Origin of the sequence: Millisia brevis NBRC 105863 (genome assembly GCF_001552615.1) — a bacterium.
GTDB lineage: Bacteria > Actinomycetota > Actinomycetes > Mycobacteriales > Mycobacteriaceae > Millisia > Millisia brevis.
Map to the genome: position 1 here is coordinate 115,344 of NZ_BCRN01000005.1, position 57,671 is coordinate 173,014.

Here is a 57,671-nt window from a genome sequence, read left to right on the forward strand (position 1 = left end):
GACCTCGACGCCCACCCGAATGTGGTGGTGGGTGCGGCGATCCATTCGGTGCGCGGGGTGCCGATCGCGCAGATGCCCGAGGTGGTCGCCTGGGCGGACAGCCACCGGGCGCCGCTGCACGTGCACTCGTCGGAGCAGACCTCCGAGATCGACCGATGCCTCGCCGTTCACGGCCGCACCCCCACCGCGGTGCTGCGGGACGTGGGCGCGCTCGGCCCGCGGACCACCGCCGTACACGCCACGCACCTGACCAAGGGCGATCTGACCGACCTGAAGACCTCCGGCACCGGGGTCTGCTTCTGTCCGACCACCGAGCGCGATCTCGGCGACGGGATCGGTCCCGCCCCGGCGTTGTTGGCCGGCGGTGGACTGTTCAGCCTGGGGTCGGACAGCCATGCGGTGATCGATTTGTTCGAGGAGGCGCGGGCGGTCGAGCTCGACGAGCGCCTCGGCCGCCGCGAACGCGGGGTCATCGACGCGCAGCGGCTGCTGCGGGCCGCGACCCTCGACGGGCAGAAGGCGCTCGGGTGGGACGACGCCGGGATTCTGCGGGCCGGGATGCGCGCCGACTTCGTCGCGGTCGACATCGCGTCGATCCGCACCGCCGGCGGTGGGGCGACACCGGAGAACATCGTCTTCGCCGCCTCGGCCGCCGACGTCACCGATGTGGTGGTCGATGGCCGTCCGGTGGTCACCGAACGTCGGCATGTCACCGTGCCGGACGCGGCCGCGCAACTCGGTCGCTCGATCGGCGCTCTACTCGGCTGAGGCTCGAGATCTTCGACGCTCGAGACCTGTCGGTGGTCGGGTGCAGGATGACCGCATGATCGATCACTTCGGTATCAACTGCGCCGACCTCGACGCGGCCAAGTCCTTCTACGACGCCGTCCTCGAGCCGCTGGGCTTCGCCCGGCAGATGGACTACGGCGTGGCGGTCGGCTACGGCGTGCCGGGACATCCCGACTTCTGGATCAGCACCTTCGACGGTGTCGGCGCCAACCGGGAGAACCACTTCGCCTTCACCGCGCCCGACGCCGCGCACGTGCGCGCCTTCTACGACGCCGCGATCGCGCAGGGCGCCGAGTCGCTGCACGAGCCCCGGTTGTGGCCGGAGTACCACGAGCACTACTACGGCGCCTTCGTGCGCGACCCGGACGGCAACAACGTCGAGGCGGTCTGTCACACCGCCAACGCCGGGGACTGACACCCCCGCGCCCGGCGGTCCGCGCCGGGCGCGGTCGGTCGCGCACGCGGGCGTCGGCGTTGCGGCGATCACACCTGCCCGGCGGGCGCAGCCGTGGGGGAACACCGCGTCGAGCGGCGGGGTTATCGTCGGGTGTGGCGATTCTTCACGGTGAATACAAGGTTCCGGGCGGCAAGCTTGTCGTCGTCGATCTCGAGACCGAGGGCGACCGGATCGCCACCGCTCGGCTGTCGGGCGACTTCTTCCTCGAACCCGACAGCGCGCTCGAGGACATCAATGCCGCACTGACCGGCCTGTCGACCGACGCCGGTGTCGAGCACATCGTCGGAGCGTTGAACGTCGCGGTCCGGGACGTCGACCTGGTCGGCTTCACCACCGAGGCGATCGCCATCGCGGTTCGCCGTGCCCTCGGCTACGCCACCGGGTGGGGCGATCACACCTTCGACCTGATCGCGCCGACCGTCCTTCCCCCGGTGATGCATGTCGCCCTCGACGAGGTGATCGCCCGCGAGGTCGCCGCCGGGACCCGCCCGCCGACGATGCGCTTCTGGGACTGGGATTCGCCGCTGGTGGTCATCGGTTCGTTCCAGAGCTACCGCAACGAGATCGACCCCGACGGCGCCGCCCGGCACGGCATCGACGTGGTGCGCCGCATCTCCGGCGGCGGAGCGATGTTCATGGAACCGGGCAACTGCATCACCTACTCGTTGACCGTCCCCTCGTCCCTGGTCGAGGGGTTGAGCTTCGAACGCTCCTACGCCTTCCTCGACGAGTGGGTGCTCGCGGCGCTGGGCGAGGTCGGCGTCAACGCTCGGTATGTGCCGCTCAACGACATCGCCTCCGACGCCGGAAAGATCGGCGGCGCCGCCCAGAAGCGTTATCCCGGAGTGGTTCTGCATCACGTAACGATGGCCTACGACATCGACGCGAACAAGATGGTCGAGGTGCTGCGGATCGGCCGGGAAAAGCTCAGCGGCAAGGGCATCGCCAGCGCGAACAAGCGGGTCGATCCGATGCGGTCGCAGACCGGCCTGACCCGGGAGGCGATCTTCGACTCGTTTGCCAATACCTTCCGATCCCGTTATGCCACCAACGATTCGGCGTACACCGAGACCGAGTTGCAGCAGGCGAAGGAATTGGTGGCCGACAAGTTCGGCACCGCGGAGTGGACGCACCGAGTGCCGTGAAACCGACCGGGCCCCGAGTCCGTGGGCTGTACGGACTCGGGGCGCATCCGGGGCGAGACTCGGGCCGTTCGATCAGGCCGGTACCGCACGCTGCGGTACGCCCACGTATTCGCTCAGCGGACGGATCAGCGCGTTGGACTCTCCCTGTTCGATGATGTGCGCCGTCCACCCGGTGATCCGACTCATCACGAAAATCGGTGTGAACACTGCGATATCGAAGCCGAGCAGGTAGTAGGCGGGACCGGTGGGGAAGTCGAGGTTCGGCTTGATCCCGGTGGCGTCGAACATGGTCTTCTCGAGGATGTCGTAGATCTCCACCCAGTTGCCGCCGTTCTTCGCGGCGGCGATCTCCAGGAATGCCTTCTTCATCGTCGGCACCCGCGAGTCGCCGTTCTTGTAGACACGGTGCCCGAATCCCATGATCTTCTCTTTGTGGGCCAACTTCTCGCGCATCCACCGCTCCGCGTTCGCGGGCAGGCCGATCTCGAGCATGTCGTGCATGACCGCCTCGTTGGCACCGCCGTGCAAGGGTCCTTTCAGAGCACCGATCGCCGCGGTGACGGCGCTGTAGATATCCGACAGCGTCGAGGTGACCACGCGAGCGGCAAACGTCGAGGCGTTGAAACTGTGCTCGGCGTACAGGATCAGGGAGACCTCGAACGCCTTGACGAGGTCGCGCTCGGGCGCCTTCCCGAAGCACATGGTCAGGAAGTTCTCCGCGTAGCCGAGGTGGCTGTGCGGCGGGATCGGATCGAGCCCACGCCGGCGGCGGTGGTCGGCGGCGACGATCGTCGGCAACACGGCGAGCATGCGCAAGGCCTTGGCCCGGTTGGCCGTCGGCGAGTTGTCGTCCTCGAGGGGGTCCTCGGCACCGAGGTAGCTGATCGCGGTGCGCACCACATCCATCGGGTGGCAGTTGTCGGGCAGCTTCGCCACCAACGACAGCAGCGAACGATCGGCCAGCCTGGAGGCCCGCTCCTGCTGTTGGAAGCGCTCCAACTGTCGCGGATCGGGCAGATCGCCATTCCACAGCAGGTAGGCGACCTCCTCGAAACTGCAGTGCGCGGCGAGATCCTGGACCGGGTACCCCCGATAGGTCAGGGAGTTGGTCTCGGGCACCACCTTCGAGATCGCGGTGGTGTCGACCACCACTCCCGCCAGGCCCTTGTACACATTTGTGGTCGCATGGTCGGCCATCATTGGTCCTTGGTCAGAGTGAAGCTGAAGATGTCGGAATCGAACGCCGAATAGCGTTCGTACTGGAGCAATTCGTAGAGGCGACTGCGGGTCTGCATGCGGTCGAGCAGGCCGGATTGTGTTCCGGTGTCGTCGATCTCGCGTAGACCCGCCTCGACGGCGCCCATCGCCAGGCGCAGGGTGGTCACCGGATAGATCACCGCGTTGTAGCCGATCGATTCGAGGGTTCCCGCATCGATCAACTCGGACTTGCCGAACTCGGTCATATTCGCCAGCAGCGGGGTCGGCACCGCGGCACGGAACTTCTCGAAGTCGGCCGGGGTGGCGAGGGCCTCGGTGAAGATCAGATCGGCGCCGGCATCGGCGTAGGCCTTGGCGCGTTCGATCGCCGCGTCGATTCCCTCGATGCCCGCCGCGTCGGTGCGCGCGCAGATCACGAAGGCGTCGTCCCGGCGGGCGGCGACCGCCGCCCGCAGGCGGCGGACCATCTCGTCGGTCGGTACGACCGCCTTGCCGTCGAGGTGGCCGCAGCGCTTCGGGTTGACCTGGTCCTCGAGGTGACATCCGGCGATGCCGGCGTCCTCGAGGGCGGTGATCGTGCGGGCGGCGCTCATCGGTTCGCCGAAGCCGGTATCCGCGTCGATCAGCACCGGCAGGTCGGTGACCCCGGCGATCTGGCGACCGCGGTCGACCACCTCGGTCAGGGTGGTCAGTCCGATATCGGGCAGACACAGGTCCGCCGACAGCACGGCTCCGGAGACGTAGACCCCCTCGAACCCGATCTGCTGGATCAACGCCGCCACCAGCGGGCTGAACGCGCCGGGCAGACGCTGGATCCGACCGGAGGTCAGCCCGCTGCGCAGTGCGCGGCGCCGGTCGGCGGCCGTAACCGACGTGGCGGCGGGGAGGGCCGAACCGCCCGCGGGCAGCGGGCTCATCGGAAGAGCCCCGGCCGCAGCTGCGGGGTCCGGGCCAGAACCTCGTCGGAGACGGTGAAGGTCAGCTGATCGAGCTCATCGGCGGTCAGCTGCGCCGTGCGCTGGGCGACGTCGAGGAAGCGGTCCTGCTCGGCGGGCTCGATGACGCCTTCGGCCAGGGTGCGGAACTTGTCGATGTACTGCTCGCGGGCGAACGGTCGCGCGCCCAACGGATGCGCATCGGCGACCGCCAGCTCGTCGACGATCACCTCGCCGCTCTTCAGCGTCACCTCGGCGCGGGCGCCGAAGGCCTTCTCGTTCGGATCGGTCGAGTGGTAGCGGCGCGTCCACTCCGGATCCTCGGCGGTGGAGATCTTCTTCCAGAGCTCGATCGTGTCCGGTCGCTGCGCCCGCTCGGGTGCGTAGGACCGCTCGTGATGCCAGGTCCCGTCCTGCAGGGCGACCGCGAAGATGTACATCACCGAGTGGTCGAGGGTCTCGCGGGAGGCGTGCGGGTCGAACTTCTGGGGATCGTTGGAGCCGGTGCCGATCACGTAGTGGGTGTGGTGGCTGGTGTGCAGCACGATCGTGGCGATCTGGTCGAGGTCGCCGATCCGTTCACGCATACGCCGGGCGAGGTCGATCGGCGCCTGACTCTGGTATTCGGCAGAGTGCTCCTTGGTGTACGAGTCGAGGATCGCGCGCTTGGCCTCGCCGGGGCCGGGCAGCGGTACCTGGTACTCGGCCTTCGGCCCGCCGAGCAGCCAGGCGATCACGCCGTCCTCGCCCTCCCAGATCGGCGACGGCGCACCTTCCCCGCGCATCGCCCGGTCGACGGCCTCGACCGCCATCTTTCCGGCGAACGCCGGGGCATAGGCCTTCCAGCTGGAGATCTCGCCCTTGCGGGACTGGCGGGTGGCGGTCGTGGTGTGCAGCGCCTGACCGATCGCCTGATAGATCGTCTCGGTGTCGAGGCCGAGCAGGGTGCCGATGCCGGCGGCGGCCGACGGCCCGAGGTGCGCGACGTGGTCGATCTTGTGTTCGTGCAGGCAGATCGCGCGGACCAGGTCGATCTGAATCTCGTATCCGGTGGCCAGACCGCGGATCAGGTCCCGGCCGGAACGTCCGGTGTGCTGGGCGGCGGCGAGGATCGGGGGGATGTTGTCACCGGGGTGCGAATACTCCGCCGCCAGGAACGTGTCGTGGAAGTCGAGTTCGCGCACCGCAACCCCATTGGCCCAGGCCGCCCATTCGGGGGAGAACCGACCGGTGGTCCCGAAGACGGTGGCTCCGGGCGCGTACGGGTGCGCCTGCGCCTGGGCGCGGGCATTGGCCACCGGACGCCGGGTGACCGAGGCGGCCGCGACGGCGGCGTTGTCGATGATCCGGTTGATCACCATCTCCTCGGTCTCCGTCGGCACGTCGACCGGATCGGCAGCCACCTCCGCGATCCGCCAGGCCAGATGTTCCTCGCGGGGAAAGACCTCCGCGGAACGATGTGTGCGAACGGTGTGAATCTTCACGACCAGCGCCTCCCGGCTTTCGGTGAATATCGGTAGTGATACGCAGATTACGCAGGCACATTCGTGCAGGAAATCCCCCGCATATGTCGATTTTTGTGGAATCGGATCGCCGATTCTGCAAATCTTGCGAAATCGGCGCTGCTAGATTGGCTCGCGTGCAGAAGATGTATGCGGGCGGTCGGCTGCGCGCGCTGCGGGAGGACCGCGCCCTGTCCCAGTCCGGACTGGCCAAGCAGCTGGGTCTGTCGGTCAGCTATGTCAATCAGCTCGAGAACGACCAGCGTCCGCTGACGGTCCCGGTCCTCCTCAAGCTCAACGCACGCTTCGACCTGGACGTCGGCTTCTTCGCCCCGGAATCCGATGCCCGACTGCTGGCCGATCTGCAGGAGGTCTTCGCCGACGATCCGGACGGCTCCGCGATCACCGACGCCGAACTCGACGACCTGCTCTCCCGCGCGCCGACGGCGGCTCGGGTGCTGGTCGGATTGCATCGCCGTCTGCACGGCACCACCGAACAGCTGGAACGGTTTTCGGCGGGGATGGCGGCGTCGCCCGCCGAGCGGGCCGCCATCGCGGGCACCGACGCGGTCGCGACGAGCGGTGCCGCGACGCCGTACGAGGACGTGCGCGATTTCTTCTACGACCATCGCAACCACATCCCGGAACTCGACGCCGCGGCCGAGGCTCTGCACACCGACGGTGATCTGAATATCGGTGGGCTCGATCTACAGTTGGCGCGCCTGCTGCGGGAACGTCACGACGTCGCGGTGCGGTTCCACGTCGACGATCCGAACCGTCCGGGCGCCAAACGCCAGTACGATCCGCAGGACCGGGTGCTCACCCTGGCTCGGCGCCTGTCCGCGGGCCAGCGCGCCTTCCAATTGGCCACACAATTGGCGTTTCTCACGCAACAGGACGTGATCGACCGACTGCTCGACGACGCCCATTCCCTGCCCGACCAGTCCCGCGGCCTGCTGCGTATCGGGCTGGCCAATTACTTCGCCGGCGCGGTCATCCTGCCGTATACGCAGTTTCTGACCGCGGCCGAACGATCGCGATACGACATCGACCTGCTGTCGGCGCAATTCGAGGTCGGATTCGAAACGGTCTGCCACCGCCTGTCCACCCTGCAGCGGCGGGGGCACCGCGGCGTGCCGTTCTTCCTGGTGCGCACCGATCGCGCCGGAAATATCTCGAAACGCCAGTCGGCCACCGCATTCCATTTCTCCCGGGTCGGCGGCAGTTGCCCATTGTGGGTGGTCCACGACGCCTTCACCACCCCCGGGCGCATCCGCACCCAGGTCGCCGTCATGCCGGACGGCCGCCGCTACCTGTGGCTGGCCCGCACCACCGACGAGAGCGCCCGCGGCTATCTGGCACCGCGACGCGACTTCGCGATCGGGCTCGGCTGCGATATCGGCTACGCCGATCGTTTGGTGTATTCGCACGGGCTGCCCATCGACGAGGCGGCCGCCGCGGTACCGATCGGAGCCGGCTGCAAGGTCTGCCCTCGGGACAGTTGCACCCAACGCGCCTTTCCCCAGTTGGGGATGGCGATCGGGGTCGACGAGAACCATGCGGCCGGGGTGCCCTACGCCGCGACCGCGACCGGCTGACCCCGCCCGGCCGCGGCCGGGCGACGTGGCGCGACCCGGCGCGGCGTGCGCCGGTCACGTGCAGGACGCGGTCAGTGCAGGATGCGGTCAGTGCAGGATGCGGTCCAGCCCGGCGAGCAGACGGTCGACGTCCTCGTCGTTGTTGTACGGGGACATGCCCACCCGCAGGCCGCCCGCGTCGCCGAGCCCCAACGCCCGGGACGGCTCGAGCGCGTAGAAGCTGCTCGCCGGGGCATTGATGTTCTCCGCCGCCAGCCGAGCGGATACCTCCGCCGCGTCGCGCCCGGCGAAGGTGAGCAGCAGCGTCGGGGTCCGCCGCCGCGCCCGCGAATGCACGGTGACCTCCGGCCAGGCGGCGACGGCCGCCTCGATCCGCCCGCGCAGCCGCTCCTCGTGGCCGGCGAGCACGGACATCGAGCGAACCAGGCGCTCCCTGCGGGTGCCGTCGCCCGGCACCAACCCCGCGAGCACCTCGATCGCCGCGGTGGTCCCCGCCATCAGCTCGTACGGCAGGGTGCCGAGCTCGAAACGTTCCGGAACGACCTCGGTCGACGGGCGCAGCTTGTCCGGATGCAGCTGCTCGAGCAGGTCGGCGCGACCGGTGAGCGCCCCGCAATGCGGACCGAGGAATTTGTAGGGCGAGCAGGCGTAGAGGTCGGCGCCGAGCGCCGGTACGTCGACCGACCGGTGCGCGCTGTAATGCACCCCGTCCACATAGAGCAGTGCCCCGGCCGCGTGCACCCGCTCGGCGATCGCGGGGACGTCGGGCATCGTGCCGATCAGATTCGACGCCGCCGTCACCGCGACCAGGCGGGTGCGGGGACCGAGCGCCGCGTCGAGATCGTCGAGGTTCAGCTCGCCGGTCTCCGGGTCGAGAGAGATCCACCGCACGACCAGCCCGTGGCGCTGCGCGGCGATCAGCCAGGGCGCGACATTGGCGTCGTGGTCGAGGCGGCTGAGCACGATCTCGTCGCCGGCCGACCATCCCGCCGCCAGGGTCCGGGAGAACAGGAAGGTGAGCTCGGTGGTGCTGCGCCCGAAGACCACCGTCGCCGGGTCGACGTGCAGGAAGTCGCCGAGCGCCGCCCGGTAGGCAACGACGATGTCGTCGGCATTGCGTTCGGCGAGGTTGGCGCGCCCCCGGTTGGCCAGCGGGGCGGTCAGCGCCGCGTACATCGCCGCCGCCACCACGTCCGGCGTCTGCGTACCGCCCGGTCCGTCGAAGTGGGCGATTCCGGAGCTCAACGAGCCGAAGCCCGCCCGCAACGCTGTCGTATCGATCGTCTGCTCGATGCCGGTCACCGGTGCATCATCTCTCGTTTTCGGCGTCGGCCGGGCATTCACCGCATCCGATCCGCCGCTACCACGACATCGCCGTGACCCCGACGGCGGCGCGCCGACAATCACTCGACCACCCGGTGATCGTCGGTGACCGCTGCCCACCTACGGTGAGACGATTGCGCTCAACCCAACCGGGGACGAGCACGCCGGACAACAGACGCAACTCCGACCGACCGGCCGGTGCAGAAAGGGCTGATGCGGTGGCGGGGCCGGCGGACGCAAACGGGCTTGGTTATGATGCAGAAAAACGGGCACAATCCCGCATACCTGCTGTTTCGCCAATTCCGGAGGCCGATTCGTCTTCGTACGACCAGCCAATAACCTCGTCTACATCGAAGATGGTAGAAAAGTAGCCCAGAAATGCCACCGAAAACGTTCTCCACCAGCGCACCCGGTGCCGGTTCCGCCGATGGTTCGGTCGGCGGCGTGAAGGGCCGAGAAAAGGGTCCGGACAACGGCCGGCCGATTCGGAACGAATTCCCGGGAATGTCCGGCGTTCCGGCCGGCACGCACGCCGCTTCCGGCGACCGTCGGGCCCGCCGGATCGACGCGGCCGCGCTCGGTTCCCTGCACATCGGCGCCCTCCCGGAGGGTGCGTCGGGGTTCGTGGGGCGGGCCGATGAACTCGCGATCGTCACCGGCTGGTTGTCCTCCGGACAGCCCGGCATCCACGCCGTGATCGGGACCGCGGGCAGCGGAACGTCGGCACTTCTGGAGCAGGCCCTCGGCGATCAGGCGGCCGGCGAGGACCCGACCGGCCGGGATACGACGGCTCCCATTCGTACGGATTCCCTCCATACACCCCCCGTGCACATCGACGCGGTGGTGCGTGCGACCGGCCTGACCGCCGATCGCTGTGCCGAGTTGATCGCCCGGCAGTTCCACGACGTGGAGGCCTTCGTCCGCGTCACCGGCTACGGGGCAGCGCTCGAGCTGGTGGAGGCGCTGCGCCGCTCGCAGACCCCGGGCGACCGTCCGGCGACGATCGTCATCGACGGGCTCGACGAGGCCGACGGCCAGACACCGAGCCTCATCGAGGATCTACTGCTCGGCTTGGCGCCCTATGCGACGGTGGTCGTCTCGACCCAGCCGCTGACCTCCGGCAGCCGCACCCTGTCCGACCTACTGCTTCCGGTCGAGGTCCTCGACCTCGACGCCGAGGAGCGCCGGGAATCGACCGCCGCGGCCATTCGCGACTATCTCGGCAAGCGGCTGCCCGATCAGGACATCGACGCGATCCTCGCCGCCCACGAAGCCGCCGCCGCCCCGACATTCCTGTGGGCTCGGCTGGTCGCCGACCTGCGCGAAACGACGCCCGACGCCGACGTTCCGGACTCGATCGAGGCGGCCCTGATCGCCGACCTGGCCGCCGCCTCCGGCGATGGGGTCGACCTGCCCGACGGCATCGACGCCCCCACGCTGGCCCGCAGCCTGCTGTGCGCGCTGACCGGGGCCTTCGGCGGCGGATTCCCGCGCCCGGAGTGGATCGCGGTCGGCTCCGCGTTCGTCGGAACCGACCTGGACGACAGCCACATCCGCTGGGTCCTCGACCGGCTGGGCCGTTGGATTCGCGCCGGTACCAGCGATCCGAGCCACCCCGACAGCGCCGAGACCACCGTCTACGCGCCGGTCCATCACAGCGTGCACCGGTTGCTCGCTTCGGATCCCGAGGCCGACGCCGAGAGCCCCTTCGATCCGGTGGCGGTGGTCGTCTGGGAGGCGCTCGCCGACCGCTACGAGTCGCTCCTGCAGACCGGCACGCCGGCCCGCGAGGCGTACTACCTGTGGGCCTACTGTCAGCGGCACGCCCGCGAGGCCGGTGTCGTCGGCCTGGAACGGCTGCGGGCGCTGGCCGAGATCGATGCCGACCTCGGCGACGACCTCGCCTCCGTGCAGACCCGGGTCGCGGCCGGCCTGGGCCGGTTCGGCTACCGGGACGAAGCGTTGACCCTCGTCGAGGACGCCGTCCTGCAGCACCGCGCGCTGGCCGCCGAGGACGCGACCCGGCTTCCGGAGCTGGCCGAGGCGCTCAACGCGCTCGGCAATCACTTCTGGTCGGCCGGTCATCCCGCCGAGGCGCCGGACGCGATCGGCGAGGCGGTGCGGCTCTACCGCAACGTCACCGCCCGCAACCGCGCCTACCTGCGCAGCTTCGCCCGCGCCCTCAACAACCTCGGCGTGCGCTACAGCGGCCTCGGGCGCCCCCTGTTCGCGGTGGCGCCCACCGAGGAAGCGGTGCGGCTGCGCCGCAACCTCGCCACCCGCAACCCGGCCTACCTGGGCGATCTCGCCGGCGCGCTCAACAACCTCGGCATCACCTACGACGACGTCGGCCGCACCGCCGACGCGATCGCGCCCAGCGAGGAGGCCGTCGAGCTCTACCGCAGCCTGGCCGCCCGCGACGCCGCGTATCGGTCCGATCTGGCGATGGCGCTCAACAACCTCGGCACCTGTTACGGCAATCTCGGTCGGCACGCCGACGCCCTCGCGCCGGCGGGTGAGGCGGTCGAGCTGTACCGCGAGCTGGTGGCCGACGACCCGACCCGCATCCCGGATCTGGCGATGGCGCTGAGCAACCTGGGCAACCACCACAGCAAGCTCGGCCGCCCGGAGGATGCCCTCGGCCTGGTCGAGGAGTCGGTGGAATTGCGCCGCGAACTGGCGGCCGACTTCCCGGCGCAGCTGCCGAACCTCGCCAGCGCGCTGAACAACCTCGGCAACCGGTACAGCGAGCTGGGCCGCCGCGACGATGCGGCAACCCCGGCCCGCGAGGCCGCCGATATCTACCGCACGCTGACCGAGCAGGATCCGGCGCATCGCCCCGGTCTGGCCACCGCCCTGAACAATCTGGGCAATCACCACAGCAAGGCCGGCCGGCATGCCGAGGCGCTCCCGCCGACCGAGGAAGCGGTGCAGTTGCGCCGCGAGCTGGCCGCGCAGAATGCCGCGCACCTGCCCGAACTGGCGCGCGCGCTCAACAACCTCGGCGTGCGATTCGGCGCGGTGGGCGACTTCGGCGACGCGTTGGCGGCCACCGAGGAGTCGGTCGACTGCTACCGGACGGTCATCGCCGGCAATCGCGCCCACATCCCGGGCCTGGCCATGGCGCTCAACAACCTGGGCACCCGGCGGGCGGAGAACGGCGACAACCCCAATGCGCTGCGGGCCGTCGCCGAGGCGAGCGACCTGTACCGGGAGCTGGCCGACCGCAACCGCGCCTTCGCCCCCAATCTGGCGATGGTGCTGCGCAATCTCGGCCGCCGGCATGCGGACGTCGGCAACGACGGCGCCGCTATCGCGCCGACCGAGGACGCGGTGGACCTCTACCGTGAGCTGGCCGACGAGAACCCGGCATACCAGGCGGATCTCGCGGTGGCGCTGACCGATCTCGGGCAGCGGTACGCCCGCTCGACCCGCATGTCGAATGCGCCGGCGGTGGTCGAGGAGGCCGTGGCGATCTACCGCGACCTCGCCGAGCACGACCCGGCCTATCAACCGGATCTGGCGGCCGCGCTCAACGATCTGTCCGCGCACTACGCCGAAGCCCTGCACCGCTCGAACGCGGTCGCCCCGGCCGAGGAGGCGGTGGCGATCTACCGCGACCTCGGTGCCGCCTTCCCGATCCATCGGGCGGACCTGGCGATGGCGCTGAACAACCTCGGCGTCGCCTACGACGACGTGGGGCGGCGCGACGATGCGCGCACCGCGACGCAGGAGGCGATCGAGCTGTACCGCGACCTGGCGCAGGACGATCCGTACTACCGGCAGGACCTCGACGGAGCGCAGCGCAACCTGGACCGGTTCGGCAGCTGAACCGGGCGCGGTCGCCGGGTCAGTGGGTGAACTCGCCGTGTCCGGCTCGGGGCAGCGGTGTGCTGATCGAGTCGAGGTAGCGCACCTGCGCGCGGATATCGCCGAGCAGCGCCCCGGCCAGGTCGCGGCTGAAGCCGTTGCGCACGACGATGCGTTGGACGGTCAGATCGGCCAGGTCGTCCGGCATCGGGTAGGCGGGCACGAGCCAGCCGCGCAGCCGCAGCCGCTCGGACAGGTGGTGCAAATCCCAGGTGCCGGGGTGGTCGGCCCGGAGGCGCCACGCGAAGACCGGGATATCGGTCGGGTGGTTCCACAGTTCGAAGGGCCCGATATCGGCGATGCCGTCGGCCAGGAAGCCGGCGACGTCCAGTGACGCCTGCTGGACCTTGCGGAAGCCCTCCCGTCCCAGCCGCAGGAACAGGTAGTACTGCAGCAGCACCTGGGCGCCGGGCCGCGAGAAGTTCAGCGCGAAGGTCGGCATATCGCCGCCGAGGTAGCTGACCCGAAAGATCAGGCTCTCGGGCAGATCGGCGCGGTCGCGCCAGACCACCCAGCCGATGCCGGGGTAGACCAGGCCGTACTTGTGCCCGGAGGTGTTGATCGACGCCACCCGCGGCAGCCGGAAATCCCAGACGATCTCGGACTGGCAGAACGGGGCGATCATCCCGCCCGACGCCGCGTCGACGTGGATCGGCACATCCGGCCCGCCGGCGGCGGCGATCGCGTCGAGCGCCGCGGCGATCTCGCGGACCGGCTCGTAGACCCCGGTATAGGTCACGCCGAGGATCGCGACCACGCCGATCGTGTTCTCGTCGACCCACCGGTCGAGGTCGTGGCCGTCGAGCATCCGGTGGTCCTCGCTGATCGGCACGTACCGCGGCTCGACCTCGAAGTAGTTGCAGAACTTCTCCCAGCAGACCTGCACCGCCGACGACATCACCAGATTGGGCCGCTCGGTGGACGCGCCCTCGGCCCGGCGCCGTTCCTGCCAGCGGCGTTTGAGGGCCAGCCCGCCGAGCATCGCGGCCTCGGAGGAGCCGACGGTGGAGGTGCCGATGCTCGACGTCGGGTCGGGCGCCTGCCACAGGTCGGCGAGCATGGTCCAACAACGGGTTTCGATCGCCGCGGTCTGCGGGTACTCGTCCTTGTCGATCATGTTCTTCGGCGCGGCCTGCAGATAGATGCGCTGCGACTGGTCATCCATCCACGTGGTCACGAAGGTCGCCAGGTTCTGCCGAGCGTTGCCGTCGAGCATCGCCTCGTCGTGGACGATCTGGTAGGCCGCGTCGGCCGGGGTCTCCAGATCGGGGATCCGCAGTTGGGGCACGGTGGCGGTGGTCTCCGGGCCCGCGAACAGCGGGTTGACCGCGACGTCCTCGATGAAATTGACGCCGCGGCCGCGGAAGTCGAGCGGCGAGGGGTTGTCGGTATCGCTCATGAGGTCCGATCCTGGTCTGTGCCGGTGACGGCGGCAAGGATCGCCACCGGCCACCGACATGAACGGTTGGGCGTATCGGACAGTCCGTGCCCGGGCCGACCGGTTACCGATCGTCGAGCAGTGCGTCCAGGCAGAGCCGGAGGGCGACGGCGACCTCGTCGATGCTCAGCGGTGTGGGCCGGCCGTCGGTCACCGCGTCAGGATCGGTCTCGGCGCCCACCCGGGCCCGCCCGCGGCTGCGAATGGCCGGGATGTGGACAAATCCGCCGGGGATCCCGAGGGTGGCGACCTGCCGGGCGATCCGATTGCAGACGAAGGTGCCCGCATCGTGCGACACGTGGGCGGGGACGCCGGCGGCCCGGATCGCGGCCACCGCGCCGGCCGGCCGGTAGGGCAGATCGATCCATTCGGGCCCGGCGTCGATCGGAGCGGCGGTCGGCCGATCGCCGACGTTGTCGGGGATTCGGGCGTGCATGACGTTGCGGGCCCGCGATTCCGGGGTGACCGCGGTGCGCCCGCCCGCTTCGCCGACGGCCAGGACGGCGTCGGGGCGGTGCCGTTCGACCAGGTCGCGCAGGGTGATCGGGGCGGCGGCGAAGCTGACCGGCAGCACCGCGGTGGTCATCCGCGCCCCGCTCCAGCCGACGGCCAACCGGTCGACCGCGGCCAGGGCGGCGTTCTCGCTGTCCCCGCCGAACGGTTCGAATCCGGTCACCAACAGGCGCATCCACCCATCCTGCCCGTGTCGGCGGCAGGGCGCCCCGGTGGCGTGTGCAACCGTTCCCCTCTTCGGCAAGCCGCGACGATAATCTCCTCGGCCCCGCACTCCTGCAGATGTACGCACACCGCCCGCCGATACGGTGGCGTGGTGGTCGACCTCGATCCCAACGACCTGCCGATCACCGATACGGGAGCGCCCGCGATCGGCGGGCTGGTGTCGACGGCGCGCTTCGGCCGCCTGCCCGATGGGCGGGAGGTGGTGGTCAAGCGGGCCGGCGACCGGGTCGGGGCCCTCGAGGAGCTCGCGCACGAAGCAGCGGTTCTGCACCTGCTCGCCGGGCGTTGTCGGGCGCCGGCCGTCGTAGCCGAGGGACCGGACGTCCTGGTCCTCGAGCGGTTGACCGGTCGGGTCGAACTGTCGGCATGGTCGCCGCGGCTACGGGACCGGTACGTGCGGATGCTGGGCGAGATCCACGACCTCGACGGAGCGGTCGCCGAGGTACTCGAGCCGTGGTCGACATGGGTGGAACCGGATGCGGAGCCACCGGACTGGTCGGCCGATCCCGGACTGTGGGCCGAGGCGATCGAGCTGGCCGGAAGCGAGCCGCCGCCGGCGCGGGCGGTGTTCTGCCATCGCGATATCCACCCGGGAAATGTGCTGGTCGACGGGGCGGACCCGCGGATCACCGGGGTGATCGACTGGGGTGCGGCGGTGGCGGCGCCGGCCGCGGTCGACCTCGCACATCTCGCGCACAATCTCGCCTGTCTACACGGCGTCGATACCGCTCGCGACATGGTGGCGGCCTATCGGGTCGCGGCGCAGCGACGGGGCGTGGCGGTCGACGACCTCGACGATCCGTACTGGTGGGCGCACGAGATCCTGTCCTGGTTGCCCGATCCCGCGCACATCCTGCCGCCCTGGTCGCCGGCGCGGCCGGACCTGACCGCGCCGCTGGTGCGCCGCCGCTCGCAGGATCTGCTGCGGTGGGCGCTCGCCCGCTGATCCGCGCCGCGTACGCGCGGGTACGCCTCGGGACGGTCCGGAGAAGCCCCGGGGAAAGCTCGGACCGGGGGCGCGTTCGGCTCAATCGGTGGACAGGTCGCGGTCCAGTCGATCGAGCAGATCGACGGCCGGACCGGCGTATCCGCTGATCCAGCGGTCGTAGATCCGTTTGATCGGCACTGCGGCCAGGTGGTTCCAGCGTTCCCGCCCGCGCCGTTCGACCAGCACGAGACCGGCGCCCTCGAGCACCCGCAGATGCTGCATCACCGTGCACCGATCGAGGGTCGCGACCTCGGCGCACAGCGCCCCGGTGGTCCTGGGGCCGTCCTTGAGCCGATCGAGCAACTGCCGTCGAGTCGCCGAGGCCAATGCCTTGAACACCGCGTCGTCGTCCGCGGAAGCGGCCGGGTCCGCCGCGGGGCTTCTCGAGGCGGATGACATGTTGTATTTTTACAACATGTCTGAGTCCGATACCACCACGACACCGTCGGGTGTCGACACCGGCGTGCGTTTCCGGGTCTCCGGCCGCATCGGTCGCCCCGTCGGGGAGGTCTTCGAGGCCGTCGCGAACCCCGGCGAGCTCTCGCGGTACTTCACCACCGGCGGCGCGCAGGGGCGACTGACCGCCGGCGCCACCGTGACCTGGGATTTCTCCGACTTCCCGGGAGCCTTCCCCGTGCAGGTCGTCGAGGCGATCGAGGGCGAGCGCATCGTGTTGCGCTGGGATCCGAGCCCGGGGACCACCCCCGACGACCGGCCGACCACCGTCACGATGACCTTCGCGCCCCTCGACGACGACACCCGAACCCTGGTGACGATCACCGAGGAGGGCTGGCTGGACACCGAGGCCGGCCGCACCGCCTCCTACGGCAACTGCGAGGGCTGGACCGGGATGCTCTGCGCCCTGAAGGTGTGGACCGAGCACGGGATCAACCTGCGCGAGGGCTTCTACATCTGATCCCCCGCCGAGGTCCGAGCCGACCGGGGAGACCGCGCGGACCGATCGTGGTTACCCTGCTGGGGTGAAGCCGTTCCTGCTGTTGGCCACCCGCGCCGAGGATGTCGCCGCCGACGGCGAGTACCGGGCGTTCCTGCATCACTCCGGCCTCGAGCCCGAGCAGCTGATCCGCCATCGGCTCGAACGCGATCCGCTGGGCACGATCGATCTCGCCGACTACTCCGGGATCATCCTGGGCGGCAGCCCCTTCAACGCGAGCGAGCCCGAGGAGTCCAAGAGCGACGCGCAGCGCCGCGTCGACACCGAGCTGAGCGATCTGCTGGACATGGTCGTCGCGGAGGACTTCCCCTTCCTGGGCGCCTGCTACGGGGTGGGCACGCTCGGTCTGCACGAGGGCGCCGTCGTCGACGACACCTACTCCGAACCGGTTGGCGCGGTCGATATCTCGCTGACCGACGCCGGCCGGGAGGATCCGCTGCTCGCCGGCCTGCCCGATACCTTCGAAGCCTTCGTGGGCCACAAGGAGGCGGTCAGCACCCTGCCGGAGCATGCCGAGTTGCTGGCGAGTTCGCCGACCTGCCCGGTCCAGATGTTCCGGGTCGGCACCAATGTCTACGCCACCCAATTCCATCCGGAACTCGACACCGAGGTGCTCTGTGACCGGGTCGACGTTTACCGCAACGCCGGCTACTTCCCGCCCGAGGACGCCGAACAGGTCAAGCAGGCGGCCCGGGCGGCCGATGTGCGGCACCCCTTCGCGGTGCTGCGCACCTTCGTCGAGCGCTACGCGCGCCAGTCGCTCCCGGCCCGTTCGCAGGCCGGCGGCGGCCGCGCCCCCGCGGCGTCGTCGAGCACCGACGAGTCCTGGGCCGCCTTCCGCTGATCGCTACCGGGAGCCCCGCGTAGCGACGGTCGAGGACGTCCTAGGGTGGATGGATGACCGATCTGCTCGCGCGGGTTCACGAGGTGTTGCCGTCGGTACGCCGTGATCTCGAGGCCCTGGTGCGCATCCCGTCCGTCAGCGCCGACCCGGCCCGCGCCGATCAGGTGCAGCGCAGCGCCGAGGCGGTGCGCGATCTGCTGGCCGCCGAGGGCTGCGAGACGCAGATCATCACCGCGGGCGGCGGTCCCGCGGTCATCGCGCACAAGCGCAGCGCCCGCGCGGACGCGCCGACGGTGCTGCTCTACGCGCACCACGACGTGCAGCCGGAGAACGACCCGGCCGAGTGGGATACCCCACCGTTCGAGCCGACCGAGCGCGGCGACCGGCTCTACGGCCGCGGCGCCGCCGACGACAAGGCCGGGGTTGCCGCCCATCTGGGCGCGCTGCGCATCCTCGGCGACGACCTGCCCGTGCACGTGACCGTCTTCGTCGAGGGCGAGGAGGAGGTCGGCTCGGAATCGTTGCCGGCGTTCCTGCGCGACTACGCCGAGCAGCTGAGCGCCGATGTCATCGTGATCGCCGATTCCGGGAACTGGGATATCGGCACCCCGGCGTTGACGACGAGCCTGCGCGGCCTGGTGCGCGCCGACGTCGAGGTCCGCACGCTGACCCACGCGGTGCACTCCGGGATGTGGGGCGGACTGGTCCCCGATGCGTTGATCGCGCTGAGCCGGCTGATCGCCTCGCTACACGACGACGCGGGCGACGTGGCGATCGCCGGACTGTTCGCCGGCCCGGCCGCCGATGTCGACTACCCGGAGGAACGGCTGCGCGCCGAGTCCGGGGCCAATCCGGGGATCGAGTGGATCGGCACCGGTTCGGCGGTCGCGCGGCTGTGGACCAAGCCGGCGCTGTCGATCACCGGCCTCGACGCCCCGAAGGTCGACGGCGCCTCGAATACCCTCGTCCCGGCGGCGCGGGCCAAGATCTCGCTGCGTATCGCGCCGGGCGACACCACCGACAACGCCCTCGCCCGGCTGCGGGAGCACTGCGAGAAGCATGTCCCGTGGGGCGCAAAGCTGACCTTCACCCCGGTCGATGTCGGCGAGGCGACCTCGATCGACGCGACCGGACCGGTCTACGACGCCGCCCGCGCCGCGTTCACCGAGGCCTGGGGTGGCGTCGAACCGATCGACATGGGCGTCGGCGGGTCGATCCCCTTCATCGCAGAATTCGTCGACACGTTCCCGAACGCGAAGGTGCTGGTCACCGGGGTCGAGGACCCCGATACCCGCGCGCACGGCGCCAACGAGGGGCTGCACCTCGGCGAGTTCGAGCGGGTCCTGCACGCCGAGGCTCTGCTGCTGCGCAATCTGGGGCAGCTGCCGAGCTGACCGGACCGGCGGCCGCGGATGAGCTCCACGGCCGCCGGCCGGCCGAACGTCAGTCGTCGGTGATCTTCAGGAACCGGCGCAGCGGCTCGACGCCCTCCATGACCGGCGGCGGTCCGGAGACGAAGGTCTCCGGGGTCACCACCACGCGCTGGACCTCCGCCGATTGCCCGCGACGCTGGTCGATCTCGGTGCCATTGTCGCGGTAGCCGACCTTGCGCGAGACCGCCAGGGACGGCCCGTTGTCCGCGAAGGCCTCCGACTCGAGCCGCAGTGCGCCCAGACCCTCGAACCCGAAGCTGCACACCATCCGCCGCATCCGGGTGCCGATGCCACGGCCGTGGAATCGAAGCCCCAGCCAGGAGCCGGTGGTCGCGGTCCGGGTGATCGGGAAGTTCGTCGCGGAGATGTCCTGCAGGCCCGCAGCCTCGCCGTTCACCCGCACCAGGAACGTCAGCTGCCACTTCTCGGGCACCACCCGGGCCGGACCGGTCCCGATGTGGCGAAACGTCTGCGCGGGCAACTCCTCGGCCGGCACATCGGTCCACGACGTCGCGAACGGCATGTACTCCGGGTCGTGCACGCCGCCGAGGGCGACGTCGACCAGTTCGGGAGCGTCCGTTTGGCGAACGATGCGCATCTCGATGTCCTCGCAGCGCAGCACTACGCCGAAGGGCGGCCAGATCTCCTCGATACGCATGCCATCAGGATCGACGCCGACCTGTGTCCGGTTCAACCGAATTTTGCAGTGTTGCGTTCTCGCCCGAACGTGTGGCTATGAGACCCTTGACACAGCCTTCAATCGGGCATAAAACAATATATACACAACTAAAACAACGGTGTTCCTCCCGGTGAACCCTCCTCCGCACCTCGGTGCGGGCGCTCGTTCGCAGACCTCGCGGGATCACCATCCGGTGGGTCGCCGTATCGCGCCGACGATCCATCGAGAGTGCACGCCTCGGAACGATCTGCCGTGGTCGGACCCAACCGAACCACCCCCGATTCGACCGGTGGCGTCGCACACTGGAATCCCAGCGCCACACCCCCTCGAATCGGGAGTTTGAGCAATGTCCGTGATCACCGCCGATCTGGTTCGCCTGGATGCCGACCTCGGGTCGGACAAGAACGCCGTCATCCGATCCCTCGCGGACGTGGTGTCCGCGGCCGGGCGTACCACCGACCCGGAGCAACTGACCACCGATGCCTTTGCGCGCGAGGCCACCTCGCCGACCGGCCTCAAGGGTGGCATCGCGATTCCGCACTGCCGCACCACCGCCGTCGCCGACCCGACCGTCGCGTTCGCCCGCCTGGCACCCTCGGTCGACTTCGGCGCCAAGGACGGCCCCGCCGACCTGGTCTTCCTGATCGCCGCTCCCGACGGCGGCGGCGAACAGCACCTGCAGTTGCTGACCAAGCTCGCTCGCGCCCTGGTCCGGGCGGACTTCCTCGCCTCGCTGCGCGCGGCCGGATCGCCCGCCGAGGCCGCGGACCTGATCACCGGGATCCTCGGGGACGCACCGGCTTCCGGCCCCGCCACCCCATCGACCCCGGCAGCTGCGGCACCCGCAGCCGCAGCTGCCGACGCACCGGCCACCGCCGCCGCGCCCGCTGCGCCGGCCGAGGCACCGGCGGCGAACGAACGCACCCGGCACCTGGTCGCCGTGACCGCCTGTCCGACCGGTATCGCCCATACCTATATGGCCGCCGAGGCCCTCGAGGAGGCGGCGGCCCGCGCCGGCGTCGACATTCAGGTCGAGACCCAAGGCTCCGCGGGCTCCACCCCGCTGCCCGCGGCGACGATCGCCGCTGCGGACGCGGTGATCTTCGCGGTGGACGTCGGCGTTCGCGGCCGGGAACGCTTCGCGGGCAAACCGCTGCTGGCCTCCGGGGTCAAGCGGCCGATCGACGACGGCGACACGATGATCGCCGAGGCTCTGAAGCTGGCCGACAGCCCCAATCCACCACGGGTGGAGGGCGATGCGAGCGCGGCCACCTCCGATACCGGCGCCGGCGAATCGCGGGCCGGAAAGGTCCGCCGCGTGCTGATGACGGGCGTGTCGTACATGATCCCGTTCGTCGCCGCCGGCGGTCTCTTGATCGCCCTGGGCTTCCTGCTCGGCGGATACGACATCACCGGCTCGGCGTCGGACATCGTCCTGGACAATTCGATATTCACGCTGCCGGATCCGAGTTCCCTCGGGCTGGAGCACGTGCTGTTCAACAGCCCGATCTTCGCCTACTTCGGCGCTCTGTTGTTCGTACTCGGCTCGACCGCCTTCTCCTTCCTGGTGCCCGCACTGGCCGGCTATATCGCCTTCGCGATCGCCGACCGCCCCGGTATCGCACCGGGATTCGTGATGGGCGCGATCGCCGGCGTCGTCAACTCCGGCTTCCTGGGCGGCATCGTCGGCGGTGTCCTCGCCGGCCTGGCCGCGGCCTGGATCGCCGGGTGGAAGGTCCCGGTCTGGGCGCGCGGGCTGATGCCGGTGCTGGTGATTCCGTTGGGCGCCACCCTGATCAGCGGCTTCGTGATGATCGTCGTCCTCGGCAAGCCGCTCGCCTGGCTGATGCAGGCCCTCAGCGACGGACTGTCGTCGATGAGCGCCGGATCGAGCATCATCCTCGGCGTGATCCTCGGCCTGATGATGGCCTTCGACATGGGCGGCCCGCTGAACAAGACCGCCTACGCCTTCGCGACCGCCGGGCTCGGCGCCGCCGCCACCGCTACCAACGCCCCCGAACTGAAGGTGATGGCCGCCGTCATGCTCGCCGGCATGGTTCCGCCGCTGGCACTGGCCCTGGCGACCGTGCTGCGGCCGAAGCTGTTCACCGCCCCCGAGCGCGAGAACGGCAAGGCGGCGTGGCTGATGGGTGCCTCGTTCATCACCGAGGGTGCGATCCCGTTCGCCGCGGCCGATCCGCTGCGCGTCATCCCGCCGATCATGGTGGGCAGCGCGGTGACCGGTGGTCTGGCGATGGCTCTCGATGTCACCCTGCGCGCCCCGCACGGCGGCATCTTCGTCCTCTTCGCGGTCGGCAACATCCTCGGCTTCCTGATCAGCCTGGTCGCCGGCACCCTGGTCGCCGCCGCCCTGGTCCTGCTCGCCAAGTCCACCGTTCGCACCAAGGACGCGCCCGTAGCGGCCGCATCGACCCCGGAGACGGTCGCGGCCTGAGCGATCAGCCGAACCGCCCCACAGCACCGCCGTCCGCTGACACCATCGTCACCGGGAACGACACACACCAGGAGGCTCCATGCCCAGCAAGACCGTCATCGTCGGGTCGTCGGTCGGCCTGCACGCCCGTCCCGCCGCGATCATCGCCGAGGAGGCCGAGAAGCTCGACTCCGAGGTCACGATCAACGGTGTCAACGCCAGCTCCTCGCTGATGATCATGACGCTCGGCGCCGGCCCGGGCACCAGCGTCGAGGTCGCCGGTGACGACGCGGCCGCCGTCGACACGATCGCGGCTCTGGTCGAGAAGGATCTCGACGCCGAATAGCACCACCTCCGTCGATCGCCGGGGCCGCGCACCAGTCGCCGCCCCGGCGATCGGCGTTTCCGGTTGGCCGGTGGTGCGCAACGCTCGACACGCCCACGTCATCGTGGCGGCTGCATCGCTCCCACTGCCCGTCACGAATTCCCCACCTGAACAGGGATAATCGCCGCAATCATCACGAAAGCCCTTGTGGGGAGCCATCTGAGGTTCGGCCGGTTGTTCGAACCGTTCGCGTACGATGGACCGGGCAAGGCAGTCGACGACGACAGGAGCTGAGCTATGGGCTTGACGGACAAGGCAAAGAACGCAGCCGAGGACGCGGTGGGCAAGGCGAAGGAAGCCTACGGCGACGCAACCGGCGACGAGCAGAAGCAGGCCGAAGGCAAGGGCGAGCAGGCCGAGGCCGGCGTGAAGAAGGTCGGCGAGAACATCAAGGACGCCGCCCAGAACCTGAAGGACACCGTCACCGGAAACTGATCCGACCGGACGGATCCAACCATCACGAGCCATCGGGGCGGGCGCCATCGGGTGCCCGCCCCGATGTGCGTCGCCCGCGCGGGTACCCGCTACCTTGAGTCCGACATACGCCAGGGCGCCGGATCACCGGTGACGACGACGGGAGTGGCGGCCATGCCGGACGAGATCGAAACCCTCATCGAGGAGAGCATCGAGATCGATGCGCCGCCGGAGAAGGTGTGGGCGCTGGTGAGCGATCCGTCCCGGATGTCGGCCTGGAGCCCCGCCGTGCTCAAGACGTTCGTTCGCGGCCGGCCCCTCGGCGTCGGCACCGTCATGATCAACATCAACCGGGTCGGCCCGCGGGTATGGCCGACCACCTCGACGATCGTCCGCTTCTCCGAGCCCGCCGAGTGGGCCCAGCGGATGCGGGAGAACCGCACCGTGTGGTCGTTCACCCTCGAACCGAGCGCGACCGGCACCACGCTGACCCAGCGCCGCGAAACCCCGAACGGTGTCCTGCCCGCGGCGACGACGCTGATGAAGATCTTCTTCGGCGGTCTGGGCAGCTTCCAGGGGCAGTTGCGCACCGGGATGCAGCAGACGCTGCGAGCGATCAAGGCCGCCGCCGAGTCCTGACCGACCGGGCCCGCGGCGGGACGGACACACGGGCGACCAGCCGGGGGTCAGCAGGATCGGCGGCTCCAGCCGGATCGCGGCGGCTCCGGCCGGATCGGCGAAGGTTCAGCCGATCGGCGCCGGGTGACGCGAGCGGCCGCGGCGCAGGACCGACGGATCGTGCACGTCCGGGGCGCCGTCGAGCACCCCGCCGGCCGGATCGTCGGTCCCGTCACGGCGCACCGGGTCTACCTCGGGACGGTAGATCGTGCGCAGCACCAGGCCGCACAGCACCAGCACGGCGATATCGCGGATGGCGACGGTCGTGGTGAACCACTGAATCGGCAGACCCTTGTTCTCCGGGCCGAGGTAGTACATCATCCGCGGCACCCAGACCAGGGCGTCGATCGCCATCCAGGCCAACAGGATTCGGGTGTGCGGGAGCGCCAGCACCGCGAGCGGGACCAGCCACAGCGAGTACTGCGGACTCCACACCTTGTTGACCAGCAGGAATCCCGCCAGCAGCAGGAACATCAGCGACGCCACCCGCGGCCGTCGCGGCGCGGTCGCGGCGACCACCGCCACCGCGGCACAGACCAGGACGAAGGCGATCAGCGACACCGCGTTGAGCAGGGGGACGTCCATCCCCGACCACGGCGTCAGCGAGCGCACCACGTTGTAGATCGAGTCCGGGTCCATCCCGCGTTCCCGGTTGAGCCGGAAGAACTCCCGCCAGCCGGCCGGAAAGGCCACCGCGATCGGCAGATTCACCAGCGCCCAGGTCAACAACGCGGCCGTGAACGCCTGCACCCAGGCACGCATATTGCCGGTGCGCCAGGCCAGGATCAGCAGCGGTCCCAGCAGGAAGACCGGATACATCTTCAGTGCCGCACCGACACCGAGCGCCACGCCGGCCAGCGCCGGCTTCCGCCGCGCCCACAGCAGGATGCCGATCGCCATCGCCGCGGTGGCGAGGGTGTCGAAGTTGGTGAACGCATGCACGATCACCAGCGGTGAGCAGGCCACGATGGCGATATCCCAGATGCGTCGCCGACCGGCGACCAATGCCGTCGCCCAGATGGTGACCAACCAGGCGAACGCGGCCCCGAGCGCGACGACGTTGAAGTAGACGACCACCTCGAGCGCCTTGGGCGTCCACGGGATCGACATCCACGCCTTGGTGATCACCATCGAGACGTACTGGTACAGCCCGGAGAGCACCGGGTACTCCATGTACCGCACCTGCGGCTCGCCGTCCGGACCGTCCTCGACCCAGGAGGTCTTGTAGGGGAACAGGCCCTGGTCGAGCCGCTCGGCCGAGTAGAGCGGAACGATGTCGGTGTAGCACATCGCGACGTACTGGCGGCTGCCGTCGGACCAGTTGAGCCCGAGGTTGCCGTTGTCGTCGCGGGTCTGCTGGATGCAGGCGGCCTTGGTGAACCACCCCAACGCCAGGAAGATCACGCCGAACAGCAGCAGCACCCGCATCGGCGTCCAGAACCGTTGCCGGCCGATCTGGGCGTGTGCGCCGACCGGACCGCCGATCGTGGACGACAAGTCGGCCACGATCGGATCGGTATGGCTGGGCAGGTCCCGGTCGGTCACCCCGACCGCGGGGTCGATCCCGCTTCCGGGCGGCAGGTCGGCGGGCTCGGCGCCGACCTCACCGGTGTCGGTCGAATCGGGCACCTATCCGGCTACCCGCCGGTCCGCGGTGGTGTCGCGCCGGCCCCGGCTCCCACCGCGTTGCCATTGCCGTTTCCGTTGCCGTTCTCGCGGCCGGAGCGGTTCTCGGTGGCCGCGTTGCCGTTACCGGTTCCGGTCGCCGCCTGTGGTGTCGTCCCGCCCGATTGGTTCTGGGCGGGCGCCGCGGCCCCCGGGATCGGGATGGTCACGCCCGGCAGGATCTCCACCTCGGTGGGAACCTGCACCGGCGGTTCGACCGGCAGCGACGGCAGCTGGATCGGCGGCAACTGCAGCGTGGGCGGCGCCTCGGAGGTCGGTCGCGACTGCGAGGTTTCGCTGCGGCTGCCGTTGTTGCTCGACGACGGCTCCGACAGCGGTCGGCCGGCCTGTCCGCCGATCGAGCCCGGGGTCGGGAAGCTCTCGACCTCGGTGCCGGACAGGATGCCGTCCATCGTGTCCTTCCAGATGTCCGACGGCAGACCCGATCCGTAAATCGATGCGCCCGCGTAGTTGAACAGCGGCGAACTCTGCTCGGTACCCACCCAGACCGCCGTCGACAGCGACGGGGTGAAGCCGACCATCCAGGCGTCCTTGTTGTTTCCGGTATCGCCGAGCTGCGCGGTGCCGGTCTTCGCCGCCGACGGACGACCACCGGCAAGCGCGTGCCCGCGCGAGTAAGCGGCGATCGGTTCCATCGCGGAGGTCACGTTGTCCGCGACGTCCTCGTCGATTACCTGCCGGCCCGGGTCGCCGGCGCCGCGATCGAGCAGGACCCGACCGTCCGCGGTCACGACCCGCTGCACGAAGTACGGCTGGTGGTACATGCCGGAGGCCGCGAACGTCGCATACGCGGACGCCATGTCGATCACCCGCGACTGGTACTGGCCGAGCACGATGCCGTTGTTCGGGCCGGCGCCGTCGGGTTCGGTCAGCGTGGGTCCGATACCGGGCAGCTCGCGCGCGATACCCGCCTCGTGTGCGATATCCGCGATGTCCTGCGGACCGTTGTCGAGCGACAGCTCCAGTCGATAGAAGCTGGTGTTCAACGACCGCTTCAACGCCTCGGAGATCGAGCAGGTGCCGCAGGACGCGCCTTCGACGTTGTTGATCTCGATGCCGTGGACGGTCAGCGGTGAACTGTCGTATTGCTGGGACAGCGGGATGCCCTGATTGAGCGCCGCGGCGAGGGCGAAAACCTTGAACGACGAGCCGGTCTGCAGTCCCGACTGGGCGTAGTCGAAGCCGTGCCCGTCCGAGCCGCCGTAGTAGGCGACCACCGCACCGGTGCGCGGGTCGATCGAGACCGCGGCGGTGCGCAGATTCTCCGGCTCACCCTGCATATTCGTATTGACCGCTTCGATCATCTGCGCCTGGGCATCCGGACGGATCGAGGTCGTGATCTGCAGACCTTCGGTATTGATCACGTTCTCGTCGATGCCCTCGGCGGCCAGCTCGGCGAGCACCTGGGTCTTGATCAGCCCATTGGGCCCGGCGTCGAGCGGACTGCCCACCGATACCTGGGCGGCGGGCACCACGGTCGGGAAGATCTGCGCATCGCGGTCGGTCTGCGAGAGCGCACCCATGTCGACCATGCCGTCGAGCACGTAGTTCCAGCGGGTCTGGGCACCCTCGGGATTGCTCTCCGGGTCGAGCTGCGAGGGCAGCTGAATCGTCGCCGCCAGGACCGCACCCTCGGACAGGCTCAGTTCGTTGACCGGCTTGCCGAAGTAGGCCTGCGAGGCGGCGGCGATGCCGTAGGCGCCGCGACCGAAATAGATGGTGTTGAGGTAGGCGGCGAGGATCTCGTCCTTGCTCCACTCGCGGGCCATCTTGGCCGAGAGCACCAACTCGTGCAGCTTGCGTTGAATCGTCGGGGCGGACCCGACCAGCGCGTTCTTGACGTACTGCTGGGTGATCGTCGAGCCACCACCGGCGTTGTCGCGGCCGAGGAGCTGGTCGCGAGCCGCACGGGTGAAGCCGACGATCGAGAAGCCGGGGTTGTTGTAGAAGTTGCGGTCCTCCGCGGACAGCACCGCGGTGCGCACGTACTCCGGCACCTGGTCGATCGGCACGTCGGTGCGGTTGCCCTCCGGCGGCACGACGCGACTGAGTTCGGTGGTGCCGTCGGCGGCCAGGATCGTCGCGATCTGGTTCGTCTGGATCTCACCGGGCTGCGGGACGCTCACCACCAGGTAGGCGATCACGAACGCGGCGGCCGGCAGGACCATCGCCAACAGCACGACGGCGACCAACAAGCGGCGCACGGTCCGTCCTCTCGGTAGGCGCCGACGACCACCGCCACCGGATCCACCTCCCGACCCGGACGATCGATCGTCCGGGGGCTCGGGCGGCGGGCTACCGGCGGCGCCGGCCCGATCCGTCCGGGTGGGCGCGGGCGCGGCGGACGCGGCGGCGGCCGAGTAGGCGCGCGGGCCATCCGCCGACGGGGACAAGGGGCGATCGGGACCGTGAGCGACGCGCTGGGTCGGCGACGCGGCGGCTGCTCCGGCGGCAGCGGCACCGACGGCGGCGGCTCCCGCTGCGGCGGCGATCGGGGCGCGACGGGTCGGCTCCGCGGCCGAACCGTTCGACCGGCCGGCGTCGGCCGCACCGGGTCGCGATGCGGGCTGATTCCACTGGCCGGGCTGGTCGGCGGGACGACGAGCGCCGGCGGGCGGGCCGGAACGCGCCGGGCCGGATGGCGGGCGGCGCTGGTCCGCGCCCGCGGCGCGGGCGGCCGAACCGTCCACACCGCGGGTCGCCCCGGGGTCGGCGGCGTAGCGCGGTTCCCCGTCGCGGCGGTTGTAGGAGTCGCCGGCGTACGGGTCGGAGTTGTAGGGGTCGCGACCGCGTGGGCCGGGGACGCCGTTGCCGCGCGGCGGGCCGTCGTACGGGCGCGGACCGCCGGGCGGCCGCGAGGGCGCGCCTGCCCGAGGTGCGCCGTTGTCCCGGGGAGCGGTGGGGCGTGGTGCTCCGGCGTCGGCGCCGTTACCGCGACGCTGCTCGTCCGGGGCGCGGCGGGCGTCGCGCGGCGGGCCGTCGTACGGACGCGCGCCACCCTGCGGCGGGGCATCCGGGCGCCGCTCCGGCGCTCCGTGTCGACCGGAGCCGTTCGGGCCGGCGGTCTCGGCATCGCTCGGAGACCCGCCGTACCCGTCCTGGCGACGGCGGGGGTCGGTCTCGCGGACCGGCGGCGGTGCATCGCGCCGGCCGTATCGATCCGGATAGGGCGCCCGCTGGGCGGGCCACGTTCCGGAGGAGGGACCGCGCTGTTGCGGTGCCACACGATCGGGCGGTGGAACCGGCCGCCGGGGCGGCAGGTTGCGCTCGTTCGGTGATGCCGGTCGCTGTGGTGGCAGCGACTGACGGTCGATGTTGTCGTAGGGATCGTTCACTCGGGTCGGCTCCGTTGGTCGGCCACGGACGGCTCACTCACTGGCGGTACGCCTGCGGGAGTGTCCGGATCCTCGCCGCTTCGGCGGCGTCGGCACTCCCATGACGTACGACTGGACCAAATGGTTCCAGCTGCAGCTGCGGCAAACCTCCACATCATGCACGGTGAATTCCTCACACGCGCTTGCCATGCGCACGAGCTCATCGCTTCCGCGCGCAGATCCCGACACCTGGCCGAGACGCTCGCCGAATACCCACGAAACCACTGTCAACTGCTCTTTTCGGCAAATCGGACAGCGGATTTCGGTGGGTCGGCCATGAAACTTCGCGGCGCGCAGCAAGTAGGGGTCGGCATCGCATACCTCGCCGACTCCGACCCGCCCCGCGTAGACGTCGGCAAGGAGCGACTTGCGCCGAAGCGCGAAGTCGACCAGCTGCCTCTGTAACCGCACGGTGACCAGAGTACGTCCGCGCTCGGCGGGCGGCGTCGCTGCGGGGGCACCCGAGCACCCCGCCTCCTCTACCGCGACGGTCACCCGATCGCGGCTACTTCGGCAAAGCCGCTGCTCTGCTCGGCGAGTCTCGGCGACGGCGAAGCGGGCCGTCCACGACCACAAACATCTTCCACATCCGGCGGTGGGGCCGCTCCCGACCGCCGCGGACCACATCCGGGCCCCGCCGGCCGGTCACGCCGACTCGGGCATCGCGACCGCGTTCACCCGCTCCTCGACGAGCAGGCGGTTGCCGGTTCCGTCGCTGTTACCTCGGATACACCTCCCCTATATATCGCGCCGATACATTCTTCGGCTATAGTCTGGTGTTACATCGTTGGACCGACGTTCTTCGGTGGCTGCACCATCGGATCGAGAAACGGGGAAGCATGCTCGAGTTGGCAATCCTCGGCCTGCTTCTCGAGTCGCCCATGCACGGCTACGAGCTGCGCAAGCGACTCACCGGACTACTCGGTCCGTTTCGGGCCTTCTCCTACGGCTCGCTGTACCCGACACTTCGACGGATGCTGGCCGACGGCCTGATCGTCGAGGGACCGGGCGCGGTGGGCACCGGAAAGCGGCGCGCACGGCGGGTATACGAATTGACGCCCACCGGAAACGAGCGCTTCAAGGAGTTGGTCTCGGATACGGGACCGCAGAATTACACCGACGACGGATTCGGCGTGCACCTGGCGTTCTTCGGCCGTACTCCCGCGACAGCGAGGATGCGGATTCTGGAGGGTCGTCGGCGACAGGTCGAAGAACGACGGGAAAGCCTGCGCGAGACTGTCACCAGAGCCGGCGGCACGCTCGACAGATATACCCGTGGCCTGCACCAACTCGGTCTGGAATCGAGTGAGCGGGAAGTCCGTTGGTTGAACGAGTTGATCGCCGCCGAGAATCTCGAGCGGAAAACACACGAAGGAGAACCCGACCATGGGTGACAGTAGCGGAGCCGTGCGCGTAGCGATCGTTGGCGTGGGTAACTGCGCCTCGTCCCTGGTACAGGGCGTGGAGTATTACCGCGATGCGGATGACAGCCAGACCGTTCCCGGTCTGATGCACGTCCGTTTCGGCCAGTACCACGTCCGCGACATCGAGTTTGTCGCCGCGTTCGACGTGGACGCCAAGAAGGTCGGCTTCGACCTGTCGGAGGCGATCTTCTCCTCGGAGAACAACACGATCAAGATCTCGGACGTCCCGCCGAGCGACGTGACCGTGCAGCGCGGCCCGACCCTCGACGGCCTCGGCAAGTACTACCGGGAGACCATCGAGGAGTCCGACGCCACCGCCGTCGACGTCGTGCAGGCGCTCAAGGACGCGCAGGCCGACGTGCTGGTGTCCTACCTGCCGGTGGGTTCCGAGGAAGCCGACAAGTTCTACGCGCAGTGCGCGATCGACGCGGGCGTCGCCTTCGTCAACGCCCTTCCGGTGTTCATCGCTTCGGACCCGGTGTGGGCCAAGAAGTTCGAGGATGCGGGCGTCCCGATCGTCGGTGACGACATCAAGTCCCAGGTCGGCGCGACCATCACCCACCGCGTGATGGCGAAGCTCTTCGAGGACCGCGGCGTGCAGCTCGACCGCACCATGCAGCTCAACGTCGGCGGCAACATGGACTTCAAGAACATGCTCGAGCGCGAGCGCCTCGAGTCGAAGAAGATCTCCAAGACCCAGGCCGTGACCTCGAACGTCAAGCGCGAGTTCGGTGCCAAGGATGTGCACATCGGCCCGTCCGACCATGTCGGCTGGCTCGACGACCGCAAGTGGGCGTACGTCCGCCTCGAGGGTCGCGCCTTCGGCGATGTGCCGCTGAACCTGGAATACAAGCTCGAGGTGTGGGACTCGCCGAACTCGGCGGGCATCATCATCGACGCGGTGCGAGCCGCGAAGATCGCCCTCGACCGCGGCATCGGCGGCCCGATCCTGCCGGCGTCGTCCTACCTGATGAAGTCCCCGCCCCAGCAGCTGGCCGACGATGTCGCCCGCGTCGAGCTGGAGAAGTTCATCATCGGCTGATCATCCCCCGATCGTGAAGGCCCCGAACCCGGTATCCGGGTTCGGGGCCTTCCGGCGTATCCGGAGAGAATTCGGTATCCGGCATGTAAACGCCGCCCGATCGTCGCCTCCGACCGGGCATTCCCGGGTCACACTGGTCGTCGAACACCGGTGATTCGAGAAAAGGCGCGACTATGACCACGGCGGTTACCGAGCAGTCCCGTCCGGCGCAGGCCCCGCAGCCGGGCCCACCCCTGATCGGCTTGTCCACCTACCGGGAGAACGCGGCGTGGGGGGTCTGGCGTCAGCCGGCCGATCTACTGCCCGCCAACTACGCCAACGCCGTCGCCGCGGCGGGCGGCGTCCCGGTCCTCCTTCCCCCCGCCGCCGGCGGCGACATCACTGCCGCCAGTGCGGTTGTCTCCCGCCTGGACGGCCTGATCATCAGCGGCGGCGCCGATGTCGAGCCGACCCGCTACGGCGCCGACGCCGACCCGCACACCACCGCCTGCCGACCGGAGCGCGACGCCTGGGAGCTGGCATTGCTCGACGCTGCCGACGCGATCGACCTGCCGGTCCTCGGGATCTGCCGCGGGATGCAGCTGATGGCCATTCGCGCCGGAGGCAGTCTGGTCCAACATGTTCCGGACGTCGTCGGGCATACCGAGCACAGCCCGGCGCCGGACCGCTTCGGCCTGTCGGAGATTCGCATCGAGGTGCACAGCCGGCTGCGCCGGATGATCGGCCCGACCACCCGCGGCGCCTGCCACCATCACCAGGCCGTCCGCGAGCATCCCGGCTACCGGGCCGTCGCCTTCGCCGCCGACGGGATGACCGAGGCGATGGAAGCCGACGGTGAACGGTTCAACCTGGCCGTCCAGTGGCATCCCGAAACCGCCAGTGACACGGGCCTTTTCGCCGGTCTGGTCCGCGCGGCGCGGGCCGGCCGCGTGGTCTGACAGTCGGCCGACCGCCGGGCTACCCGGACTGCCGGGACCACGCCGCCGCCATCCCCGGGGTTGGTGCACCGGTCATCGCCGCCGCGCATCGCTCCGCGATCAACACCACTGCCGCATTGGTATTGGCCGAGGGAATGCTCGGCATCACCGATGCGTCGGCAACCCGCACTCCGGTCGGCCCGGATCGAAGGGTGAACGACCCGGGATCGACGACAGCGGCGTCGTCGGTTCCCATGCGCGCGGTTCCCACCTGATGGTGATAGCTCGACGCGGTCCGGCGGACGTACTCCCGGATATCCCCATCGGTCGCGATCGAGGGCCCCGGATAGATCTCGACCGACCCCCACTCCCGTCGCAAGGATCGCTGGGCGACGATGCCGCGGACCTCCTTGACCGAGGCCACCAGACTCTCCAGATCGCGACTGTCCGAGAGAATTCCGGGGTCGAAGGCGACCTGTCGATGCGGGTCCCGATCGTTCAGGCGTACTCTTCCGCGGCTTTCCGGCCGAACGAGACCGGCGTGAATGGTGAAGCAGCTCGGTGGGGTCGGCATCGTCTCATCGACCATGGGAGCGGACCAGTAGATCGGTTGTGTATCCGGCGCCGGGCAGTTCGCGCGGTGGGTGGAGAAGTGATGCACCTGGGCGATCGGCTGATAGGCCTCCCGCTCGGGCAGCGCCCGCCCCTCGGTGTGCCCGACGATCGGGACCAGCAGGTGATCGTGCAGGTTCTCCCCGACACCGGACGCATCCACTGCCACGTCGATGCCACACTCGGCCAGGTGATCCGCCGGTCCTACCCCGCTGAGCAGCAGGATCCTCGGGGTGTCCAATGCGCCGGCACACAGGACGACCTCGCCCGCCTCGATGCGTTCCACCTCGCCGTGCTTCTCGACGTCGAGTCCGACGACCCGGTCGTCGACGATCAGCAACCGATGCACCCGGGTGTCGCACTGAATCCGCAGGTTCGGATGGTCGGCGACGGGTTGGACGTAGGCCCGGTAGGTGGACAGCCGCTTCCCGTTCCGCAGATTGAGCTGCATCCACGAAACCCCGTTGGGATCACCGTCGTTATAGTTGTCCTGCAGCGGAATTCCGTACTCGCGGGCCGCTTCGATCATGCCGGAATGGATGGCGCTGCGGGTGTAGTCGGTGGTGACGTCGAGCAGACCGTCGGGGTCGAGGTCACCGGAACGCCGTTCGATGTGCTCGAACCACGGCTCGACACCGGCCCAGTCCCACCCGGGTGCGCCCTCGGACGACCACCGGTCGTAGTCCGCCCGGGCGCCGCGCGCCCAGATGCATCCGTTGAGTGAATGGGACCCACCCAGGACGCGTCCACGGGGCCAGAACAGTCGACGATCCGCGGCATGGATCTGCGGCGTCGTGGTGTAGGCCCAGTCATTCTCGGTGTTCCAGAGCTCGACCACCCGCCCGAGGTCATCGATCTGCGGCTTGTCCTGCCCACCACCGGCTTCCAGTAGCAGCACGGTCCGACCGACGTCGACCAGACGGCGGGCGATCACCGAGCCGGCGCTGCCCGCTCCGACGATCACGACGTCGTACGTTCGAGCAGTCATCAGTGCACCTCCTCGAGCGCGACACCGGACAGTAAATCCCGGTAGCCGTCGCGTTCCGCACGGGAGCAGGCGGCCAGGTAGTTCGGAACTCCACCGAAGTAGGTATTGACCGCGAACGACTTGCCGTCGACGTTCCCGCCGTAGAACCAGGCCCTGGCTTGTTGTGCATATCGTTTCATCACGGTGGACTCGACCGCTGCGGTCGACTCCCGCATCCAGGCGCGGTCGGCGGCCGCCGTCGATTCCAACGCGACCATCCCGTGCTCATCGGCCCACGCGAACGCCCTCGCGAGCCATTCCGCCTGTGCCTGAATGGTTACCACCAGGTTGCCGGCGGGGTATGCGGCCCGAGCATCATGAAGAAGTTCGGGAAGCCGCCGACGGTCATGCCGAGGAAAGTCCGCAGTCCATCCCGCGCCCACACCTGCGACAGACTCTCCCCACCACGTCCCACGATGTCGATCGCATCGAGGCTGCCGGTCAGGGCATCGAAACCGGTCGCGCAGATGATGACGTCGAGATCGAATCGACCGGATTCGAGGACGATTGCCGCACCGTCGATCGCCCGAATGGGGTTGGACCTGACGTCGACCAACCGCACATTGGGAAGGTTGAAGGTCTCGTAGAAGCGGTGTCCCGTCGAGACTCGCTTGGCGCCGATCGGATAGTCCTGTGCGCTCAGCAATTCGGCAACCGCCGGATCGATGACGGTGGCACGAATCTTCGCCTTGACGAAGTCGGAGGTGGCCCACGCCGCGTCATCGTTGGTGGACAGATCGGCAAACGTTTCGGAGATGAAGTGGAAGCCACCCTCGGACCAATGCTGTTCGAGGACGTCGTTCCGCTCCTCTGCGGTGAGGTCCTCGAATCGACCTCGGGGCGGTCCCATCGCGACCCCGAACGGATGTTGCTGACACATACGGTGGTAGTCGAAGAGGCGGTTGCGGATTTCGGCGCTATCCTGCTCGGTCAGCTTCTCGCTATTGGCGGAAACGACGTAATTCGGCGTTCGCTGAAAGACCACCAGTTCTTCCACGTCGGCAGCGATACGCGGAATCAACTGAACCGCCGACGACCCCACCCCGATAACGCCGACGCGCTTGCCCCGCAGATCTACTCCGCCTTCCGGCCAGGCCGCCGTGTGCAGGACCGCCCCCTTGAAGGAGTCGATTCCTGCGATCGCGGGCAGATAGGCCTTCGACAGCAGACCCATCGCGCTGACCACTCGCCGCGCACGGTACCGATTACCGGATCGGGTTCGCACGTCCCAGACGGACTCCTCTTCGTTCCAACGCATCCCGGATACCTCCGAGCCGAGCCGGATGTTCGGATGCAGGTGGGTTCGTGTTGCGAAGTGCTGCAGGTACGCCCGCACCTCCGGGCCCGTCGGGTACCGCTCCGACCAGTCCCAGGAATCGATGACGTCCCGGGACAAGGTGAGACAGTAGTAAGTAGTGCGACTCGCAGTCGGTGCGGACGCCGGGGTAACGGTTGTTCGCCCAAGTTCCGCCCACATCGTTGCCTGCGTCGAGCAGTATCGCCGCATCACCCGCCTGCAGCGCCAGGTACAGCGCCGACAGACCGCTGAAGCCCGCACCAATGATCAGGGTGTCGTAACACATGTCCCGATCAGCGTTTGATTCGGTCGTATGAACATTCTCGGTCACAATCTCAACCCCCAATGAGCAGCGCATGAATGCATGAATTGCCGACCACCATCACGTGCCGGGGTGCTCCGGGAGGAGGCCGGCCGATCGGTCGGGTCGGAAGACCCGACCGACGTCGACCGGACAACCTGCAACGTCGGCCCCGGCGGCTACCGCACGGTCAGCCACGCCCCCAGAAGGCGTCCTCGGCCGGGCCGTCCTCGGAGAAGAGATGTACCTCGACGATCCTGCCGTCCTCGATGGTCAGCAGGTCGACGCCGGCCATGTCCATCGCGTTGTCGTCCAACTTGCCGGTGAACCGAACCGGCACGGCGACGAGGGCGCCGTTCGCCATGGCGGGGCCGGTCTTGATCAGGGCGAAGGTTCCCTGACTGACCTCCATCATTCCGCCGATGAGCGCACCGACAGCCTCGGGACCGGAATGGTCGCCGGAGAAGCGATTCGTACCGGGCTGATGCCACACGACGTTCGGGCTGAAAAGCGCCATCGCGGTGGGTACTTCACCAACCGAAAGCGCATGGAAGTAGGAGTCCGCAACCTCGATCGGATTCTGCGTTGTCATCTCGAATTCCCTCTCGTCGAATTTCCGAACGGCCCAATACTTTCATCTGGTAACCTGTTACCTCAACGTAAGTATTGGGCGATCGGAGGACTGTGATGCCCGGAACACCACGCGGTACGCGGGAGCGCCCAGCGCCGCAGCGGTCCACCACCCAGTGGAACGTCATGATGGCCACCTGCCCGTCGCGCACCTCGCTGGCGCGTATCGCCAACAAGTGGACCGCGATGATCGTGATCGCGCTGAGCGACAGCGCTCTTCGCTTCGGTGAACTCCAGCAGCAGGTTCAGGGAATCAGCGGCAAGGTACTCACCGACACCCTGCGCACCCTGGAGCGGGACGGCATCGTCGACCGCCGGGTTTTCGCCGAGGTACCGCCGCGGGTCGAATACGAACTGACCCCGCTCGGCAGCACGCTCATCGAGCCGTTGTCCGCCCTGCGTCATTGGGCGGAATCACATTTCGACGAGGTTCAAGCGGCCCGCGTCGCCTACGACCACCGCCCGTGAACCGGGACCTGGACCGGACTCACGCCGAGAGCCAGGGCCCGATGCGACTGTTCGGATCGGCTTCGATGTCGGCGACGGTGCCGGTGGCGATGACGCGCCCACCCTCGTCGCCGGCGCCGGGTCCGACGTCGATGACATGGTCGGCGTTGACGATCATGTCGGTGTCGTGTTCGATGACCAGGATCGTCGCTCCCGCGTCGAGCAGTCGGTCGAAAACTCCCAGCAGCGTGTGGATGTCGCGTGGATGCAGGCCGATCGACGGCTCGTCGAAGACATAGAGCTGATGCTTCTGACCGCGGCGGCTCTGCGCGGCGAGTTGGAGGCGCTGCGCCTCGCCGCCGGAGAGTGCGGGGGTCGGTTCACCGAGCCGTAGATAGCCGAGGCCGACGTCGCGCAGCGACTCCAGGATGCGGCTGATCGCCGGCTCCGCGGCGAAGACCTCCGCCGCCCGGGTCACCGACAGTTCCAGCACGTCGGCGATCGACATCCCACCCAGCGTGACCTCGAGCGTCTCGGGGTTGTAGCGCCGACCGTCGCAGTCCGGGCAGGGCATCGGGATGTCCGGCAGGTATTGCACGTCGAGGCTCAGTTCGCCGAGCCCCTGGCAGGTGGGGCAGCGGCCGGCGGAGGTGTTGTAGGAGAAGCGGCCGGCGTTCCACTTCCGCCGCCGCGCCTCCGGGGTGGCGGCGAAGAGCTTGCGGATCGGGTCGAAGACCCCCGAGTAGGTGGCCGGGGTCGATCGGGAGTTGCGCCCGATCGGCGTCGCGTCGACGACGGTGACCTTGCGCAGGTCGGCGTCGTCGAGATCGTCGACGTGTTCGGGTAAGGCCCTGCCCTCCAGCCGATTGCGCAGCGCGGGAACCAGGCTGTCGAGGATCAGCGCGGTTTTGCCGGCGCCGGAGGTGCCGGTCACCGCGGTCAACTGCCCGAGCGGGATCGTCGCGGTGACGTCGCGAAGGTTGAGGAATTCCGAGATGTGCACGCGCAGTGGTCGACCGGACTCGCGCCGATCGGTCGGGCGGATGCGCAGCGGGCGATCGGCGGCCAGGAACGGGGCGATCAGCGAATCGGCGGCACCGATGACCTCCGGGACCGTTCCGGCCGTCACCACCCGTCCTCCGTCGCTGCCGGCTCCCGGTCCCATCTCGATCAGGTGGTCGACGGCGGCGAGGACCTGTACGTCGTGGTCGACCACCAGCACCGTATTGCCGTTGTCGACCAGGCTGCGCATGCTGTCGATCAGGCCGTGCACATTGGCAGGGTGCAGCCCGATCGTCGGCTCGTCGAGGACTAACAGCATACCGGTCGCGCGGGCCAGCACGGTCTGGGACAGCTGGATGCGCTGCCGCTCGCCGGTCGAGAGGGTGTCGCCGGATCGGTCGAGACTCAGATAGGCCAGCCCCAGGACGACCAATGGGTCGATCGCCCTGCGTAATTCGGCGGTCAGGCGCTGTGCGAAGTCCAGGGTGTCCGCGGGTACCGAGGCGTCGATATCCGGGATCAGCGCCTCGAGGTCGCGCAGGGTCAGCGCGCTGACCTCGGCGATGGTTCGGTCGGTGACGGTGGTGGTCAACGCCTCCGGCCGCAGCCGGGTGCCGTGGCAGGCCGGGCAGCGTCGCCGGATGAAGTAGCGGTCGGCGCGGGCGGAGGCTCCCGCCTCGTCGCCCTCGTGCGCGATCTGGTCGATCGACTCGTAGGCGTTGACGTAGACGGCGTTGAGGGTGACCGCGCGGCCGTCGTTGGTCGGAATGACGATGCGCCGCTTGACCTGCTCGCCGTGCAGGACGATCTCGCGTTCCCCCTCGGTCAGCTCCCGCCAGGGCACGTCGACGCGCACCCCGAGTTCGGCGACGACCAGCGGCATATTGCTGCGCATCAGCCCCCGCCAGGGCAGTACGGCGCCGTCGGCGATCGACAGGTCCTCGTCGGCGATGATCGACGTCGGGTCGATCTCGCGGGTCTCGCCGATGCCCTTGCACTCCGGGCAGGCGCCGAGGGTGTTGAAGGAGAAGCCCTCCGCGCTCGGCGGTGTGAAGACCACACCGCAGACCGGGCAGGTCCGTTCCTCCGCGAGGCCCTGGACGTAGGACGGTGGGAGGCGATGACCATTGGGGCAGACATGCCGGCCGATGCGGGAGAACAACAGCCGCAGCACGGCCAGGGCCTCGCTCATCGTGCCGACCGTGCTGCGCGGGCCCGGCAGGGCCGGCCGCTGTCGCAGGGCCAGCGCCGAGGGCAGGTAGGAGATGCGGTCGACGTCGGGTTTGGCCGGCTGGCCGATGCGCCGACGGGTGAAGGTGGACAGCGCGTCGAGGTAGCGGCGCGAGCCCTCCGCGTACAGCACGCCCATCGCCAGCGACGACTTGCCGGAACCCGACAGGCCGGTGATGCCGACCAGCAGGCCGAGTGGGATGTCGATGTCGACGTCACGCAGGGTGTTCACCCGCGCGCCGCGCACCTCGATCGCTCGGGGACCCGCCGGCCGCGGCCGGGGCGCACCCACGGAGACCTCCACGCTGTGCAGACTAGTCCGGCGGACCGACCGGGCCCGTCGCCGGCGACATCCCCCGAGGTGGATACTGGGACCTCGGAGCGGAACCGACCACGAGCGAAGGGGCACTGGGAGAGCATGACGCCGAAGGACCACGACCGGATTCTCGATCGCCGCGAGATCGCCAAGGCTCTGCTGGGGGCGCTCGAACGGCGCCACGAAATCCTCGACATCATCGTCGACAGCGACACCCGCGCCGACGCCGTCACCGCGATCGCCGCCGCTCTGGAGACCTCGGAGTCCAACGCCGAGACCGTGCTCAATCTGCCCCTGAGCCGCCTGACCAAGACCGAGCGCGACCGCATCAGCGACGAGATCAGCAATCTGGATGCCGCTCTGGACTGGACGCCGAGCGAGCGCCCGAAGAGCGTCGATCCGTCCGTGCAGCTGCGCCCGATCGACACCAGCTCCGGCGACGCCGACTTGTTCCGGCAGCGGTGCGCCGAGCGGATCGGCGAGGACGGTGCCCCGTGGTCGGCCGAGCGGATCGCCTCGGAGCGGTCGGCGGGCGCCCGCCGCGTCGAGGATGAATCGGCCGTATGGCTGGTGGCCGTCGACACCTCCGGCGGTGAGCCGGACCGCGTCGGTTTCGTCTTCGGTGAGTGGACCGGCCAGGAGGTCGACGTCGCGATCTGGGTCGCTCCCGAGCGCCGCAAGCAGGGCTACGGAACCGCCCTGCTCAAGCAGTCCCGCAGCGAATTGGCCGCGTACTTCCCCGGTACGACCCTGGTGGTCCGGGCACCGGCCTGATCCGCATCCGTCGCCCGAAAGGGGTGAGCCGCGCACGGCGGCTCACCCCTTCGGCGCTTCGGCTCCCTTGTTCGGGTTTGTGCGCACCGCGGGAGACCGTCCGCGGACGGCCATCCCGTCGGAAACCCCTCGCCATCCCTTGGCGCCGTTGCCGAATGGCGTGAGCCACATCATGGCGACCATTTCTCGCCAAACACGAAGCTTCACACCATTTACCGAGACTGTAACCAGTGTGTGAAGATCCGGCACCAAATTTGACCTATCCACTGCGGATCCACGGAACCCTGCGCTTCAATATGTGAGATTTCGTAGCCGCGGTTCCGGCAGCGCCGGCCTCGGAGAAAAGCGAGGAGGTAGCGTGGCCGACACCGAACAGGCCCAACTAAAGGCCGGAGCGATCGGTTTCTTCGACGCTCTGGTGATCGGCTTGGCCGCAACGTCGCCCGCCTACACACTGGCGGCGATCATCGGCCCGGTGGTCGCGCTGGTCGGGATATTCGCGCCCGGCATCCTGCTGGCGAGCTTCGTTCCCATGTTGTTGATCGCGTCGGCGTTCTATTACCTCAACACGGTCGACCAGGACTGCGGCACGACCTTTTCCTGGGTGACCCGGGCGTTGGGCCCGTGGGCGGGCTGGTTCGGCGGTTGGGCCATCACGATGACCGGTGTGCTGGTCATCGGATCGCTGGCCGAGGTCGGCGTCCGGTACTCGCTGTTGACCGTCGGACTGGACGACGCCGCCGACAACATCTGGCTCGTCCGCATTCTCGCGGTCCTGCTGATCCTGTTGACCACCGCGATCTGTGTGATCGGCACGGAGGTGTCGGCCAAGCTGCAGAACGTCCTGATCGTCCTGCAGGTCGTATCGCTGCTGATCTTCGCCGGGGTCGCGCTCTACCGGGTGTACGCGGGCACCTCGACCCTCGACGCGATCGACCCGTCGCTGAGTTGGCTCAACCCGTTCGGTGCCGGCGGCGCCGCGCTGACCGGCGGCCTGCTGCTCGGTGTCTTCGCGTTCTGGGGCTGGGAGTCGGCGGTCAATCTGACCGAGGAGACCACCGATTCGTCGCAGGCGCCCGGCAAGGCCGCGATGCTCTCCACCGTCGTCCTGGTGATCACCTACGTGGCGGTCGCCTTCGCCGTCGTCGCCTACGCCGGCACCAACTTCCTCGCCGAGAACAGCGAGGAGGAGGACGTCATCTTCCAGTTCCTGGCCACCGAGTCGATGGGCGGCTGGGACTGGATCGTGCTCTTCTCGGTCGCCACCTCGGCGATCGCGTCGACGCAGACCACGATCATCCCGGCGTCGCGGACCGGCCTGAGTATGGCTCGGCGCAAGGCGCTTCCGGCGATGTTCGGCCACATCCACCCGCGCTTCCGCACCCCGGACGTGTCGACCTGGTGGGTCGCCGGGATCGCGATCGTCTGGTACCTGGTGCTGTCGATCATCAGCGAGAACGCACTGTTCGACTCGCTGACCGCCCTGGCCCTGCTGATCGCGTTCTACTACGCGCTCACCGGTATCGCCTGCGCCGTCTACTTCCGCAAGCGGCTGCTGAGTAGCGCCAAGAACTTCCTGCTGATCGGGGTGGGTCCGGTCATCGGCGCGGTCCTGCTGATCTGGCTGCTGATCGTGTCGATCCGGGATATGGCCAACCCGGAGAACTCCTATACCGGCCAGTCCTGGCTCGGCCTCGGGCCGCCGCTGGTGATCGGCATCGGCATCATCGTCACCGGTGTCGTGGTGATGGTCTTCTGGTACTTCCGCGATCGCACGTTCTGGGAAGAACGCCCCAGCACCGTCGATGAGGATCTGGCCCGCACGGCAGGAGAACCGCAGGCATGAGTGTCGTTCTCGGATACGACGAATCGCCGGGGGCCCAGCACGCGCTGACCGTCGCCCTCGACGTCGCCCGCCATTACGCGACCAATGTGGTGCTCGTCTACGGGACGGCCCCACCGAACAGCGAACTGGGCGAGGAATTCCGCTCCCACCGCGAGGCGCTCGAACAGATGGGCCGCACCGCGGTCGGCAAGGCGGTCGAGGCGGCGGACGCGGCCGGCATCGAGACCGTGGTCGAGCTGGTGTCGGCCAACCCGGTCGACGCCCTGCTCGAGGCCGCCGACCGCCACGAGGCAACGGTGATCGTGGTGGGCACCTGGGGCGAGAGCCCCTTGCGCGGGGCGATTCTCGGGTCGACGCCGCACAAGCTCCTGCATCTGTCGAAGCGGCCGGTGCTGTGCGTACCGGCGCCCGACTAGCCGACGGAGTTCCGGCACGCACCGACCGGGGGGACGGGAAGAAGAACATGGTCGAACTCGACGATGTCGCCAAACAGATCATCGCGGAACTCCAGAAGGACGGGCGCACCCCGTTCGCGGCGATCGCCAAGAAGCTCGGCCTCTCGGAAGGGGCCATCCGACAGCGCTACTCCAAGCTGAAGGAATTGGGCCTCATCCAGGTCGTCGCGGTCACCGATCCCATGCAATTGGGATTCGAGCGGCAGGCGATGATCGGCATCGGGGTGACCGGCCGGATCGAGCCGGTCGCCGATGCCGTTCAGGTCTTGCCCGAGGTCACCTACGTGGTGATCACCGCCGGACCCTACGACCTGCTGGTGGAGGTGGTCTGCGAATCGGACGAGCATATGCTCGACCTGATCTCCAACAAGATCCGCCGCATCGAGGGCGTCTCGCAGACCGACGCCCTGATGTACCTGCAGTTGCGGAAACAGACGTACTCGTGGGGTGTGCGCTGAGCAGCTCCCGCGCCGAACGACACAGGAGTCCTCGTGCAACTGTCGATTCGCAACCAGCTTGCCGGTGAAGTCATTTCGGTCACCCCCGGCCTGGTCAGCACCACGGTGAAGATCAAGCTGCACGGCAGCGAGCAGATCGTCACCTCGTCGATCACCAAGGAGGCCGCCGACGAGCTCGGTCTGGCGCCCGGCCTCGAGGTGGTCGCGCTGGTCAAGGCGTCCGAGGTCAGCATCGGCGTTCCCGACTGACCCGAGCGGCGGTCCCCGGGTACGGTTACCCCATGACGGAGACCTCGACCGCCGACCGGTCCGACGAATTGATCCTGGTGACCGGCGCGTCGGGCCGGGTGGGCACCGTCCTGCGACCGCGGCTGCGGGAGGCCGGGCTTCGGCTGCGCCTGCTGGATCTGAAGGCCCCCGACGACCGGCTGGACGACGAGGACTGGGTCGAGGCCGATATCCGTGATCGCGGTGCGGTGGCGGCGGCGATGACCGACGTGACCGCCGTCCTGCATCTGGCGGGCCTATCGGTCGAGAACCACTGGGACGAGATCCTGTCGATCAATATCGCCGGGACACAGGTGGTCCTGCAGGCCGCCGTCGACGCCGGCATCCGACGGGTGGTCCTCGCCTCGAGCAATCACGCGGTCGGCTTCTGGACGCGCGCCGACGCCGGCGGCATCGAGTTGGCGCCGGGCATCGCGCCGCGCCCGGACACCTTCTACGGCTGGAGCAAGGCGGCCGGCGAATCGTTGGGGCGGCTCTACCACGACCGGTTCGGCATCGACGTCGTCGCACTGCGGATCGGTTCGTGCGCCCCGACCCCGCCCGGCCCGCGCGGGCTGTCGACCTGGCTGTCGCCGGATGACACCGGACGTCTCGCCGTCGCCGCGCTGACCAGCCATCGCCCCGACGGTTTCCGCATCGTCTGGGGCATCTCGGCGAACCAGCGGCGTTGGTGGTCGCTCGCGGAGGGCGCGGACATCGGGTACGTCCCCCGGGACGACGCCGAGGAGTTCGCCGACGAGCTGCTCGACGGGGTCACCTGGGATACCGACGAGCCGAACCTCTTTCGGGTGGGCGGCCATTTCACCGAGATGCCGCTCGGCGAGCCGGTCGAGTAGCCGACCGCCCCGTCAGCAGGGATCGCCGGGCGACTGGGCGGCGATCTCGGTCAGCACCTTCAGCAGCGCCGCCACCCCGGGGTCGCGCTCGGCTCCCGACCGCACCAGGGCGGAGAGCACCCGCGCCGGGGAACTCCCCAGGACCGGGCAGCAGACGACGCCGGCGGGCAACAGCGCATGCGCCATCCGCGGGATCAGCGCCACCCCGACCCCGGCGGCGATCAACGCGCCGACCGCATCCCATTCGCGCGCCTGATGCTGGACGTCCGGGGTGAAACCGGCTGCCGCGCAGGCACCCATCGCGACGCTCGAGCAGGCGGGATGCCCACCCACCCACACGAGTTCGGCGAGGTCGGCCAGATGCACCCCGTCCGGGTCGGCGATCGGATGTCCCTCCGGCAGGACGACATCCAAGGCATCGGAGACGAGATCGACACGGTGGTACCGCATATCGCCCCGCGCGGGTGAACTGGTGCTGTCCGCCTGAACGATCAGGTCGACGTCGCCGCAGTCCAGGGCGACGATCCCCTCGTGGGGTTCCTGCTCGAAGACCCGCAGCCGCAGACCCGGCCGCTCGGCCCGCAGCCGCTTCAACGCCGGGCCGACCAGGCCGCTGATCCCGGTGGACAGCGAACTGATCCGGATCTCGCCGATCGTGCCCTCCGACCAGGCGACCAGATCGGCGCGCGCCCGCTCGAGCTGCTGGTCGACCGCCGCCGCGTGGCGCAACACCACCCGGGCCTGCCCGGTCAGCGCCACCCCGCGCCCACGCTTCTCCAACAGCGGTACGCCCAGCTCGCGGGCGAGTCCCGCGATCTGCTGCGACACCGCCGACGGCGTCAGGTGCAGGGCCCTGGCGGCCTCCGAGACGGTGCCGCGACGATCGACCTCGCGCAGCACCCGCAGCTTGCGCAGATCAATCATGAAGTCCCGGCTAATCGTTTCCATTCAAGAATTCTAGATGGACTGAACGATTCCGTCGCGCCCATACTCCGATGCATGACTACTCGCGGCATCTACCTGATCCTCGCTCTCGGCGTGATCTGGGGAATCCCCTATGCGTTGATCAAGATCGCGGTCGTCGAGATGTCCCCGCAGATGCTGGTCCTCGTGCGCACCGGACTGGCCGCGGCCATCCTGCTCCCGATCGCCGCCCGCCGCGGGGTGCTGCGACCGCTGCTGACCCACTGGCGGCCGCTGCTGGCCTACACGCTCGCCGAGATCATGCTGCCCTGGTACTTCATCAACTCGGCCGAGCAGCGCCTGCCGAGTTCGACCGCCGGGCTGCTGTTGGCCTCGGTCCCGCTGGCCGGGGTGGCGATCGCCTTCCTGATGGGGCGGGCCGAGCCGATGCAGCGGCAGAACTGGCTGGGGCTGGCGATCGGCTTCGCCGGGGTCGGCGCCCTGGTGGGGGTCGACATCGCCGGGTCGGATCTGATCGGGGTGGCCGAGATGTCGGTGGCCGTCGTCGGCTACGCGATCGGCCCGGCGCTATTGGCGCGGTATCTGTCCGCGCAGTCCGGCCTCGCGGTGGCGGCGGCATCGTTGGCGATCGCGGCGATCGTGTACCTGCCGATCGTGCTGCTGACCGACGGCATCCCGACCACCCTGCCCTCGACCGGGGTGATCGCCGCGGTGGTCGTGCTGGCGGTGGTGTGCAGCGCCCTGGCGTTCCTGCTGCTGTTCGCGCTGGTCGGCGAGGTCGGCCCGGTCCGCGCGACCGTGATCACCTACCTGAATCCGGCGGTCGCGGTCACCGTCGGCGCGCTGTGGCTCGGTGAACGGATCACGGTGTGGACCCTGGTGGGCTTCGTGCTGGTGTTGTCCGGTTCGTTCCTGGTCACCTACCGGCGCCGCCTCGGCGGGGACACCGTCGACGTGGTGGTGACCGGCACCCCCGCGGTCGGATCGCCGGCGGAACGATAGCCCGACCGGCGCGTACCCGAGACGGACGAACGGGCCGGGGCTCCCTCGAGGGAACCCCGGCCCGTCGGCGGTGAATCGACGATCAGTGCCCGGCGCTGCGGACGAGATCGGCGTCGTCGGCCGGCCGGTCCTGCGCCTCGATCGCGCGGCCCTCGACGTCGAGGTCCGGCAGGATCCGATCGAGACCGCTCGGCATCCACCAGGCGCTGCGGCCGAGCAGCGACAGCACGGCCGGGATGATCACCATGCGCACCAGGAACGCGTCGACCAGGACGCCGACGGTCAGGGCGAGCGCGATCGAGGCGATCATCGACTCGCCGCTGGTCACGAAGCCGCCGAAGACCGACGCCATGATCGTCGCGGCGGCGACCACCACCGGCGCCGACCGGCGGAAGCCGTGCCGCACGGCCTCCTTGGGGTCCTCGCCGTGGGCGTACGCCTCGTGGATTCGGGAGACCAGGAAGACCTGGTAGTCCATCGCCAGGCCGAACAGGATGCCCACCACGATGATCGGCAGCAGGCTCATCAGCGGCGCCGGCTGGTCGACACCGAAGATGCCGCCGAGCCAGCCCCACTGGAAGACCGCCACGGTGACACCGAGGGCGGCGCCGTAGGACGCCAGGAAGCCGACGGTCGCGATCACCGGCACCAGGATCGAGCGGAAGACGACCAGCAGCAGCAACAGCGCCAGGCCGACGACCAGGGCGAGGTAGCGCGGCAGCGCGCCGGAGAGGGTCTCGTCGACGTCGATGCCCACCGCGGTCGGGCCGGTGATCTTCACCTCGACACCCGAGCCGAAGTCGGTCGCCCGCAGCCGGTGCACCAGATCGGCGGTCGCCTCGTCGGTCGGCCCGCTACCGGGGATGACGGTGAACAGCGCCGCCGAGCCGTCGGACGACGGGATCGGCGGGGTCACCGCGACGACGTCGGATTCCTGCTGGACGGTCGCGGCAACCGCGGCCGCGGACGTCGCGGGGTCCTGGCCCTGCACCAACATCAGCAGCGGGCCATTGGCACCGGCACCGAAGTTGTCGGTCACCAGGTCGTAGGTCTGTCGGCGTTCGCTGGTGGTCGGCAGATCGCCGTCGTTCGGCAGGCTGGTGGTCATCGAGGCCATCGGCACCGCGAGCACACCGATCACCACGAGGCCGGCGACGGCCGACAGGAAGGGACGATCGGTGATCACGCTCGACCAGCCGCGCAGGAAGCCGCGACCGTTCGGCACGGCCTCCTCGATGATCGTGCCGCTCCCGCGGGTCTCGATCGCCGTCACCCGCTCGCTCGCCCGCAGCGCCCGCATGCCGACGTACGACAGGATCGCGGGAACCAGGGTGATGGCGACCAGGACGGCGATCACGACGGTCGCGGCGGCCGCCAGGCCCATCTCGGCGAGGAAGGGGATGCCGACCACCGAGAGGCCGGCGAGCGCGATCACCACGGTGGTACCGGCGATGGTGACCGCCGAACCCGCCGTTCCGGTGGCCCGACCGATCGCCTCGTGAACCTCACGGCCGCGGCGCAGTTCGGATCGGAAACGGGCGAAGATGAACAGCGCGTAGTCGATTCCGACGGCCAGGCCGAGCATGACGGCGAGGATCGGAGTGGTCGACTGCAGGTCGATGAAACCGGTCAACGCGGTGACGCCGGCGGCGCCGATACCGACACCGATCAGCGCGGTCGCGAGATTTGCGCCGGCCGCGGCGAGCGAGCCGTAGGTCAGCATCAATACGATGAAGGCGACGGCGACACCGACGATCTCACCGGGCCCGAGGATTTCCGGGGTCGTCTCGTAGGCGTTCCCGCCGATGCGCACGTCGAGGCCCGCCGCGCGGGCGGCGTCGACCGCCTCCTGCACGTCGTGCAGCGATTCCTCGGAGACGTTGCCGGTCGCGACGTCGAAGGTGACCGTCGACAGGGCCACCCGCAGGTCCGGCGACACGGACGGCTGGGCGGGGTTGAGCGGGTCGGTCACCGAGTGCACCTCGGGTACCGCGGACAGCGCCTGGACCGCCTGCGCGATCGGCGCCGCGACGGCCGGGTCCTGCACGGTGGTGCCGTCCGGCGCGACGATCACAACCTGGGCGGTGGCCCCGTCGGCACGCAGATCGGGAAAGGCGGAGTTGACGGTGTCGAGGGCCTCGGTGGATTCGGTACCGGGGATGGAGAACGATGTCGCCGTCGGCCCGGACAGGGTTGCGGCCCCGGCGCCGGCGGCGATCAGTGCCAGCAACCAGATCACGACGACGAGCCCGCGGCGATGTGCTGCCGCAAGTCCGAGTCGTTGGAGTAGGCGTGCCATGTCGATTCCTTCGTGAGGGAGGTCGAGTGAAGGCGACGGGCCGCCATGCCCGTTACCCGCGGAGAATTGTTGTGTTGTGGGGTTGCGGCCGCAGGGCCGAGATCAGTCGTCGAGAATGCGCGCGACGGCCTCGAACAACAACGGTGTCAGGTCCGCTCGCGGTAGTCCGTGATCCTCGGAGCAGCCAAGGACGACACCGGAGCAGACCATCTCCAGTGCGAGGATCGTTCGAAACTCTTGCTCGCGTGTGGGATTGGGGCCGGCAAAGAGCCCGATGATCGCCATCCCGCGCTTCTTGAGTTCGCTTTCGTTCGTGGGCTGACCACCGGCGTTCATCGCGTCGGCGCGCTGCATGTCGTCGACGAGGAATTGCACGAGCCCCGGATTGTCCAGAGCTCCCTCGATGATCGCTGCCACGGCGGCGCCGTGGCTGTCGGCGACGGTGTCGGCGGCGACGCCCCCGAACTCGTCGAGTTTACGAATCGCCAACGCTCGGACGGCCTCGAGCAAGGCCTGCTTGCTGGGGAACCGATGCAGCAGGCCGGTCTTCGAGTATCCGGCGGCGTCGGCGACCTGCTTGAGGGAGGTGCGGTCGAATCCATGAACGGCGAAGAGCCCGGCCGCGATATCGAGAATCCGTTCGTCGATATCGGCGGACCGGCCCCGGACGCCACCCGAACCGCCGCTCACCACACCTGCCCCGATTGCGTGTTGAAGGACCGATTCGGTCCCGGACCGATCTGGTCCATGTCACGACTATCACCGCACCCACAGCCCGCTGTCAACCGAATCCCGGGAGGAGGTGACTCGGATCGCAAACAGCGGCGGCGAGCGGCATCCGACGGAAACGGTGTGACCTGCGGGAACCGGCCGAGTCCCGTAGATTGACGCTGTGCCGATCATCGTGGGGTATACCGATACGCCCGGCGGGCACGACGCTCTCGTGCTCGGTGCACGCTTCGCTCGGGCGGGCGATCGCAGGGTGAACGTCGTCACCGCGTATCCGGAGGACGGCGGCGGCCTGGCCGCTGCGGCATCGGATCCGCGCTGGATTCAGGACGCCGAGAAGACCGCCCGTCGCCGGTTCGCCAATGCCCGCAAGCGGCTCGCGCGCGACGCCGAAGAGGATGCCGACTCCGAGAACAAGGTCAAGTACTCGATCGTCGGCCCCGGCAAGCCGGCGGAGATCCTGCTGGACGAGGCCAAGCAGGTCGGCGCCGATCTGATCGTCGTCGGCTCGGTCGGGCACGGCCTGCTGGGGCGTTTGGCCGTCGGCCGGACGGTGCACTCGCTGCTGGCGTCGGCGACCGTTCCGGTGGTGATCGCGCCGCGCGGCTATCGGCATACCGTCCGTCGACAGTTCCGCGTACTGGCCGTCGCGGTCGACAACACCGACAAGAGCCTGCGCGCGGTCGACTTCGCCGCCGACCTCGCCGGTCGGATCGACGCCCAGATCGAATGCGTGACCGTCGTCGCCACCGACGGCGCCCGACCGGAGGGGGCCCGCCAGGTCGCCCGGGCGCGCTCGCGCGTCCCCACCGACCTCGACGCCTACGGACACGTGCTGGTCGATCACGATATTCCCGGCACCCTGGCCGACCTGCCGCTCAAGGTCGACGCCCTGATCGTGGTGGCCCGCGGCTACTCGATCATGCGCCGACTGCTGCTGGGCAACGTGATCGGACGGCTGGTGCGGGGCAGTTCCTACCCGGTGGTCGTGCTGCCGAACCACGAGCACGTCGTCCAGAGCGGTCGTTCCGGCCACGAGGCCACCACCGACGACGCGGAGGACTCCGCCGGACACTGACCCGGCTGCGGGTCATTCGGCTAGGACGTCGGTGTCGGGTGCGCCCGATAGAAGTCGAGATGGGCGCGCGCGGCGGCCTCCCAGGTATGTGCGCGGGCGAGTTCGCGGCCGGCTGCGCGGCGGACGCCGTCGGGCTGCCGAATGGCGGCGTCGAGGCCGGCGGCGAGGGCGGGCACGTCCGGCGCGAGGTCGATCGTGGACCCGAAGACCTCCCGCAGGATCGGCAGATCGCGGCCGACGACGGGCCGTCCGGCCGCGAGCGCCTCCATCGCCGCCAGCCCGAAGCCCTCCTTGGTGGACGGGAAGGCGAAGGCGGCGCAACCGGCGACCATCGCCGGAAGCTCGTCCTCGGGAACGGCGCCGACGACGATCGGTTCGACTCCCAGCTCGACGGCGCGCTTCTCGAACCGGGAGCGATAGTCGCGGTAGTCGAAGAGCGTCTCGCCCCCCGCAAAAACCAGCGACAGATCCGGCCGATCGCGGTGCAGCAACGCAAATGCCTCGAGCAGATCGATACTGCCCTTGCGCGGCTCGATCCCGCCGACCGCGAGGATGTAGCGGCCATAGCGCTCGACCATGCGGCTGCGGGTGGCGACCGCTCCGGCCGCGTCGGAGGCGGCATCGGCGAAGCGCCGGTAGTCGACCCCGTTCGGGATCACCGTCGGGTGAAAGCCCCAGCCGGCGGTCACCTCCGCGGCGACGGCCCGCGAGACGCAGATCCGCGCATAGGGTTCGACGACGGCCTTCTCGTGGCAGGCGACCAGGACCGGTGTGGTGAAGGCATCCAGGTGGTGGATGGTGCGGATGCAGGTCTGCACGGCATTGGCGCTGATGCAGTCCTGGGCGTGCACGATGTCGAAGGCGTTGGGGTCGAAGGCATCCCGCAGGGTATCGATCGAGCGCACGATGCGGTCGGTGATGGTTTCGTCGGGGACGTCGGTGAACGGTACGAGCCGCACCTCGACCGCCGGATCGACCGGCCGGAAGAAGGCCTCGTCGCCGCCGCGACTGAGCGACCAGACGGTGACCACCGCCCCCGCGTCGGCGAGCGCTTCGGCCAGATTCAACGTATGGACCACGCCGCCACGCGGTTTCGTCGAGTAGGTCAGCAGCGCGATGCGCATCGGATCACGATCCGACCGAGTTGTGCGAGCGGTAGATCTCCGGGCGCAGCTCCTCGAGATGGTTGAGCACCCGGCGGGCGCGTTGGGTATCGGCCTCGATATCGACGGTGGCGGTGGCCAATCCGCCCTTCGATCGGGTGGTGGCCAGCACGTCTCCGCCGGGTCCGACGATCTTGGCCTGCCCGAGGAAGCGCAGCGAGCCGGTGACGCCGGTCAGGTTGGACGAGACGACGTAGACCTGGTTCTCGGCGGCGCGGGCGCAGTCGTACAGGTCGAACAGTCGCGACTGCCGATCGGCGGGCAGACGGGCGGCGCGGTCGGTGACGCTGGCCGGCCACGCGGACAGCGCGACGATCACCCGAGCCCCGTCGAGGGCGAGGGTGCGCGCGGACTCGGGGAAAGTCTTGTCGTAGTCGATCAGCATGCCGATGCGCCCGACCGGGGTGTCGAAGGCGCGGAAGGAATCTCCCGCCGCGTAGGCGAGCGATTCCCCCGCCGGCTGATGCACCTTGCGGTGGATGCCGAGCAGTCCGTCGCCGGACAGGCAGGCCGCACTGTTGTAGCGGCGGCCCTGAGCGGCCTCGGCGAATCCGATGCAGACGGTCATCGGGCCGGCCGCCTCGGCGATCGCCGCCAGTTCGGGGCCGTCCGGGTCGAGGGCGCGCGGCAGGTCCTCCGGATCGGGTGAGCGCAGGTCGCCGATATAGCCACCGATGGCCGCGTCGGGAAAGACCAGCAGGTCGACGCCGTCGCGGCGGGCCGCTTCGATGATCCCGACCGCCTTGGATACCCCGCGCCGGATGTCCCGCCCGAAGTTGGCGGCCAGCGCCCCGAGGGTGACCGATGACATGGTCAGACTCTACTCGAGCGGCCGGATACCGGTCGGCGCCGATTCACGCCGGCACCAGTTTCACGCCGCCCCCAGTCCGGTCACCGTCGAGGCGACCGCCACCGTGCTGACGCCGTCCGGCCACACCAGTCGCACGCCCGGTTGGGCGGACAGTCGCCCGCAGGCGGCGGTGCTGGTCGGGCCCGCCGGGATGCGGGCCGTCGGGTCCGTGGTCGCGTCGTCGGCGGTCAGCATGGCGAAGCCGGGGAAGCAGGTCAGCCAGGACCCCGGCGCGGCGTCGCGGGGGCGGGGGATCGCCGCGACGTCCAGTTCGGCACCGGTACCGGAGGCCTCCGCGAGCATGCCGAGGGTGCCGGCGATACCGGCCATGCTGACGTCCTTGGCCGCGCGTGGGCGCATTCGGGCGGTCAGTCCGGCCATCGCCACCAACTCCTCGCTGCTGCGCCGGCTGGTGGAGTCCCATTGCCGGCCCCGGTAGCCGGGCCGCCAGCCGCCGCCGAGGTCGGCGGTCAGCGACACCACATCGCCGACGCGCCCCGCACCGGCCGGCATCGCCGGACCGGCCGCGCCCAGGGCGGTGACCGACAGCGCGGCCGGCACCCCGACCTGGGTGTGGCCGCCGAGCACGGGGGTGCGCCACGCCGCGGCGGCCGCGGCGAGACCGCGCACGATGCGGGTCAGATGGGAGCGGGTCGGTGCGCCGACGGCGTCGAGCAGCCCCAGCGGGCGGGCACCCATCGCGCTGAGGTCGTTGATGTTGACCAGCACCGCGCACCAGCCGGCCCATTCGGGGTCGCGTTCGACCATCGACGGGACGATCGCATCGCAGGCGGCGATCACGTCGCTGTGCGGGACCGGCACGCCGTCGTCGCCGCGGAAGCCGGCCGGTCCGAGGCCCCCGGCCTGCGCGCCGAGCGGGGCGAGCACGTCGGCGAGCATCGCCTTGGTCGCCTCGACGGTGCGCTGGACGGCGTCGATCGACCACCGCATCAGCAGGTGTGGGCTGCCGCCGATCGCCGGTGCGGCCCCGGCGTCGCGCCAGCCGAGCCGCCGGAACAGCGCGGCATGCCGCTGCTGCACGGTCGCCTCGAAGCGCAGTACCCCCTCGGATTCGACGCGGGCGCAGGCGGCGCGGATCAGGGCGGCGCCGACCCCGCGGGCGTGCGCGGTATCGGCGACGACCAACCGGCTGCCGGTCCACCAGCCGATGTCCGGCGCGCATACCGGGGCGATCCGGACGCCGCCGAGGATCGTGCCGTCGCCGGCCGCGGCGACCAACACGATCGCCCGCGGGTCGTCGTCGATGTCGTCGCGGTCGGTGCCGGTGAAGAGCCCCTGGCGGACCACGAACTCCTCGTGCCGCAGCCGGCGATAGGCGTCGAGCGCGGCGGTCGAGTCGGCGACGGTCACCAGGTGGTCCGGGCGGACCGGCGGGGCGCCGGCGAGGATCGACAACTCCCGGTGGGGGTGTTGCGGCTGCGGGTCGGCCATGTCAGCCTCCGATCGTCGACAGGGCGCTGCAGGCGCCGCAGGCCGCGCAGCCGGCCCGCTGGTCGGCTCCGGCCATGTCGATCAGCCGCAGGTGGGCGCCGACCTCGCGGGTGATCTTCTCGACGACGGCGGCTTCGGGCGCCGGCGCGTGATCGACGTCGACCGCGAGGGTGCCCTGCTGGGGGCGGAACGGCACGATGAACGGGTAGACCCCGGCATCGGCGAGTTGTTTGGCGCCGGTGATCATCTCATCCGGGTCCTCGCCCAGACCGACCAGCAGATAGGTCGACACCTGGTTGCGGCCGAAGACGCGCACCGCCTCGGCCCAGGCGGCGTGGTATTCCGCCAGCGGGACGGTCGACTTGCCGGGCATCCAGCGGCGGCGCACCTCGTCGTCGAGGGATTCGACGTGGATGCCGATCGCGTCGGCACCCGCCTCGCGCAGATCGGTCAACACCTTCAGGTCGGCCGGGGGCTCGCATTGCACCTGGATGGGCAGTTCGGGGACCGCGGCCCGTACCGCCCGCACACAGCGGGCGAGATGGCGGGCGCCGCGATCGGCGCCCGCGGACGTGCCGGTGGTCATCACCATCTGCCGCACCCCGTCGAGATCGACGGCGGCCCGGGCGACCTCTGCGATCTGCTCGGGGGATTTGACCGCGACGGTCGACCCGACGCGCAACGATTCCTCGATCGAGCAGAAGCGGCAGCGCTGGTCGCGGCGGTAGCGGATGCAGGTCTGCACCACCGTGGTCGCCAGGACGTCGCGGCCGTGCAGGCGGGCGATCTTTTCGTAGGACACGCCGTCGGCGGTTGCGCCGTCGTAGAAGTGCGGCCGCCCGACCGACTCGACGCCGATGCCGATGTCCTCGCCGTCGCGCAGCACCCGGTCGCCGTCGAAGACGAAGGGGCTGTCCGCATTCCGTGGAATTGCCGCGGCCAAGCCGTCGATGACCAGGTGCCCGTCGTCGCTCGGCCCGGCCCCGCCGGTGCGGTGTACCGGTGGGGTTCCGCGAATGCCCAATAGGGCCAGTTCCACTCGGGTGGAGGTACTCATCGCTGCTCCCTTCGGCTTATCGATTGACGACCGAGCGCAGGCGGGTGCCGCCCAGTTCGGTCAGAATGTGCTCGGCCACGTACTTCGCATCCCGGTCGATGCCCAGGAATCGGCCCGATCCCCAGGTGTGCATCCAGGGCAGTCCGACGAAGCTGAGGCCGGGTACCTCGGTGATGCCGCGGGTCTGCATCGGACGTCCGCCGCCGTCGAAGGCGCTCGCCTCGATCCACCGGTAGTCGGGTCGGTAGCCGATCGCCCAGATGATGCCGGTGACTCCGGCTTCGGCCAGGTCGAGGGACTCCGGGTCGGACGGCGGCTGCCAGACCGGCTCGTAGTGCGCGCCGGGTGGGGCGTCGATGCCCTGCCGCTCGATCCACCGGTCGATATCGGAACAGATCGAGTTGTAGACCGCGTCGGCGTGGTCGAGCGAGTCGGTCAGTGTCGGCGCGAACCGCAGCCGGGTGTCGCGGCCGTCGATCAGGGTGCCGTACAGACGCATCCCCTCGACGGCGAAGCGGCGCAGGTCGACGTCCCGGCCACCGTCGCGACCGGTGACGTAGTGATTGGTCTTCTCCCTGGCGGCCCGACCGCCGGGATATTCGGGCGTCGGGGTGTCGTAGAGGCCCATATCGGCCAGCCACGTCATGGCGTCGCGGCCGCGATAGAAACGGGCGACGCGCGGGGCGTTACCGATGGCCAGGTGGACCTGCCGGCCCGACAGGTGCAGGTCCTCGGCGATCTGGGCGCCGGACTGGCCGGACCCGACCACGAGCACCGCACCGTCGGGCAGTTGCTGCGGGTTGCGGTATTGCTCCGAATGGATCTGCTGCACAGTGGGATCGAGGGCGCCGGCAAAGTCCGGCAGCACCGGGAGTGGATATCCGCCGGTCGCGATCACCACCCGGTCGCAGGTGATGACGCTCGGCCCGTCCGGGCCGGTGACCTCGAGGTCGAAGCCGCCGATCGTCGATCCGGTCAGCCGGGTGACCGTGGTGTGGGTGCGCAGTGGCGGTTCGAAGCCCGCCAACCAGCCGGTCAACCAGTCGACCACCTGGTCGCGGGTCATGAATCCGTCCGGTTCCGGTCCGGCGTAGGAATACCCCGGCAGCCGGCAATGCCAATTCGGGGTGACCAGGGTGAAGTTGTCCCAGCGGGTATCGGCCCAGGCGTGCATCGGGGTTCCCGATTCGAGCACCAGGTGGTCGATCCCGGCGTGGCCGAGATACCAGCTGACCGACAGGCCGGCCTGACCACCGCCGACGATCACCACCGGATGGTGTTCGCCGCGGGGCGTGGCGGCGGTCATGACGCCGCCTCCTTCGGTAGCGGCGGCTGCATCGAGACCACCCGGACGACGGCATCGGGTGCGTACCGTCGGGCGGATCTGTCGATGGCGGCGGTGGTTTCCGCCGCCGCGGTGCAGGCGAAGCCGTACTTCGCCCGCACCCGCTCGCTCGCCTCCGCCAGGGCCCACGTCGACCGGTCGCGGAAGTCCGCCACCGTATACGCACCGTCGACCTCGAGGTGGTCGTGCATCACCAGGCTCGGTGAATAGCACTGCTGCAGAGCGCCGTCCGGCCAGCGGACGACCACGATCATCTCAGGCATGGGCCAACGACCGCCATCCAGCCGTCTGCGCGGCGTCGAGTTCGGTCAGCGGGCCGTAGGCGTCCGGCCGCCGATCGCGCAGGTGGAACATGCCGCCGCGCATCGCGGTGAAGGTCTGTGCCACATCGATATCGGCGACGGCCATACCGCTGTCGAGCAGGGTGGTGGCCAGGACGTTGCCGCCCGGATCGACGACCTTGGCGTTGCCGACGTAGCGGAGCGAGCCGAAGGTCCCGGACTGGTTGGAGGCGATCCAGAAGACCTGGTTGTCGAGCGCGCGAGCGGTGTCGAAGAGGTTGAACCGATAGGTCCACCGGTCGTCCTGGAGGTTCTGCGCGGTCGCCGTCCGGGCCGCCGGCCACGCAGACAGGCTGGCGATGATCTCGGCACCGCCGAGGGCCATCATCCGCGCCGCCTCGGGAAACGCCTTGTCGTAACAGATCTGCAGACCCACGCGCCCGACGGGCGTTTCGAAGACCCCGTAGTCGTCACCGGCCGAGTAGGACATATTCTCGCCGAGAGGCTGGTGGACCTTGCGGTAGCTGCCGTAGATGCGGCTGCCGTCCAGGATCGCGGCGGCGTTGTATCGGGTCTGCCCGTCCTCGGCGAGTTCGCAGAAGCCGATCGCTATGACCAGGTCACCGATGATCGACTGCACCCGTTGGATTTCCGGGCCGTCGAGCCGGATCGCCGGGGGCAGTGAGCGGCTGGTGGTCTTCACCGTGTCGCCGTGATTGCCCAACGACGAGAGGTAGCCGCCGATCGCGGCCTCGGGGAAGACCAGCAGCTGCACTCCCCGCTCGCGGGCCTGCTCGACGTACGCCCGGATCGTCGCGTAGTTGTCTTCCAGGTCACGGCCGAAGTTGGCCGAAACCGCTGCAACGGTGGTCATATCGGTTCATCCTCAACAGATTCGGCTCACACCATGTAGGTGGAGTTGATGATCGCGCCCTTGCGGGCGTAGTGGATCACGGCGTCCTGGACGTCCAGGGGATGCGCGGGGATCACACCTTCGATGAGGTCCTCCTCGCGGCCGCCGTGCAGGGCCAGGCCGAAGCGGCAGCAGAAGACGGTGCCGCCCTCGGAGATGAAGGTGGCCAGGGCGTCGTTGATGTTCTGCTCGCCGGGGAATCCGGAGTCGCCGGTCTTCGGAAAGCCGCGTGTGGCAAGGCAGTTGATCGCACCGGGACCGTAGAAGTAGATCGCCGACTCGAATCCCTTGCGCAGCGCCCGGGTGGCCTGCAGGACCGCGACGAACGACACCGAGGACTCGTGCGCGATGCCGTGCACCAGGGTGAAATAGGTTTCACCGTTCTCGGCCTGGTAGTCGGGGAAGATCTTGGTGGATCCGTAGATGTTGGAGCCCTTGGGCAACGACGGGTGCGGGATCTCGGCGATGGACTTCGCGATGTTCTCGGTGATGGTGTCGTCGAAAGGGGACACGTATCTCTCCAGAAGGGTGTGATGGCGGCATATCCGTCGAAACGTGACTGCCGACGGCAGGGTCGGCGGAGATGAGCGGGCGAGCGACGCTGCTCCGAATGGCTACATCAGCCATTCCACTCGGGGTGTGTTTCCGAATGGTTACCGCTGGAATAACTGTGCATCCGGCGACGTAACAATCGGCCCGGGTCAGTCGGCCGTGCGCTCCGCGGCGCGACGGCGTTTCGCGGCGTGCATCGCGGCGACCCGGGCGATCGGAATCGTATGCCCCTGCGCGATCA

Annotated in this window: 53 protein-coding genes and 1 pseudogene (2 of these 54 cut by a window edge); 25 read left to right on the forward strand and 29 right to left on the reverse strand. The window is 69.2% G+C overall.

Translation table 11 applies throughout. From position 1 onward, the window contains the following. From MB1_RS08825 to lplAB, 3 genes are all read left to right on the forward strand, one after another. Positions 1-768, forward strand: partial view of a formimidoylglutamate deiminase gene (locus MB1_RS08825; protein WP_066905861.1) — the 3' portion only. 627 nt of this gene lie to the left of the window's left edge; 768 of the gene's 1,395 nt are visible here — the last part of the coding sequence; the start codon falls outside the window, past its left edge; it ends in the stop codon at positions 766-768. A gap of 55 nt (positions 769-823) precedes the next feature. Next, complete coding sequence (locus MB1_RS08830; protein WP_066906267.1) at positions 824-1,204, forward strand: VOC family protein; 381 nt, start codon at positions 824-826, stop codon at positions 1,202-1,204. Between the two features lie 134 nt (positions 1,205-1,338). Continuing rightward, positions 1,339-2,391 carry a lipoate-protein ligase LplAB gene (gene lplAB / locus MB1_RS08835; protein WP_245650110.1) on the forward strand — a complete coding sequence of 351 codons (1,053 nt, stop codon included), beginning with the start codon at positions 1,339-1,341 and terminating at the stop codon, positions 2,389-2,391. 72 nt (positions 2,392-2,463) lie between these two features. Here lplAB and MB1_RS08840 read toward each other — a convergent pair whose 3' ends face one another. Genes MB1_RS08840 through prpD form a run of 3 tightly spaced genes read right to left on the reverse strand, consistent with a single transcriptional unit; the run spans position 2,464 to position 6,028 of the window. Continuing rightward, a complete protein-coding gene (locus MB1_RS08840; protein WP_066905864.1) occupies positions 2,464-3,588 on the reverse strand; it encodes a bifunctional 2-methylcitrate synthase/citrate synthase in 1,125 nt (374 codons plus the stop codon). Then, positions 3,588-4,526 carry a methylisocitrate lyase gene (gene prpB / locus MB1_RS08845; protein WP_066905866.1) on the reverse strand — a complete coding sequence of 313 codons (939 nt, stop codon included), beginning with the start codon at positions 4,524-4,526 and terminating at the stop codon, positions 3,588-3,590. The genes MB1_RS08840 and prpB overlap by 1 nt, the downstream gene beginning before the upstream one ends. Then, complete coding sequence (prpD, locus tag MB1_RS08850) at positions 4,523-6,028, reverse strand: 2-methylcitrate dehydratase PrpD (protein ID WP_066905868.1); 1,506 nt, start codon at positions 6,026-6,028, stop codon at positions 4,523-4,525. The genes prpB and prpD overlap by 4 nt, the downstream gene beginning before the upstream one ends. Positions 6,029-6,183: 155 nt before the next feature. On the opposite strand from prpD, the gene MB1_RS08855 reads away from it, so the two are divergent. After that, a complete protein-coding gene (locus MB1_RS08855; RefSeq protein WP_174531942.1) occupies positions 6,184-7,644 on the forward strand; it encodes a short-chain fatty acyl-CoA regulator family protein in 1,461 nt (486 codons plus the stop codon). An 87-nt stretch (positions 7,645-7,731) separates the two neighbouring features. Here the strand turns inward: MB1_RS08855 and MB1_RS08860 are convergent, their stop codons facing one another. Continuing rightward, on the reverse strand, positions 7,732-8,946 hold the full coding sequence (locus MB1_RS08860; protein WP_218000214.1) for a cysteine desulfurase-like protein: 1,215 nt from the start codon (positions 8,944-8,946) through the stop codon (positions 7,732-7,734). 525 nt (positions 8,947-9,471) lie between these two features. On the opposite strand from MB1_RS08860, the gene MB1_RS08865 reads away from it, so the two are divergent. Further along, the gene (locus MB1_RS08865; RefSeq protein ID WP_169801627.1) at positions 9,472-12,798 is read left to right on the forward strand and encodes a tetratricopeptide repeat protein; all 3,327 of its coding nucleotides are present in this window, start codon (positions 9,472-9,474) and stop codon (positions 12,796-12,798) included. Between the two features lie 19 nt (positions 12,799-12,817). On the opposite strand, the gene gad is transcribed toward MB1_RS08865, so the two are convergent. Both gad and MB1_RS08875 read right to left on the reverse strand, forming a co-directional pair. After that, entirely contained in the window at positions 12,818-14,236 is a 1,419-nt protein-coding gene (gene gad, locus MB1_RS08870) for a glutamate decarboxylase (protein WP_084351264.1), read from the reverse strand. A gap of 103 nt (positions 14,237-14,339) precedes the next feature. Next, entirely contained in the window at positions 14,340-14,963 is a 624-nt protein-coding gene (locus MB1_RS08875; RefSeq protein WP_066905872.1) for a pyroglutamyl-peptidase I, read from the reverse strand. Positions 14,964-15,104: 141 nt separating this feature from the next. On the opposite strand from MB1_RS08875, the gene MB1_RS08880 reads away from it, so the two are divergent. After that, positions 15,105-15,959 (forward strand): phosphotransferase family protein, encoded by an 855-nt coding sequence (locus MB1_RS08880; RefSeq protein WP_169801628.1) that lies wholly within the window; start codon positions 15,105-15,107, stop codon positions 15,957-15,959. 81 nt (positions 15,960-16,040) lie between these two features. Here the strand turns inward: MB1_RS08880 and MB1_RS08885 are convergent, their stop codons facing one another. Beyond that, positions 16,041-16,400, reverse strand: a complete 360-nt coding sequence (locus tag MB1_RS08885; RefSeq protein ID WP_066905876.1) for an ArsR/SmtB family transcription factor — start codon at positions 16,398-16,400, stop codon at positions 16,041-16,043. A 16-nt stretch (positions 16,401-16,416) separates the two neighbouring features. On the opposite strand from MB1_RS08885, the gene MB1_RS08890 reads away from it, so the two are divergent. From MB1_RS08890 to MB1_RS08900, 3 genes are all read left to right on the forward strand, one after another. Continuing rightward, positions 16,417-16,917: an SRPBCC domain-containing protein gene (locus MB1_RS08890; RefSeq protein ID WP_066905879.1), complete on the forward strand. Its 501-nt coding sequence runs from the start codon at positions 16,417-16,419 to the stop codon at positions 16,915-16,917. A 64-nt stretch (positions 16,918-16,981) separates the two neighbouring features. Further along, the gene (locus MB1_RS08895; RefSeq protein WP_084351268.1) at positions 16,982-17,800 is read left to right on the forward strand and encodes a glutamine amidotransferase; all 819 of its coding nucleotides are present in this window, start codon (positions 16,982-16,984) and stop codon (positions 17,798-17,800) included. A 53-nt stretch (positions 17,801-17,853) separates the two neighbouring features. After that, a complete protein-coding gene (locus tag MB1_RS08900; RefSeq protein WP_066905881.1) occupies positions 17,854-19,194 on the forward strand; it encodes a dipeptidase in 1,341 nt (446 codons plus the stop codon). Between the two features lie 49 nt (positions 19,195-19,243). Here MB1_RS08900 and MB1_RS08905 read toward each other — a convergent pair whose 3' ends face one another. Further along, positions 19,244-19,891, reverse strand: a complete 648-nt coding sequence (locus tag MB1_RS08905) for a GNAT family N-acetyltransferase (protein WP_066905883.1) — start codon at positions 19,889-19,891, stop codon at positions 19,244-19,246. Positions 19,892-20,258: 367 nt separating this feature from the next. Between MB1_RS08905 and MB1_RS08910 the strand changes: the two genes are divergently transcribed. The 4 genes from MB1_RS08910 to MB1_RS08925 all read left to right on the forward strand — a co-directional run bounded on the left by MB1_RS08910 (position 20,259) and on the right by MB1_RS08925 (position 23,784). Further along, entirely contained in the window at positions 20,259-22,367 is a 2,109-nt protein-coding gene (locus tag MB1_RS08910; RefSeq protein ID WP_066905885.1) for a PTS fructose transporter subunit IIABC, read from the forward strand. A gap of 79 nt (positions 22,368-22,446) precedes the next feature. Further along, positions 22,447-22,692, forward strand: a complete 246-nt coding sequence (locus tag MB1_RS08915; RefSeq protein WP_066905887.1) for an HPr family phosphocarrier protein — start codon at positions 22,447-22,449, stop codon at positions 22,690-22,692. A gap of 276 nt (positions 22,693-22,968) precedes the next feature. Next, positions 22,969-23,166, forward strand: coding sequence for a CsbD family protein (locus MB1_RS08920; protein ID WP_066905889.1), 198 nt, complete (start codon positions 22,969-22,971; stop codon positions 23,164-23,166). Between the two features lie 129 nt (positions 23,167-23,295). After that, positions 23,296-23,784, forward strand: coding sequence for an SRPBCC family protein (locus MB1_RS08925; protein WP_369406854.1), 489 nt, complete (start codon positions 23,296-23,298; stop codon positions 23,782-23,784). Between the two features lie 105 nt (positions 23,785-23,889). On the opposite strand, the gene MB1_RS08930 is transcribed toward MB1_RS08925, so the two are convergent. The 3 genes from MB1_RS08930 to MB1_RS24995 all read right to left on the reverse strand — a co-directional run bounded on the left by MB1_RS08930 (position 23,890) and on the right by MB1_RS24995 (position 29,294). Then, positions 23,890-25,404: a glycosyltransferase family 87 protein gene (locus MB1_RS08930; RefSeq protein WP_084351354.1), complete on the reverse strand. Its 1,515-nt coding sequence runs from the start codon at positions 25,402-25,404 to the stop codon at positions 23,890-23,892. 56 nt (positions 25,405-25,460) lie between these two features. Further along, entirely contained in the window at positions 25,461-27,677 is a 2,217-nt protein-coding gene (locus tag MB1_RS08935) for a transglycosylase domain-containing protein (protein ID WP_084351357.1), read from the reverse strand. A gap of 1,200 nt (positions 27,678-28,877) precedes the next feature. Continuing rightward, positions 28,878-29,294 carry a DUF5318 family protein gene (locus MB1_RS24995; protein ID WP_169801633.1) on the reverse strand — a complete coding sequence of 139 codons (417 nt, stop codon included), beginning with the start codon at positions 29,292-29,294 and terminating at the stop codon, positions 28,878-28,880. A 428-nt stretch (positions 29,295-29,722) separates the two neighbouring features. Between MB1_RS24995 and MB1_RS08940 the strand changes: the two genes are divergently transcribed. The 3 genes from MB1_RS08940 (at position 29,723) to MB1_RS08950 (ending at position 32,287) form a co-directional block, all read left to right on the forward strand. Beyond that, positions 29,723-30,277: a PadR family transcriptional regulator gene (locus MB1_RS08940; protein WP_066905895.1), complete on the forward strand. Its 555-nt coding sequence runs from the start codon at positions 29,723-29,725 to the stop codon at positions 30,275-30,277. Then, on the forward strand, positions 30,270-31,349 hold the full coding sequence (locus MB1_RS08945) for an inositol-3-phosphate synthase (RefSeq protein ID WP_066905897.1): 1,080 nt from the start codon (positions 30,270-30,272) through the stop codon (positions 31,347-31,349). Before MB1_RS08940 ends, MB1_RS08945 begins: the two co-directional genes overlap by 8 nt. Before the next feature lie 173 nt (positions 31,350-31,522). After that, positions 31,523-32,287 carry a gamma-glutamyl-gamma-aminobutyrate hydrolase family protein gene (locus MB1_RS08950; RefSeq protein ID WP_066905899.1) on the forward strand — a complete coding sequence of 255 codons (765 nt, stop codon included), beginning with the start codon at positions 31,523-31,525 and terminating at the stop codon, positions 32,285-32,287. A gap of 19 nt (positions 32,288-32,306) precedes the next feature. Here the strand turns inward: MB1_RS08950 and MB1_RS08955 are convergent, their stop codons facing one another. The 5 genes and pseudogenes from MB1_RS08955 to MB1_RS08970 form a co-directional block, all read right to left on the reverse strand. After that, the gene (locus MB1_RS08955; RefSeq protein WP_084351271.1) at positions 32,307-33,866 is read right to left on the reverse strand and encodes a GMC family oxidoreductase; all 1,560 of its coding nucleotides are present in this window, start codon (positions 33,864-33,866) and stop codon (positions 32,307-32,309) included. Beyond that, entirely contained in the window at positions 33,866-34,123 is a 258-nt protein-coding gene (locus MB1_RS08960; protein WP_066905901.1) for a hypothetical protein, read from the reverse strand. Before MB1_RS08960 ends, MB1_RS08955 begins: the two co-directional genes overlap by 1 nt. 59 nt (positions 34,124-34,182) lie before the next feature. After that, complete coding sequence (locus tag MB1_RS08965; RefSeq protein WP_066905903.1) at positions 34,183-35,301, reverse strand: flavin-containing monooxygenase; 1,119 nt, start codon at positions 35,299-35,301, stop codon at positions 34,183-34,185. Between the two features lie 19 nt (positions 35,302-35,320). Further along, positions 35,321-35,560 (reverse strand): annotated as a pseudogene (locus MB1_RS26925) (NAD(P)-binding protein); the annotation flags it as partial. Positions 35,561-35,693: 133 nt separating this feature from the next. After that, complete coding sequence (locus MB1_RS08970; RefSeq protein ID WP_066905906.1) at positions 35,694-36,095, reverse strand: nuclear transport factor 2 family protein; 402 nt, start codon at positions 36,093-36,095, stop codon at positions 35,694-35,696. Between the two features lie 95 nt (positions 36,096-36,190). Here MB1_RS08970 and MB1_RS08975 point away from each other — a divergent pair, with 95 nt between their 5' ends. Beyond that, positions 36,191-36,601, forward strand: coding sequence for a winged helix-turn-helix transcriptional regulator (locus tag MB1_RS08975; RefSeq protein ID WP_084351275.1), 411 nt, complete (start codon positions 36,191-36,193; stop codon positions 36,599-36,601). 19 nt (positions 36,602-36,620) lie between these two features. On the opposite strand, the gene MB1_RS08980 is transcribed toward MB1_RS08975, so the two are convergent. Further along, positions 36,621-39,116, reverse strand: coding sequence for an excinuclease ABC subunit UvrA (locus MB1_RS08980; RefSeq protein WP_245650111.1), 2,496 nt, complete (start codon positions 39,114-39,116; stop codon positions 36,621-36,623). Between the two features lie 114 nt (positions 39,117-39,230). On the opposite strand from MB1_RS08980, the gene MB1_RS08985 reads away from it, so the two are divergent. The 6 genes from MB1_RS08985 (at position 39,231) to MB1_RS09010 (ending at position 43,785) form a co-directional block, all read left to right on the forward strand. After that, positions 39,231-39,902, forward strand: a complete 672-nt coding sequence (locus tag MB1_RS08985; RefSeq protein ID WP_066905910.1) for a GNAT family N-acetyltransferase — start codon at positions 39,231-39,233, stop codon at positions 39,900-39,902. A 358-nt stretch (positions 39,903-40,260) separates the two neighbouring features. After that, on the forward strand, positions 40,261-41,748 hold the full coding sequence (locus MB1_RS08990; RefSeq protein WP_066905912.1) for an APC family permease: 1,488 nt from the start codon (positions 40,261-40,263) through the stop codon (positions 41,746-41,748). Then, the gene (locus MB1_RS08995) at positions 41,745-42,164 is read left to right on the forward strand and encodes a universal stress protein (protein WP_066905914.1); all 420 of its coding nucleotides are present in this window, start codon (positions 41,745-41,747) and stop codon (positions 42,162-42,164) included. The genes MB1_RS08990 and MB1_RS08995 overlap by 4 nt, the downstream gene beginning before the upstream one ends. 47 nt (positions 42,165-42,211) lie before the next feature. Beyond that, positions 42,212-42,661 (forward strand): Lrp/AsnC family transcriptional regulator, encoded by a 450-nt coding sequence (locus tag MB1_RS09000; RefSeq protein WP_066905916.1) that lies wholly within the window; start codon positions 42,212-42,214, stop codon positions 42,659-42,661. Positions 42,662-42,694: 33 nt separating this feature from the next. Next, positions 42,695-42,910: a TOBE domain-containing protein gene (locus MB1_RS09005; RefSeq protein WP_066905918.1), complete on the forward strand. Its 216-nt coding sequence runs from the start codon at positions 42,695-42,697 to the stop codon at positions 42,908-42,910. 32 nt (positions 42,911-42,942) lie between these two features. Continuing rightward, positions 42,943-43,785 (forward strand): NAD-dependent epimerase/dehydratase family protein, encoded by an 843-nt coding sequence (locus tag MB1_RS09010; protein ID WP_066905919.1) that lies wholly within the window; start codon positions 42,943-42,945, stop codon positions 43,783-43,785. 12 nt (positions 43,786-43,797) lie between these two features. Here the strand turns inward: MB1_RS09010 and MB1_RS09015 are convergent, their stop codons facing one another. Continuing rightward, a complete protein-coding gene (locus MB1_RS09015) occupies positions 43,798-44,733 on the reverse strand; it encodes a LysR family transcriptional regulator (RefSeq protein WP_066905920.1) in 936 nt (311 codons plus the stop codon). A gap of 51 nt (positions 44,734-44,784) precedes the next feature. Here MB1_RS09015 and MB1_RS09020 point away from each other — a divergent pair, with 51 nt between their 5' ends. Then, on the forward strand, positions 44,785-45,711 hold the full coding sequence (locus tag MB1_RS09020; protein ID WP_066905922.1) for a DMT family transporter: 927 nt from the start codon (positions 44,785-44,787) through the stop codon (positions 45,709-45,711). Between the two features lie 82 nt (positions 45,712-45,793). On the opposite strand, the gene MB1_RS09025 is transcribed toward MB1_RS09020, so the two are convergent. After that, on the reverse strand, positions 45,794-48,010 hold the full coding sequence (locus MB1_RS09025; RefSeq protein WP_066905924.1) for an MMPL family transporter: 2,217 nt from the start codon (positions 48,008-48,010) through the stop codon (positions 45,794-45,796). Positions 48,011-48,112: 102 nt separating this feature from the next. Next, on the reverse strand, positions 48,113-48,700 hold the full coding sequence (locus MB1_RS09030) for a TetR/AcrR family transcriptional regulator (protein WP_084351360.1): 588 nt from the start codon (positions 48,698-48,700) through the stop codon (positions 48,113-48,115). A gap of 202 nt (positions 48,701-48,902) precedes the next feature. Here MB1_RS09030 and MB1_RS09035 point away from each other — a divergent pair, with 202 nt between their 5' ends. Next, positions 48,903-49,817 carry a universal stress protein gene (locus MB1_RS09035; protein WP_066905927.1) on the forward strand — a complete coding sequence of 305 codons (915 nt, stop codon included), beginning with the start codon at positions 48,903-48,905 and terminating at the stop codon, positions 49,815-49,817. Between the two features lie 20 nt (positions 49,818-49,837). Here the strand turns inward: MB1_RS09035 and MB1_RS09040 are convergent, their stop codons facing one another. The 9 genes from MB1_RS09040 to MB1_RS09080 all read right to left on the reverse strand — a co-directional run. Then, on the reverse strand, positions 49,838-50,941 hold the full coding sequence (locus MB1_RS09040) for an MSMEG_0565 family glycosyltransferase (protein ID WP_066905929.1): 1,104 nt from the start codon (positions 50,939-50,941) through the stop codon (positions 49,838-49,840). A gap of 4 nt (positions 50,942-50,945) precedes the next feature. Beyond that, positions 50,946-51,791, reverse strand: a complete 846-nt coding sequence (locus tag MB1_RS09045) for a carbon-nitrogen hydrolase family protein (protein ID WP_066905931.1) — start codon at positions 51,789-51,791, stop codon at positions 50,946-50,948. Between the two features lie 60 nt (positions 51,792-51,851). After that, positions 51,852-53,282, reverse strand: coding sequence for an MSMEG_0567/sll0787 family protein (locus MB1_RS09050; protein ID WP_066905933.1), 1,431 nt, complete (start codon positions 53,280-53,282; stop codon positions 51,852-51,854). A gap of 1 nt (position 53,283) precedes the next feature. Further along, a complete protein-coding gene (locus tag MB1_RS09055) occupies positions 53,284-54,339 on the reverse strand; it encodes an MSMEG_0568 family radical SAM protein (protein ID WP_066905935.1) in 1,056 nt (351 codons plus the stop codon). Between the two features lie 16 nt (positions 54,340-54,355). Beyond that, the gene (locus MB1_RS09060; RefSeq protein WP_066905937.1) at positions 54,356-55,645 is read right to left on the reverse strand and encodes an MSMEG_0569 family flavin-dependent oxidoreductase; all 1,290 of its coding nucleotides are present in this window, start codon (positions 55,643-55,645) and stop codon (positions 54,356-54,358) included. After that, entirely contained in the window at positions 55,642-55,947 is a 306-nt protein-coding gene (locus tag MB1_RS09065; RefSeq protein WP_066905939.1) for an MSMEG_0570 family nitrogen starvation response protein, read from the reverse strand. Before MB1_RS09065 ends, MB1_RS09060 begins: the two co-directional genes overlap by 4 nt. Further along, positions 55,940-56,839, reverse strand: a complete 900-nt coding sequence (locus MB1_RS09070) for a carbon-nitrogen hydrolase family protein (protein ID WP_066905941.1) — start codon at positions 56,837-56,839, stop codon at positions 55,940-55,942. The genes MB1_RS09065 and MB1_RS09070 overlap by 8 nt, the downstream gene beginning before the upstream one ends. A 26-nt stretch (positions 56,840-56,865) precedes the next feature. Then, positions 56,866-57,390 carry an MSMEG_0572/Sll0783 family nitrogen starvation response protein gene (locus MB1_RS09075; protein WP_066905943.1) on the reverse strand — a complete coding sequence of 175 codons (525 nt, stop codon included), beginning with the start codon at positions 57,388-57,390 and terminating at the stop codon, positions 56,866-56,868. 189 nt (positions 57,391-57,579) lie between these two features. Beyond that, a protein-coding gene (locus tag MB1_RS09080) for a DNA polymerase domain-containing protein (protein WP_066905945.1) crosses the window boundary here: on the reverse strand, positions 57,580-57,671 show its final stretch. It continues 880 nt past the right edge of the window; only the last 92 of its 972 coding nucleotides appear in the window; the start codon falls outside the window, past its right edge — the gene reads right to left on this strand; the stop codon is at positions 57,580-57,582.

Coding starts and splice junctions, on each gene's coding strand:
- MB1_RS08830 (WP_066906267.1), top strand. CDS start 824: ATGATCGATCACTTCGGTATCAACTGCGCCGACCTCGACGCGGCCAAG.
- MB1_RS08840 (WP_066905864.1), bottom strand. CDS start 3,588: ATGGCCGACCATGCGACCACAAATGTGTACAAGGGCCTGGCGGGAGTG.
- prpB (WP_066905866.1), bottom strand. CDS start 4,526: ATGAGCCCGCTGCCCGCGGGCGGTTCGGCCCTCCCCGCCGCCACGTCG.
- MB1_RS08865 (WP_169801627.1), top strand. CDS start 9,472: ATGTCCGGCGTTCCGGCCGGCACGCACGCCGCTTCCGGCGACCGTCGG.
- gad (WP_084351264.1), bottom strand. CDS start 14,236: ATGAGCGATACCGACAACCCCTCGCCGCTCGACTTCCGCGGCCGCGGC.
- MB1_RS08875 (WP_066905872.1), bottom strand. CDS start 14,963: ATGCGCCTGTTGGTGACCGGATTCGAACCGTTCGGCGGGGACAGCGAG.
- MB1_RS08885 (WP_066905876.1), bottom strand. CDS start 16,400: ATGTCATCCGCCTCGAGAAGCCCCGCGGCGGACCCGGCCGCTTCCGCG.
- MB1_RS08890 (WP_066905879.1), top strand. CDS start 16,417: ATGTCTGAGTCCGATACCACCACGACACCGTCGGGTGTCGACACCGGC.
- MB1_RS08900 (WP_066905881.1), top strand. CDS start 17,854: ATGACCGATCTGCTCGCGCGGGTTCACGAGGTGTTGCCGTCGGTACGC.
- MB1_RS08905 (WP_066905883.1), bottom strand. CDS start 19,891: ATGCGTATCGAGGAGATCTGGCCGCCCTTCGGCGTAGTGCTGCGCTGC.
- MB1_RS08910 (WP_066905885.1), top strand. CDS start 20,259: ATGTCCGTGATCACCGCCGATCTGGTTCGCCTGGATGCCGACCTCGGG.
- MB1_RS08915 (WP_066905887.1), top strand. CDS start 22,447: ATGCCCAGCAAGACCGTCATCGTCGGGTCGTCGGTCGGCCTGCACGCC.
- MB1_RS08920 (WP_066905889.1), top strand. CDS start 22,969: ATGGGCTTGACGGACAAGGCAAAGAACGCAGCCGAGGACGCGGTGGGC.
- MB1_RS08935 (WP_084351357.1), bottom strand. CDS start 27,677: ATGGTCCTGCCGGCCGCCGCGTTCGTGATCGCCTACCTGGTGGTGAGC.
- MB1_RS08940 (WP_066905895.1), top strand. CDS start 29,723: ATGCTCGAGTTGGCAATCCTCGGCCTGCTTCTCGAGTCGCCCATGCAC.
- MB1_RS08945 (WP_066905897.1), top strand. CDS start 30,270: ATGGGTGACAGTAGCGGAGCCGTGCGCGTAGCGATCGTTGGCGTGGGT.
- MB1_RS08950 (WP_066905899.1), top strand. CDS start 31,523: ATGACCACGGCGGTTACCGAGCAGTCCCGTCCGGCGCAGGCCCCGCAG.
- MB1_RS08955 (WP_084351271.1), bottom strand. CDS start 33,866: ATGACTGCTCGAACGTACGACGTCGTGATCGTCGGAGCGGGCAGCGCC.
- MB1_RS08960 (WP_066905901.1), bottom strand. CDS start 34,123: ATGGTCGCGTTGGAATCGACGGCGGCCGCCGACCGCGCCTGGATGCGG.
- MB1_RS08970 (WP_066905906.1), bottom strand. CDS start 36,095: ATGACAACGCAGAATCCGATCGAGGTTGCGGACTCCTACTTCCATGCG.
- MB1_RS08975 (WP_084351275.1), top strand. CDS start 36,191: ATGCCCGGAACACCACGCGGTACGCGGGAGCGCCCAGCGCCGCAGCGG.
- MB1_RS08985 (WP_066905910.1), top strand. CDS start 39,231: ATGACGCCGAAGGACCACGACCGGATTCTCGATCGCCGCGAGATCGCC.
- MB1_RS08995 (WP_066905914.1), top strand. CDS start 41,745: ATGAGTGTCGTTCTCGGATACGACGAATCGCCGGGGGCCCAGCACGCG.
- MB1_RS09000 (WP_066905916.1), top strand. CDS start 42,212: ATGGTCGAACTCGACGATGTCGCCAAACAGATCATCGCGGAACTCCAG.
- MB1_RS09010 (WP_066905919.1), top strand. CDS start 42,943: ATGACGGAGACCTCGACCGCCGACCGGTCCGACGAATTGATCCTGGTG.
- MB1_RS09015 (WP_066905920.1), bottom strand. CDS start 44,733: ATGGAAACGATTAGCCGGGACTTCATGATTGATCTGCGCAAGCTGCGG.
- MB1_RS09020 (WP_066905922.1), top strand. CDS start 44,785: ATGACTACTCGCGGCATCTACCTGATCCTCGCTCTCGGCGTGATCTGG.
- MB1_RS09025 (WP_066905924.1), bottom strand. CDS start 48,010: ATGGCACGCCTACTCCAACGACTCGGACTTGCGGCAGCACATCGCCGC.
- MB1_RS09040 (WP_066905929.1), bottom strand. CDS start 50,941: ATGCGCATCGCGCTGCTGACCTACTCGACGAAACCGCGTGGCGGCGTG.
- MB1_RS09045 (WP_066905931.1), bottom strand. CDS start 51,791: ATGTCATCGGTCACCCTCGGGGCGCTGGCCGCCAACTTCGGGCGGGAC.
- MB1_RS09050 (WP_066905933.1), bottom strand. CDS start 53,282: ATGGCCGACCCGCAGCCGCAACACCCCCACCGGGAGTTGTCGATCCTC.
- MB1_RS09055 (WP_066905935.1), bottom strand. CDS start 54,339: ATGAGTACCTCCACCCGAGTGGAACTGGCCCTATTGGGCATTCGCGGA.
- MB1_RS09060 (WP_066905937.1), bottom strand. CDS start 55,645: ATGACCGCCGCCACGCCCCGCGGCGAACACCATCCGGTGGTGATCGTC.
- MB1_RS09065 (WP_066905939.1), bottom strand. CDS start 55,947: ATGCCTGAGATGATCGTGGTCGTCCGCTGGCCGGACGGCGCTCTGCAG.
- MB1_RS09070 (WP_066905941.1), bottom strand. CDS start 56,839: ATGACCACCGTTGCAGCGGTTTCGGCCAACTTCGGCCGTGACCTGGAA.